A 57,671-nucleotide genomic window follows, 5' to 3' on the forward strand; every position below is an offset into this window, starting at 1 on the left:
TTCAATTCTATCATCGGGAGTTAATACGCAGCCGCAATGATGACTATATCTGCCACACTCAAGAAATCCGAAATAATGATGCCGAGAAGTATACCTTTCGATGTCATCCAGCGTTGCCTGTAGCCCAGATTGCTTCCAAAAACCACGATACCATCCAGCAGTAGTTGGATTCGGAACTCCGCGGAGAAAAGCAGAGGTAGAAAGGAAAGTGCTGTGGCAGCACTTAACGAAGTCATAAAGCACCTCCCTCGAAGGCTCAACAGCACCCCGCGGGATTGAATATTCCAGCGACGTGCCTGTGTCGGTTGTCCCATACACCGGCGTGCCGCCATCGAAAATCACGCCGGGTTCATGAGGGAAGAGCGTGTAACCCAATTTGGTCGGCGATTTCGCCACGGCTCGTTGAGCAAAAAACGAAAACGCTGGTGCGAGTGAAGCAAGGACATCCTCCGGAGGCATCGCCTGCGCAAGACATCCGTAAAAGTCATCCCGATAGAACGCCGGACTGTGTTCCCAAAACCACTGGTCGTTAAGCACGTCATGAAGCTGGGCAATGTCCCTCATCGTGGCGATGTGTTGCGGAAGGTTGCAGACTAGATACGGCGACATTGCGCGAGGAGTCTGATGCAGTTCCTTCAGACCCAGCTCTGCCAGACTGCGGTGGCCTTCTTTCGAGCTTACAAAGTAGCTGCCTGCCGGCTCGTCGTTGGTGAGCCAATCCGCGAGCGATTTGTGGTATGCATTGATGACCTTTGGGTCGGTCTCGGGAGTGGCGTAGTGGAGGGCGTAAAGATGTGGAAAAGCTGCGTCGTAGTGGGCCATCCGCGGATACGGGGGTGTCGCGACCGGGAACAGCGAGCCGAGGTTGCGAGTGAAGTCGCGGAGTTCTTCGTCCTGCCAGTGGAAGAGGCGTTGGAGGATTTCCACGGGCAGCGGTTCGCGGGCGGCGAGGATGGCGCGGAGTGCGGGACGGATTTCTTTGCGGAATTTCTCCAGGTCGGGGAACTGGCGTTGAAACCATTGGCAGAAGATGCCGCCGAGGCCTTGCGGGAATTGGTCCGGGCGGTCGAGCGCGAGGTGGCCGTGCTGGACGTCGTCGCAGAAGCGTTCGGCGTAGAGGAAGACGCCTTCGCTCTTGTCCAGGATTTGGCCGATCAGGCGGTCGGCGTCCGCCGCCGCGTCGCTTTGGCGCGACAAGTCCGGGCGGTGCTGGAGTTGCGGGGCGAGTTGGTGGCGGAGGAAGTCGCGGAGGTCGGCGCGGTTGGCCTCGGTGCGGGTGTCGAGGACGAACGGGTTCAGCCCTTGCAGCGGGGTTTGAACGGCACTTTCCGGTCGACTGGTGACGACGAGGCCGAGCCAGTCGGGCAGGCGCGTGGCGTGGCGGGCGAGCATTTCCACCAGCGGGTTGCGCCCGGCCTCGCCGGTGGCACTGGCCCCGTCGGCTTCGTCGAGTGCGTCAATGACGATGAGCAGCCGCTCGCGTCCGCCGCCGATGACGGTCTTGAGCGGGTTGGCAAGGAGGTAGTCGAAGAGTTCCGCCGGGTCCTTGCGGTCCAGTTCGGCGATTTCCGGCAGGGTGAGCAGGAGCTTGCGGTAGTCGGGCAGGCGGGTGGCGAGTTGGAAGGCGAGGCTGCGGACGACGCGCCGGGCGTCGCGGTGGTCGGGCTTGTCCCATTCGACGAACTGGGCGGCGATGACTTTGTCGCGCCCGAAGTGGGTGAGGTGCGCGGCAAAGGCGCTCTTGCCGACGCCGGGGTCGCCGGTGATCCAGAAGAGGCGGGAGGGGGTGGAAGAATGGAGATTGGGGATTGGAGATTGGAGATTGGGGATGGATTCAGAAGAGCCGGTCGGGAGACCGGCGGTCCCGGGGTTGCGCCAGTTTTCGATGGCATCGAAGAGCCATTGGCGGCCGATGAAGCCTTTGCGGAGCAGGGTGGAGATGCGGGAGTCCGAGGCGATGGGCTTGAGGTGGCCGCTGAGCGTTTCGATCTCGCCGGCAAAGCGACGGCTTTCGTCGCTCTCCACGACGCGGATGATTTCGGCGAGTTTGGCCTGATACCAGGTTTCCCAGGAATCGGAATGCCCTGATTCGGGATGCTCGGGCGGGACGCCCGAGCCACTTTCCTTCCGCGCCTTCCAGTCATGCATGTCGAGCCACTGGATGTGGCTGATGCTGGCGGGCGGTTTCACCTCGGTCTCGCTCTCGACGAGGATGGTTTGGATGTTCCCGCCCTTCACGCCGATGGCGATGGCAATCTCATCGAGGCAGACGCCGGGGTCGCGGGTGGAGTGTTTCGAGAGGAAGGACAGGACGCGGTGGCTGCCGGTGATGCCGTCGGTGATCTCGCGCCGCCAGTCGTCGCCGAACTTGATGTCGTTCTTGTCGAACCAGACATCGTGCCCGCGCTTTTCCAGGTCGGCCTTGATGCGGCGGACGAGTTCCTCGTTGGCGTCGTGGCCGTAGCTGAGGAAGATGCGGAGGGGCTCAATGACCTTCGCAGGGGTAAACTCGTGTTTGCAGGTATAGCAAAGGAAAGCCTGCGAGTCCGGCACGGCCATGGTTCTGGTTGAACCGCACTCGGGGCAGTGGATTTCAGCGGCCACAGGCGGCTCCTTTCTCCAAGCGGTGGTTAGATCCCCATACCCGCAAACGTCGAGGGTCGGACACGGGGACGCCATGCTGACGGGAGGGGAGATTCCGCTTCATTTCACCATGGGGTATGCCGGAAGCCGGAGTTGACGGCAAGGCAGGGCGATCAGCAGGCAAACATTGCCGAGCAATCGCCAAACGATGCGCAGCCCGAACTTTCAGCCCCACTGATCCATCGCCCCCGGCGAGGCATGGCCCATCTACCCGCGGCTTGTCGCGGAAATCCCTGAAGTTCAAACGTTCGAGCCCTTTGGGGAAATCCAGCCGCCGACGATGGTTTCAGCGGTTGGCAGGGTGTAGGCTACCCCTCGTCATGCCGCGCGCTTCTCTTCCTCCTGCCGTCGGGTTGGCCGACATCCCGTTCGCGGGGTCGGCCGGCAATGGCCCCTGCCCCAGCCACAACAACCCGAGTGGAGGTCGGTAAGATGGGGTTGTGGTTTGGTTCGGAATGGGAGATCGCGGTTTCGGCGATCACCCGCAACGGCAGGATCGCGAGCCTGCCGAGGCTTCTGGATCGCATCGATGCCGAAGTCGTCAGGCGCCTCCGGCATGTCGATGGCATTGGGAACGGGTGGTGGCTGGAGTCGGCCGGCCGGTTTTATCGAGACGCGTCCGAGGGCGGGCACGCCCACAACGAGTATGCCTCGCCGGAATGCGACCACCCGGACGAGTTGCTTCGCCAAGACCTCGCGGCAGACCGCATGATGGCGAAGCTGGCCGAACGGGTGGCCGTTGACCAGCGCTACAAGGAGGTCCGGGTTTCGAAGGCCAACGTCTCCCTGGCGTCGGGAGAGAGCTGGGGGTCGCACGAGAATTACGAGGCTAGGAAGCCCGTGCTCCCAAAGCCGATGATGGGGTGGCTGGCGAGCCGCATCCTGATGACCGGGTCGGGTGGGTTGGACGTCACGTACCCCGGGATCCGGTTCACCCTTTCGCCGCGCGCGCACTTCATCAAGGGGCAGGTGAACGCGCAAACCCAGAGTGGGCGGGGCCTGCACAACATCGGCAAGGCGGCTGCCCTTGGGAAGTGGCACCGGGTCCACGTCATCGCGGGCGATGGCAACCGGGCACCGCTCTCGACGTGGCTGCGGTTCGCCTCCACGGCGCTGGTGGTGCGGATGCTCGATTCGGGCCGCTATCCCTCGGTTGAGCTGGTGGACCCGGTGGGCGCGATGCATGACTTCGCCCTCGATCCGCAGTTGAAGGTCCCGGCGATGATCAAGAACGGTTCCTTCTCGGGAATTCTCGCCATCCAGCGGACGTTTCTGGAGCGGGCACGGAAGAAGACCCAGTTGTTTCCCGAGTGGGCTCCCCGCGTCCTGAGCGAGTGGCAGCGGGTTGTGGACGCATTCGAGTCCGCGGGTGGCTGGCGGAACTTGGTGGGGGAACTGGACTGGCCGACGAAGCTGGCGCTGTTTGAGAAGGTTCTGGCGCGCAACGGATGGACCTGGGAAAGGGTTGGCGAGATCAACCAGAAGATCGAGGAGGCCGTGGAGCCGGCGCAGGCAGGACTGCTGGAGCGATCGCGAAGGCGGCAATGGTTGTTCGATTCGGCGTACGATGAGGCCTTGCGGCTGGCGGTGCATGAGTATGGTCGGGAGGAGATTGGCAGATTCGTGCAGCTGAAGAAGCAGCTGGCTGCCCTGGATGCGCGCTACATGGAGCTGGGGAAGGATTCGCTCTTCGAGCATGTCGCCGCGCCGCTGGAGGAGCTTGACGCCATCGCCGCCGGCTTGCCCGACGACCCGCTGGAGTTGCCCCTGCCAAGAGCGGGGCGTGCGAAGGTTCGTGCGGAACTTGTCCGCGAGATGGGATGGGTCACCGAAGCGGAAAAGACCAGGGACCGGGGCATCCGTGCGCACTGGACGTCTTTCATCGCCAAGGGCAAGATCCTGGAGATGCCGGAGGTGGCGGGCGTCGAGGATCGGACGTGGCGGGATGTGCCGGAGTCCGGGCATGCCAGACCTCCCGGCAGGAGACCTCCCGGCAGGAGATCTTCAGGAACCATTCCGGAGTGCCTTGAGACCGTCCGCATCGCCTGCAATACCGCCCAATCGGGGATGGACTCCGGCGACTATGTCCGGGCTGCGAACGTGCTGGAACGGTCCATTAGTGCCGCCTCGTCGGTCACGGTCCTGTCGAACCAAAGGGTTTGGTTTTGGAAGAACGTGGCCAGGCTCTACTGTCGGCAGCAACGGGCGGACGATCTTCGCCCGGTGCTTGAATACCTCAAGGCGATCGAGTCGTATCGCCTTGAATGGTTGTGGGAGTCTTCAAATGCGGCGACCTGGCTGGGGTTGGCGGGGCAATCCAGCGTGTCCGACCTTGCCGACGAGGTCAGGCGGGAGATGGCGATTTTCGAGAATCCCCGGCCTTCGGGAATCGCCTGTTGGAAGGCACACCTTGCATTGTGGCTGAACCGGCAATGTCGGCCGAGCGAGGCCTTCCAACTGCTTGAGACCACCATCTCCGCAGGAGAATACGATCGAACCAGCGAGAGCGTGAAGGCCCGCATCGTGACGCAGTTCGGCGAGGCCGAGCGCATGATTGGCAGCCACGAGGAGGCGGGCCGTCGCTTCACCCTGGCGGACATGATCTGCCGTCATGCGGACCTGAAGGCCAGCATGCTCGACACCGTTCTGACGGGGCAGGCGCGGCTGCTTGCCGCGCAGGGCGACCGGCAGGCGGCATCGAGGATCCTTATCGAGTCGGTCCTGCCCGAACAAAGGAGGCGCAGGATGCCGAGCGAGGTGCGCACCATCGTGTTGCTGACGCGCTTGTCGTCGGCCGGCGACAGTCCGGCGAAACGCGCCAAGGCACGCAACGCGCTTGCCCGCAAGGCGCGGCGATACAGCGGCTTCGCTTCATGCCCCCGGTTGGCGAAGATTGTCGACCACTGGGATCTGTGGTGCGACGGCGAGGCGGATCCTGATCCGCCCGAGGGTGCCGAAATGAACGACCAGTTCTGGGGTGTCTGATTCCAATGACCGAGCGAGCCGATCATTCCTCGAAGACAGGCCCCGATGGCGCTGGCAGCGAGGGGCTGGCACTGGAGGGCGTGTTTGAAGTGGGGCTCGGCCTTTCCCACAAGATCACGATTCCGGCCGTCTGGCACCCGGCGATGGAGGAGAGGATGTTCTTGTTCCGGGTGGAGGTCCTCGGCACCCCGGCGTTGGAAGTGCTGACTGATAGGGAAGTGGGCTATCGGGCCGAAGAGATCAACGACTGGAACCTGCATGCCGAGGGCGAAAGGCAGTTGGCGAAGGAATGCCATCAGGCGAAGGGCCGGGTGATCGAGCCAAGCCCGGAGCACGAGATCGCGTTGCCGGCGGATTGGTGCGAAGAGCTGAGATTCAAACCCGTTGGCTCGGTCTGGCTGGTCGGGTGGTGGAGCTACTTCCAAATCGTGAGTCCCGAGAGTCAGCCCGCCGTGCTCAAGGAGTATCATGAGGAAATGGAGAGGATCGCGAAGGATCCCGCGTGTTTCTGAGGCGGCAGCCTTCCGGGCTGTGCATGCAAACACGGTGCTCGAGCCGGTGGCTCGGTTGGGTCTTGCCGGATTGGGGACGGTGGAACTCGTCTCGTCCTGACGTTTCGCCGCAACCGCAGCTCCGGTGAGACTCGATCTCTTTATGTCCGCGCTGATGACGGTAGGAGAAGACCAATCGCGGGAATATCCCTCGACCTTCCGTGATCCTCTGCGGCCCGGTTGTGCGTTTGCCGACGAGCAGTTACGTCCGGAGTGGGAATCCTTGGCACCTACTGGCAACGGTGGGAGTACCACGGTTACCGATGTGACGGTCGCCACCGGTAACGCCGGGACCAGATACTTCTGCTGCATGGAAGTGGGGGGAGCACGCTGCGTCTGTGGCTACCGAAGCCGGCAACTGTAGCCCGGCTACCTCCCGAAGACCTCTTCCCGGTGCCAGGCGAGCCGTTCCTGGGCCGGGCGGAGGTTGAGCGTGGCCTGTGCCGAGCCCGAACTGCTCAAAGGTGCCACCAAGCGCATCCTGCGCCGCATGCGTGAGGGCCTCGAGGGTCTGGGCCTCGAAGTCCGCGTCGAGATGCCCCCGCCGCCTCGGGCGTAGTCCGCCTAGAAGAAAATCCGGCGTCCGGGGCCTTGAGCCCCGGGCGTGCGGCCTTCTTTTTGCCAGGGGCTGCCTGGAATTGCCGGAGCCGTCCGAGTTGAGCGTATTCAGATGAAATGACCGTCGAAGACTTCGAGGGAATTGGCGGCATCGAGCAGCTGGTGATTCCGCAGAAGCTTGATGGCGGTCGGCAGGGCAATGTAGTCGCGCTCCAAGCGTTCGGGAGAGGAATCCCCGGAGTGCTGGATCGTGGCTTCGGTCGGCAATCGAAGACAGTCGGCAGGCCTGATGAACTCCATGGCATCCTGTTCGCCGCCAAGCAGGGCTTCAAGGTCGCGCGCCGAGATGAAGAGCTCCGAGTCTGTGCGGAGCACACGTCTTGGGGGAATCCCGTCCCGGTCGATCGTGTAGAGGGTGAGATCGGGGATGCCCACGGTCTTGCTGGCACCAAAGCATTTGCAGACAGCCTCCTCCGAACCCAGATTCTGCGGCTCAGCCTGGTGTTCGACAGCAGGTGGTTCTTTGTGCGGATTCGTGGAGTCCTCCCCAGAGGGATTCTCGCCCAGTGCCGCGAGGTGCGGGCGTAGTTGTCGGTAGAAGTCATCGAGTTCGCCTGCCGGCTCGGCCTCCGGACCCATCCCGAACCATCCGGTTTCCTTGGCATCGGCGACGGTCTCCTTGATCACCTCGTCCATCGGGATGGCCACGAAAACCATCCCGTGATCGCAGTCTTTGTGACGGGAAGGGAAGTAGATCGTGGCGCCATACTCGTTGAAGCGAAGCTGGATCCCGCCGCGCTGGCGCAGGGCTGCCGCGAACACCGCCGCGTTCGAAAGGAAGGAATCTAGAATGGTTTCGGGATTGTGGCCGCCTCCAATCTTCGATTCCACCGATTTCAGGTATTCCGGTGGCTCGATGAATCCCTCAGGGGATGACGTGAACGTCCAAAGGGCATCGTAGTCCTTTCGGTATTTGTTGACTTCTTTCTTTGGTCTCATTGATTTGGCTTGGTTGTTAGGCGATGTCGTCCTCCGCTGCATCGGTCGTAGGGGTGCCGACTTCTCGGAGCAGGTCAAACGGAAGCGGTTGGATCATGGATTGCAACTCTTTGAAATTGAGGGCGTTCCGTATGTCCTCAGTGTCCTGAGACGGGCGCTGTGTCGCGATTTTTTTTTCATTGCTGGCCTTGGCTTGCCTCCCGGGTCTCTGGCGAAAGAGGGTCGAACGACCCGAGTGCCGGCTGGTGACGGCGCCATCTCTGGGTGGGCACAGATCGATCACCGGAGCGCTCCAACACGGAATGAGAATGATACCGTCCCGAATGTTCTGCAAAAAGTAGCGGTCGGGTTACCGAGGACCTGAAGATCCGTGAATTTTTCCAGGCGTTTCACGACTACCGGAAAGATGAGATGAAGCCATCCAGCAAGCCCCGGTCGAGTCCGCCGAAAGGCGGGAAGAAGAAGCTGGACACGGGCTTGGGGCTGAGGCTTCGATCCTCTCTTCGGGCCGCAGGACGGGCCTGACGTGGAGCTGTGTCACTCGGGACGCCTTATCAACACGAACCGGGCATGAGGGCCCCGCCTCCGCTTACGTGTGAAGCGAACGACCCCCTGCTTCTCCAGTGCGGTGAGGCCCTTGCTCAGTTGATCAGATCTCAGATTCCAGCCCTCCCGAATCGAGTCAGCAACGTAGATATCATCCACGGAAATGTCCTTTCCGAGCCTCTCAGCCTGCCTTGCCGCATCCCTTACTGCAAGAATCACCCGTTCATGCCTCCGCGCCTTTTTGCGGAGGACATCGTCGGCCCAGATCATGGCCTCCCGGGGCGGTCCCTGGGAGACTATGGTCCTATTCACAGAATCAGAGATTCTAAAAGGGCTATTGCCCTCCGGGACAATTCTACGAGGCATGCCCGCGGCCCTGAAAGACTCATGCGTTCTGGCCGGCTTGCGCGCTGAAAGGATCTTGTTGCGGAGTTCACCCATGGTTCCCGTCTAAGGCGAGACCCAGCAGCGAAGCCATCTTGCGCCAGGTGATGATGCCCTTCTTGTCCTGAAAATGGTAGGGGTGGTCGACTTGGGTGACCTCCCCGCGATCAGGGTCAACTTTTGGCCTGTCCACCCGAACGGTGAGGCGGTCCCACAGCGTGATCCTCGAAGCTTCCTCCATGAGGCTCACCACGATCTCTTCGACCTCAGGCGACTCGCACGTCTGGCACTCCACGACTACCGCGTCATGGATCGTTGCGACCACGTTGATGCCTGCATCCTCCAGCAAGAGAACTGCCACCCGCAGCATGTCCGAACCGGTCGACTGCAGCAGGAAGTTCCTCGCCGTTCGGGGCCTGAACTGCGCCGGGTCCTCAGGATTGTAGATCAGCCCGAATGCCGTCTCGATGTCACGGGCCGCCGCTCCTGTGGAGGCAACGGCGTCGGACCAAGACCAGAAGACAGGGAATGTTTCCTTGTGCTTTCGCAGAAGCTCCCGGCCCCCGAAAAACCCCATGCCCGTTTGTCGCCCAATGCTGCCGACCCCCATGCCCATGAGGACGGCCAGCGAGACAACCTTGTAAGCAGCGCGCTCAGTTGGATGGGAGTCCTTGGTGGCCACCTCGGGAACCGCCCCAGCGACCTTCGCGAAGGCCAGATACGGGTCTCCCGCCGAGTAGGCCGCCATCATGGCTGGGTCTTGGGATAGGGCGGCAGCGATGGCGTACTCTTGATTCGACCAGTCGAATTGGAGCAGGGACTTGTTCTCGGGGGGCTGTAGAAGCGAGCGAAGCCACTTGGGTCCCAGAAACAGGAACTCGGACGTCGAGGGAGCGGAGCGGCCGGAGATCGTCATGAACGGCTTCGGGGCGGCGTAGAGCCGCCCATCACGCCCAAGCTTGAGCCCGTCCACTGCGCCCTCTGCAATCGAGCGGACCAGCTCATAGACGCTTGCCCATGGCTCTCCATGGGCCTTGGCCGCATCCTTGAGCGTGTCCTTGTCAGTTCGGAAGCGCCCCGTGTCCGTGCGCGGCCAAAGCATGCCGGAGTCGGAAACCAACTGAGCGAACCGTTCGTAGCAGAAGCTACCTTTGTCCATCAGCCTGTATGCGTCGAGATGCTCTTGCCACAGCTGCCGTAGCCCAATATTTCCCAGATGCCGGACTTGCTTGTAGCGCTCGACGTCAACCGGTAGTCCGCGATCTCCGATCGCCCCGAATGCCGCCATGCTGGCGCCCCGGAGAATGGCTTGCTGGAGGTTCATCCGCCGGATAAACGTTTAAAGAGGGCGATCGTCTCGCGCACGTCGGTCTCGCAATAGTCCAGAATCTTGGCCTTCTCCTTCTCGCTGTAGGGCGCGCCCTTCAAGACGAGGTCCCTCATGCTCTCCTTCTCGTCGGACGAGATGGCCTCGATGCCATGGCGTCGACAACAGGCAAGGAGGCCGAACCCCCCGTCGGGCCTCCCGCCGCAGGCGCGAATCCGGGCCTCGGCGTAGGTGTCGATCCAAGCCGCCGGCTGTTTCCACCCTAGGGCCCGCCAGCAGCGAGCTTCTGCGGGGGCTACGGCGTGGGCGACCAGGATCGTTTTTCGCAACCGAGGGAAGGGCGGGCGCGGGGGCTTCCTTCCCTCGAGCCACGTCCGGTAAACCCGGTCGGTCTCGAGATCGATCGCGACCATGCAGACAACCTCTACCTGCCCCGATTTGCTCTCGCGGAATTCGAAGTCGATGCCTACGAAATGGATCATCGCGCGTTCCTCCCTTGAAGTTCGCGAAGAACCGGGTGGTCTTCTGAGTCCAGGAGCTTGTCGCTGAAGCCCTTGACGAACCAATCCTCGTAGGAGCCTGGCGCCCAGACTGGCTTCCCAAGGTCGTCTTCGGGTCTCTCAAGGTTGTAGCCTTTCGCGGCGCTGTCGGCCTTGATCATACCCCACTCCCCGATGAGGCGGCGCATCGCGGTTCGCGCTGAGACGTGCCAATCATTTTCAGAGCGCGAGGGGACCGCCCACCAACCGACGCGCCCTCGGACGTCAGTCACGAAAGCCAAATAGTGATAGCGGACCAGATTTTTCAGCCGTGGGTCGCGATTAAACACCGGCTCGAGGTCGGGGAGGACCAACAAGAACTCCGGCCCTCCTCCGCCGTCCTTTCGGGGGAGAAGAAGTACCTCTGACGCTTGGGGCTCCCATTCGCCACCGGCCCGGACGCGCCAATAGGATGCGTCCGGTGGCCGCTTGTAGATGGGGACACTGAGCTGCTCACTTTGGCTCGCGATTAGCTGGGCGACCTGCTCGGGCGCCTTTCGTGCAGCTAGAATTCTGGCCCGGACGGAGCTGGGGCCTTCGGTCGCTGGAGTGTCTGGCGGGAGCTCGCGCTCGTCTGTTGCAGGCGGGTCCTCGTCCGGCGAGGGAGGGTTGCCTGCTCTAGGCTGCGGTGGTGGAGCACCCTCGCCGGCCTCGTGTTCACTGGTGGGTTCCGTAATGTTTTCGTCCCAATCGTCGGGCATTGCTGTGGTTGTTGTCATGTCATTTTGCCCCGGTGTTTTGTCGTCGGCGCCTTGGGGCAAGGACGGCCGACCCCTGGAAATTTGCGTCAGGAACTCTCGCCACGTGTGGTCGGCGCGAGCGCCCTAAGAACGTCTTCCAAACGAAAACGGAGCACCCGTTCGGTCCGCACTGCGGCGGGGATGCGGCCCTTGCTGGCCCATCTCGTGACAGATCGGGGGGAGACCTTGAGGACGCTTGCGACGTCGGCTGCGGTCAGAAGTTCGTTGTGTCCTTTTGGCGACATTCCGCCCCAAGCATGCAACGGAATGAAATCCTGGGCAGGGGCTTGCGCGACGAAAGCCCGGAAAGCTAAGTCCAGTTTTCGTCGGTGAAGTGGCTTGACTCGCCGGACTTGCCAAGCCGGTTGCCTACTGACGTTCGACCAGCAGCTTGAAGCCGTCCCTCAACTTTCGACGCAGATCAGCCCCGCACCATGCTTCAAACTCTGCGAGCACGATCTCGCTCTTTGGAAGCCGGTCAGGCGCGTGGTTCTCCATCCACCGCAAGGAAGCAGCGAACATCAGGTAAGCCCTGCCCGCGGCCAGCCAATCGTCCCGATGCTTCATCTCCAACGGCGGAAGAAGACGGGCACGGCGTTTCCAGATCGACTCGACAATTCGCAGCTTGAGCGTGTTGGCGTCCTGAGGGGTGCCAAGGGTCTCGGTCAAGACCCGGGCCTCTGACTCCACGAAACCGAAGTCTCGGGCCTCAAAGCTACAATTCCATCTTTCGAGCCGTTCGAGCGCCTCCAAGAGTTCTGCTGGGGTTCGCCAGTCTTTCCGTTCCCGCTCGGAGTTCAGGACTCGCGCGATCTCTGCAGCGACTCGCCGCGGAGAGCCCTCCTTTGCCCTCCACAGATCCTCGAATTGGTCCGGAAGTAGGCCTTCGCCAAGGTCTTCGAGGCACTCGTGAGGAGGCCAAAGCGAAGTTCCATCAATGCGATCGCGAACGAGGATCTGAGGCCATCTGTCACGCTGAAGCAAGACTTCGCGTGCGGCGTCGACGGCTTCCCCGAGGAACCGACGCTCAAGCATTCGTTCAAGCAAGGTCTCGCATTCGACGGGCAGCCCCTTAGCAATCGAAGCCTTTTCAGAAGGCCTCTGGTCGCGCCCCGAATCACCTCGATTCAATGAGCGGATCAAAGGGTCGAGCAGCGCCGCTGGAAGGCGGTCTGCAATCTTGCTCTTCAACAGGTCGAATTCCTCGACGGGCTCGGCACCATGCGTACCAGCCCCTCCCGCCTGAGAAAGGGCAGGTGCTTCATCGGGCCTCTCGGGAGAAGAGCCCGATGCGCCGGAGGCATTCTCCCCGGACAGAGAAGCATCATCTTGCTTGTGCGCAGGGGATGAAACTCCGGACCGCTTGCCCCGGATTGCCTCAACGAAACCGAAAGGAAGTGGAACGAACTGCCAGGAAGGGACCTCTCGGGCAAGCCCCTCGGCGGTCGCCCTCAGGACAGCTGGATCAGCTCGGCCGAGCGTAGCAAGCGCAGTTGAGACCGCTTCGGAGTCGATTGGTGCATCTCGCTCGCAATCGGTGCCCGTGACCGTTCCATCCGAGGCAAGGATTGCCGCCAGATGGTCACTGACTTCGCAGGCAAGGCGGTGAAGGTAGCCAACTGCTTTCGTTTCTCCAATCGAGGCCGCTCTTCTTAGATTCTGAATTCCCTCAATAGCCTGGTGATAGTCAAACGCCGGCATCGGCCTTTCCCAGCCGTGCTGCTCCATCCAGTCGAGAAGAGAATCCCGATCGGAATTTTGGATGGCACTTTCCAGGATTTGGGCCGCCTCCCTGATCTCTCGGGCGGGTTCCTGCGCCTCCAGGGCCAACGCCCTCCTTTGGCGTTCTTCCTCGCTCTGTTTGAGTCGCTCCTCCTCAGCCGCTTGAAACTCTTTTTCGCCTCGTCGCTTCTGGCTCATGGATTTCTAGGGCCAAGGCCTATGCCACCTCCACCAGGGGAAGCTTCTCGCCTTTAGGACCGATTTGGAGAATGGCCAGTGCCTCGTTCTTGGGCATGGCCCCAACGTAGTGGGAGCGGAGCATTTGTGGTCCACCGCTGTGGCCGAACTCGAAAGTCAGCAGCTCGATCGTGGCACCGGTGGCGATCGCGACGGTCGCGTGGGTGTGCCGCAGGGCATTGTCAGGCCACTTGGGCAGTTTCGTCGGCGGCTTGGCCTTCAGCTTGGGCTTGAGCTTCATGCTGGGCACCAGATCCGACCAGACCCGGAAACCGGCCAGCCGCCGCACGGCCATTTCCTTCCGTTTCCAGTTCGGCGGAAGAACGCTCTTACCGATGGGGTACGCCTCGAGCCATGCTGCCAGCGGGGAGGGCATGTTCACGAATCGGCGGCGCTTCGTTTTCGCGCTGGCGGCCGGCACCCGGATTCCTTCCTCGGTGATGTCTTCCGGGGTCAGGCGGGAAAGCTCGGCCTGGCGCATGCCCGTGAAGAGGGCGATCGCAAAGCCCGGCACGCAGTCGGGGAAATGAGCTTCAGCCGCAGCCATCAGCCTGGCTGCCTCCTTGGCGGTGAGGATCCCGATCTCTTGTGTCTGGGTTTTCTTGGTTTCGATGTTCTCGGCGACCTCTGCCTTGGCCCAATGCCGGGGCTGCTTCACCGCCCATCGCCAGAAGGTCACAAGCAGTCGGCGGCGTCCATTGAAGGCGCTTGCTCCATCGGTTCGTGAATCAATGTGCTCCGTAAGCTCCTGGGTCGTGATGCCTGAGAGCATCCGGCCACCAAAGTCCTCCTTGAGATGCTTGCTCATGTAGCGGACCGCCTGCTGTTGCTTGTTGCTCAGGTGCTCCTTCGTCTTGGCGAAGGCATCCACGGCCTCCGCCACCTTCGTCGAGCTTCGCATCTCCTGTTCGGCTGCCACGAAGCGTTGGACGACGTCGAGAAGGGAGACGTCATAGGGTGCCAGCAGCTTCGCCGCAGCATGTGCCTGGTCAGCGAGGGTGGGGGAGATGGCGCGTGCCTGCTCGCCAAAGGTCTCCTTCTCTTCGCGAAGTTTTGCGGCCGCCTCCTCGGCAGCCTTGCGGCTCTTGTAAAAGTGGCGTTCCCGCCGGCCCGAGTCGGAATACGCAGGCGGGATGTTCACCACCCATTTGCCCCGGGTGATCTTGTGTGGAGAGAATCTGGCGGGCTTGGCCATCGGACTGGAGCGATGGTGCCCTTATTGCCCTTAAAAGTCGAGACAGGCCCCGACATGGGGGACATGGGAGGACAAAGGGGTCATGAGGCTCAGGAAGTTACGAAAGATTGTTGGGTTCGGGAGCAGGATGTCGTCAGTTCGAATCTGGCCGCTCCGACCACTAAACCCCTGCTCCGGCTTGTCCGGGCCGGGGGTCAGTGCTTTCGGATGGTCGGTGAGGCGGGGCCAAAATATGGATTGGGGGGGAACCCGTTTTCATTTCTTGTGTCAGGGGTCATCCGCACTGGGCGATTAGTCTTGGAAGTTCGTGAAGTCGTAGGCTCTTCGTTGCATGAGCTTCATGTTGCGGTGGAATCCTTCAGTGATGCCGTTGATCTTGGTGAACCGCCACATGCAGGCGGATTTCCTGGCTACAGGAGCGCAGGGTGCGGGCGAGGGTGGCCAGGGAGCGAAGCCCTTCAGCTCAACGGCTGGCCATACAGAATCTGGGGATCCAAAAGGTCGCTGACTCCGTGCATATTGCCACCCGCCCCCGGAAACCCAATGAAGCCGGGGGCGGGTGGCGGTTTGCAACCACCTTTGGAAAACCCAATAACCAAAGGTGGTGAGCGAGTCCTGCCGAACGAAAGGTGGTCACGTCAGCGGGGAGAGCGGTTGATGAGGCAAAGGGAGCGAACTTCATCAAGATGAGCGACGACCCGGCCACGCTTCAATGGCGATCTCCCGAAGCGCTGAAACCTCGATTAGGATAGTCCGCAATCAAGGGGACGATGAAGCTCCCCGCTAGTATCCCGCGCGTCAAGTTCGTCACCTTTCGTATTTGTGGAGGATTTTTGAAGTTTGCTCGCTTTGCTCGACGGGGGGAAGGGGCGCGGATCTTTTTCCCAACTGCGGCGTTGCTCGTCGGTCACAAATCTCGATTTGCTTTCTCCTCACGCCTTGCATTTGGAAAAAATTTCTCGCGCGAAAGCCGACGCTCTTTCCGCGCGGGACACTAGGGGCCGGTGTCGCTGGAAATCCGAATCCTTCCGAAGAGAGCTGGCGGGCTGCCGGGAGCGGCGTATTGCAGCGACTGCGGGCCGTCGGCCCCTAGAGGGCCGATGCTGCTGCGTTCGGTCCAATCGCCCCCGTCGAGCGACTCGCTGGTTTCAATCACGTAGCTGCGGCCGGTGCGGCCGTCGAAGTCGATTCGCAAGGTCGAGGGAGCCGGCGCGGAAACGGTCGTGCGGAAGAACGAGCTTGGATCGTTGGCGGCGGTGCCGGTGATGAGCTCCATAAGGTCGCTGTCCGGATCGCCATCGAAGTTGTCATTCCCGCCCCGGCTGGCGGTGAGGTTGCCGAACTGGGAGATTTCCCAGTTGTCGTCCAGCAGGTCGCCGTCGGTGTCGGGGAAGGCACCGGTGGTGAGTTCGACGCTGGTCGCGGTGTAGACCAACTGCCAGTGTTCGCCGGACGGCGGGGCAGGCAGGCTGGTAGTGGTGAAACGCCCGCTGATCGAGGTAGCCTGGATCAGGGTGGGAGAGTTTGCGGTGCCGGGTAGCACTTTCAGATGTCCCTGGAGGGCGGCGGTCCCGTCCACGGTGATCGTGTTGTCGAGGTTCATCTCGAGAGTGGCTCCAGCCATCATCTCGAGCGAACGGGTCTGCATGCCGGAGGCGAGGGCCAGAGTGCCGCCCTGAATGCGGGTGGTGCCTCCCCAGGCGTTGGCACCGGCGAGTTTCACCCTGGCCGCACCACTCTTGGTCAGCGAACAGGGATTCGCGAAGACCGAGATGTCGCCGCTGACGAGGTAGTCCAGCGGGCTTTCGCCGGTGATCTCGAAGTCGTTGTAGAGAATCAGATCGTTGGCGATCTCGAAGCTGTAGCTGGAACTTGAGGTGCTGGTGGCGTCAAGCCGCAGGCCCGGCGGGGTGCCGGTCTGGTCGTTGACAAACATCATCGGGTTCCCGGTCACGGTGGCGGTGCGGTCGGCGGTGCCGCCGAAGCTGCCTGCAAAGACGATCTCGTTGAGCATGAAACCCAACGCGGTCAGTCGGTCGAGGTCGTTGTTGGCGGTGTAGTCGGCATCGTTGCGTGGACGGAATTCGAGGGAGAGGTTCGGGTAGACGTCGTTGGTCACCATGGTCTTGTTGGAGGAGCCATCGGTCCAGGCGTTGGCGGTCGAGAAGTTCTGGTTGGTGGCGACGCTCTCGCGGAAACGGAAGTCGTCGAAGCGGTTGGAACTCGCATCCGTCCACCGCTCCTTGTCGAACTGCACCTCGTAGGCGACGAACTTTTCGAGCAGGTCCTGGCGGATCTCGGGATAGGTGGCGGAAAGGTCGTCGGGCTCGCCGGAGCCATTGGCATTGATGCGGTTCAGCCGGTTGCCCGATGACGTGCCGCTGAGCTTCCATTCTCCTTCCAAAATGGCCCAGTCCGGTTTCCGGCGCCAGACGAGGCGTTCATGCGGTGGACTTGTGTTTTCACCGGTCAGGTAGGGCAGCAGGTTGACGCCGTCGGTCTGTTTCTCGACCGTGCCGCCGGCGGCCTCGACGAAGGTGGGATACATGTCGAGGGTGCTGATCGCATGAGCATAGGTGCCGACGTGGTATTGTCCTGGATTTGCGGGGTCGGGAATGCGGACGATGAAGGGAACCCGATGCCCGCCCTCGTAGGGTGAGCCCTTGTCTCCGTGGAGAGGGAAGTTGCGGTGAGCTTCGTCCTTGTTGGTGGGGCCGCCGTTGTCGTTGGTAAAGACAACGATCGTGTTTCCGGCGATGGAGTCGGCGGTGTCGCCGTCGTTGTTCGGATCTTCGAGACGGTCGAGGATGTAGCCGATCGCGCGGTCCATGGCATGAACCAGGGCGGCCGAGTTCCTGTGGTTCGCGGTCCAGTCGGTAAAGCCCGAGAACAGGGCGAGGTCTTCGGCCTTGGACAAGTCGTAGGGACCGTGCGGCGTGGTGAAGGGGAGGTAAAGGAAGAAGGGCTGGCCGGTGTTGGCGTTTGCGTGGATGAATTCGCAGGCGGCATCGCCAAAGGCATCCGTCAGGTGGCGGCCGTGGGTGGGGTCTGGCGCGATGCCGTTGAAAGACGGCTCGTTGACCCAGTTGCTGCGCCAGTTGCCATCGTTGTCACGCAATCTCTTGTCGTCGCTGGACTCCGTGCCGAAGTACTGACGGGAGCCGCCCCACATGCCGTAAAAGTAGTCCACGCCGCGCTGTTTCGGTTGTTTGGTGAGATGGCGGCCAATGTGCCACTTGCCCACGACGCCGATCTCGTAGCCCAGTTCTCCGAGCCGTTCGAAGATGAGCTTCTCGTCGAGCGGCATCCCGTCGTTGGGGTCGTTGGCATTCGCCACGTTGCCCTCGTAGCCGAAGCGGTTCTGCATGCGTCCACTGAGCAAGCCGGCGCGAGACGGGCTGCACACCGATGACGAAACGTAGGCCGCGCTACAGAGGATGCTCTGCTGGGCAAGCTGGTCGAGGTTCGGCGTGAGGAACTCGGTGGTCTGTCCGGTCAAGGGGTCCTGAAAGCCGAAGTCCTGGTAGCCGGCATCGTCCGCGAACAGAAAGATGATGTTCGGTTGGCTTGAGGAAGGCGGCGGGTCGGAGGCTGTGATCTGGACGTTGTCCAGGAAATAGACATCTTGTCCGTCGCCGCCCGCATTGCCCTCGATGGTGGCGAACAAGAGGATCACATCTCCCCCGGTGTAGTTGAAGTCGAAGGATTGAAGGGTAAAGTCCGTGTTGTCGGGAAGAGTCGTTTGTTTCGATCCGAGAAGGGCCGGAGTCGCTGTACCGGCGTCCACAGTGGGCAGGGCGCTCACACCCGGCATGACGTTGATGGTGTAGCTGCCGCTTCCCCCTGAGGAGTCGGCCTCCCAAACGCTGGCATGGACGTAGTCTTCCGGTTCGGCAGAAGCGTTGGTGCTCAGGTAGTAGCTCAAGGTGTAGCTGCCGGGGGTGAGGATGGTGGAGTCCAACAGAATGGAGAATCCGCGGGTTTCCCCGTCCGGGTTGTCGCTGGGTCGCAGCCGCATGACCCCGGCTGCGCCATCGCTTCCGGCGCTCGTTCGATGATCCACCCGGCCGCCGCCCCGGATGAACTTGGTGCCAGTGGCGGTTACATCCTCGGTGACCCCGGGGGAGATGCTGTCGGCGGCCCAGGTGGGCTCGCTGGCGAACTTTTCTTCCCAGACGACAGTGGCGGATGCCGAAGCGGCGCTGAAGACCAGCAAGAGTAGGGCCAGATGGGCGGTGTTTTGTGGATGCACGGTTGGTGGATCTTGATCTGTGAAGAGAAGTCCGCCCCTCGAGCGATTTCATCGAACGACGGCTGGATCGGTATCCATAACGGGCCGCCCTTCTGGGCGGCCCGGAAGTCATGTGATCCGACTCGTGAGAGCCGGATTGGAAGCAAGTTCGCTCAGCGGCGTCGGCGCAGAAGTGCCAACATGCACAGGCCTCCCAGTAGAGCAGCGGCGGAGGGCTCGGGAACCGCGGTGATCTCGATGGTGTAAGCGTTCAGGGCTGCGATTTCTCCAGCTCCGGATGTAATAGTGAAAAAGCTGGAAGTATCGAAAGTAGCATCGGTGGTGGTGGCAACAGTGCCAGCCTCGTGGGTAATATCTAATGTGCCAGTCACATTGCTGAGTTGGGCATATGTAAAACCAATGCTTAGATCCGACCCGTCGATGCCGTCATATCCGATGATGCTGATTCCAGCAATTGTCGCTGTCAAAGTCTCACCGTCATCTATTCGGTTGCTATTACCTCCAGTGACGGAAACTTTGCCACTGGTGGCTGATTCCTGAACAGCTGATCCTCCAGTCTGTGTGAATGCTACTTGGAATTGGATCACTCCAGTTCCCGCTCCTCCAAACTCCGTCGCACCGAGACTTGTCAAGTCCGCTCCGGTCAAAGTGTAGCCCAAGTTAGGAAGCTCGCCAGGAATCTCATTGGCGCTAGCGAATATCCCCGGAGTCGTTGTCCCGGTGAACGAATTTGGAGGTCCATTATTGGGATCGCCTGTCAATGGGGTGACATCGGTAACGGTTATCACCACGGCTGCCTGCAAACTGCCTGCGACCATGAGGGAGGATAGGATGATGGGTTGGATGAGTTTCATGATCATTTGCATTGGGGGTGTGGTAGCCTTCTCTGTTGGCGGTAAGATGGCGGCTGCGAAGCCGGCTGTTCAACCCGCAATTGAAAAGTCGCTGTTACCAAAATTTAGCCAGGATCTGAGTGGGAGTGGGCTTAGCTGTCCAGACGGCTCCTCAGGGCGCCGATTCCGGCAACGCTTGCCTGCCTTTCGCCGGTGAATCATCTCAGCCCGGCCACTACGCGCAGGAAATGCCGTGGTGCGGACGGAAGGGGCCATGTGAGGGTCACCCGATCAAACCCTTCGGAGAAGCCATCTGGGGTTACCTCGATGGTGCCATCGGTGATCTCGCTCCAGGAGTCCGGGCTGAGGTCCGGTGAGGACTGGACCTGATCTTCGAGACCGGCATCGGGATCGGAGCGCCGGGGGAAGGAAAAGCTGAGGGTGCCCCCTGCATGGGAGACCTGCAACGGGTGTCCGCGGTCCGCCGGGTCGGTCGGATGACCGCCCCACGCATATTCGCCCAGATTGGACAGCCGATCCCCATCCTCGTCGCCGTCGAGCCCCGTGCGCAGTTGGTGAAACTCCGCCCAGAGCGCATAGGGGGCACGGGAGGCGTCGGAGAGGAGGGTGAGCTGATCGAGTTGGGGCTGATTGTTGCCGTTGTCGCGGAAGCGCAGCGTGTTGACACCGGCGTTCAAAGCGACACCGGGTTGGGAGACCTCCTGCCATGCGTTGTTCCAGCTTCCGGTGTTCGGGCAGGGCAGTGCACTCCGAACCGCGACGCCGTTGACGGAAACTTCGGCCGCCATGGCATCGACCGCGCCGGCCACGCGGAATGCCAGCGAGTAGGTTCCCGCCTCCGCGAGATCGACGGAGAAGGTGACCGCCCCGCCCTCGTCGAGATCGACATAGCCGCTTCCGCTCCAGCCCCCGCCGAGGTTGTTGATGAATCCAGCGGTGATCGCGGCATCCTCGGCCTGAACAACCAGAGGCGAGCCGCCCGCGCGGGGAGACTCCGCCGACACGATGTTGCTGGGGATGGACTGCTCCGGACTCGCGTAGGACGTTCGGTAATAGTAGAAATAGGGGATGCCCTGGATCACGCTGGCATCGGTGTATCCGGCGGTGCTCAGATTGCTTGCCACCGGGGTGTAGGGACCGGCCGGACCGGTGGCCCGAAAGAGGGTGTAGCTGTCGGCGGCCGGGTCGGGGTCTTCCGGCCAGGACAGCTCGATCCCGCCTGCGGTGACCGTAGCGGAGAGTGACAGGGCGGTGCCGCTCATGGCCGTCAATTCGTTTCTTCGTGCGATCAGGTCGGCGAGCCGTTGCGGGTGGGTGGCGGCGAGGTTGGCGGACTCGGACGGATCGTTTTCGAGGTCGTAGAGTTCGCCGGTGCCCACGATTTTCCAGCGACCCTGGCGGAAGCCGAGCGAGGATCCGGTGTTGTTCGCCTGGATCAGGTGCTCGCGCCCCCGGGTGCCGGTCACGCCAAGGAGCGGCTCGAGGAGATTTTGGCTGTCCGGATAGGCGTTGGAGTCGGGGCGCACCTGCCCGGTCATGGCCGCGAAACTGGCGGCGAGGTCGAGCGAGCAGACGATTTCATCCGAGACCTGCCCGGCGGCGATCCGGCCGGGCCACCAGGTGATGAACGGGGTGCGTGTGCCTCCTTCGAAGACGCTGTATTTTCCGCCCCGGTGGATTCCTGCGGGTTGATGGCCGGTAGCCGTGTTCTTGGAAACGGAGTCGTCGTTGTATCCATCGTCGAGAACCGGGCCATTATCGCTGCAGAAAACGATGAGGGTATCGTCCTCGATGCCGAGCGCCTCGAGCTTGTCGAGGATCGCCCCGACGCTCCAATCGATCTGGGCAATGGCATCGCCCCGCCAGCCGAGTGCGGAAACACCCTGGAACCGCTCGTGGGGCAGCCGCGGCACATGGCAATCCTGGGAGGAGAAGAAGAGAAAGAATGGCCCGTTCCGGTTGGCCTCGATCCAGGCCAGCGCCTTGTTCATGAAGTCATCCGTCATGTCCTCGTCGCGCCAGCGTGCCGCCTGGCCTCCGCTGAAGTATCCGATGCGGCCGACGCCGTTGTGCACGGAGTTGTTGTGCCCGTGGCTGGAAGTGTAGGTCAGTGCACTGGCGGGAACGCCGCTGTATGGATTGCTGTCGGGAATCTGGCTGCTGCTGACCGTCAGTGGATCGGCCGGATCGAGGTTCGCGACGGCATGATTTTCGACATAGACGCTGGGCACGCGGTCATTGGTGTTCGGTAGCAGGAAGCAGTAGTCGAAGCCCAGTTCCAGGGGACCGGGACTGAGCACTCCGTTCCAGTCCGGGGCAGCCCCCGAACCGAGGCCGAGATGCCATTTTCCGACCACGGCCGTGGCGTATCCCGCCGACTTGAAGATGTCCGCGATGGTCCTGCGTTCGGGATCAATGACCAGGGTGGAGTTGATGCCTCCGATCCCCGTGCCGCTGCTCCGCCACGCATATCGCCCGGTCATGAAGGCGTAGCGGGTGGGGGTGCAGGTCGAGTTGGCGCTGTAGCCGCTGGTGAAGCGCAGCCCCTCAGAGGCAAGCCGGTCGATCTGAGGCGTCGCCAACACGGCCGGATCCGCTCCATAGGCACCGACATCGCCGTAGCCCAGGTCGTCGGCCATGATGACGATCACGTTGGGTCGCTCCTCTGCGGCGTTTCCGCCGTGGGCGCCGATGCCGACGAGAGCCGCCGTGGCGAGCATGCTCAGGGGGAGCGAACCTATCATCATTTTCGAGCGGGGCTTCATGAGGGCGGTTTGGCGGAAGGGAAATGGCTGTGAGGCCAAGTGCCGCTAGAGCTCCCTCACTCCAGTTCGACCTGAATCTGGAAGAACCGGTGGCTCGGCCCATCGGGAATGGGGAAGACGTTTTCCGGGGGAGTGGCTGAGAACGGGCCCGCAAAGGGGGCGAAGGGCGTCACGAGATCGCCGGACTCAAGGATGCGGTACACTCTCCCCGGAGCGCTGGGCCAACGAATCTCAAGACTGCCCGATGCCGTCGATATGGATGCCGCGAAGAACGAACGGGGACTGGTCGGATTGGTACCGGCCAGGTATTCCTCCCAGGCCAGCATCCCGTCGCCATCGTGGTCGATCAGGTCGGCGGCTTCATGGTCACCGCCGTCGATCTCGTAAAACTCGAGCCACGAATAAGGTGTGCCCTGGGCGGTGGTTGCGTCCGCAGTGAGGGTGACCGTGGTGCCGGTGTAAGTGATGTCAAAGAGAGTGCCGTCGGAGCCGGTGACGCGTTGTTCCGGATGGTTGTAGGTGCCTGTAAGGGATCCGGCGGTGAGGATGGTGAAGGAGTCACCGCGAGCCGGCGTGAAGCCGGGGTCGACGGTGACCGCCAGGCTACCGGCCAGGGTGGCGGAGCCAGCAATGAGAAGCTGGGAGTGATTCTCCGCCTCACTTCCGGCGAGGGTGAGTTCGAGGGTCGCCCCGGTTGACTCGCGGTAGTCGCCGGTGATTTGAAGGCTGCGGCTGCCGGAAACCGTGACCGGGTCGCCGTTGCGTAGCAGGGAGACATCGTCGATGGATGCGAACTCGCCACTGGACTCGGCGGTGGCTGATTCGATCCGCAGCCAAAGCGATTGTCCGACTGAACCGGCTGTGGCGGCGATTTCGGTGCTGGCCGAGTTGTAGCCGGTGGAGAAATCCTGCGTGGGTGTGACGGTGATGCTGCCGATGGTATGGTCGCCGCCGTCCTGATAGTAGAGCGTGGCGGTGATCGTGTCTGCGCCGAGATCCCAGTTCAAGGCACCCGCGTGTTGGAAGCTCAGCGTAAAGGCATCACCAGTCTGGATCGTGAGACCGGTATCGGTGGATGGAGAAACCGGCCCGTTGGATCCGTTGCCCACGATGCCACGGTAGCTGCCGGAGCTTGGATTGGTGGTGTTGCGGGCGTTGACCGACTGATCTCCGCCGAGGTTGGTCCAGCTGTCGGTGGCACTGAAGGCGGTGCCGCTGCCGCTTTCGAATCCGCCGTTGGTCAGCAGTTCGGTGCCGGAGCCGGGGATGGTGGTGCCGCTCGATTCGGTGACGGCCAGCGTGCCCGCACTGTGGAGCGAGGTGTCGAGCGTGCCCGCGCCTTCAAGCGTGCCGTCTTCCCGCAGGTCGATCCGCCGCTGAGATCGAACCATGCCGTTGTCGAGCGTGAGCTTCGAATGGGCGGAGAGGCGCAGTTCGTTGCGTGCGGTGAGCGTCCGGGAGCCGACTTCGAGAGTCTGGGTGGCGGTGGTCGATGCACCCCGGACCTCCAGGCCCAGCACCTCGAGATCGGCATCCGCAGTGGCGGTGGCCGGCGTGGTACCGCTGTTCTCCATCCGCGCAATCCATGAAGCGTTCGGTGCGCCGCTGTCGGTCTGATAGACGGTGTTGTTGAGGGCGTTCCGGTATTCGTAATCGGACCAGTGGGCAGCGTCGGAGGTGACGTCTCCGTCATTGCCCGTCCATTGGTGATAGGTGATGGCGGACCAGGCTGGCTCGGTGACGCGTTCGGCCAGGGCGATCGCGCTGAGTTCGGCGACGAGAGCCGTATTGCTGCCGGAGATATCGTCTGATTCGTCGGGATCGGTCGCGAGGTTATAGAGCGCGTTTCCGGGGCCAACCAGCTTCATGTCCCCGCGGATGATGGAGTAATTGGGCTGCGCCTCATGGATCAGATATTCCCGCGTCCGCTGGTGGCCGCTGCCGGTGAGGGTCGGGGCGATCGAGACGCCGTCGATGCCCAACGGCGTTTCGACACCCACCACATCGCAGAGTGTGGGGAGCAGGTCGGTGACATCGATGGGCTGATCGCTGTTCGTGCCAGGTTGAAGTGATGAAGTGGTGTTGATCATCGCGGGCCAGCGGATGACCATTGGCACGCGGATGCCGCCTTCGTAGATGCTGCCTTTGCTCCCGCGGAGACCGCCGTTGGCATTGATCTCCGAACGGGCGTTGTTGCTTGGCCCACCATTGTCCGACATAAAGATGACGATCGTGTTGTCAGCCACGGAGTCGCTGGTGTCTCCATCGTTGTTGGGGTCCTCCAGCGCGGCCAGGATGTTGCCCAGGTGGGCATCGATGCGCGTGACCATCGCCGCCCATTGCTTGGCCTCGCTGGACATGCCGGCAAAGGGTGCATTGCCCGAGTAGGCGGCGTCCCAATTCGGCAATTGGCTGATTTCGGCGTAGGGGGAATGGGGTACCTGAACGGCCAGCAGGCCGAAAAAGGGCTGGCCGGTGGAATGGTAGGTCTGCGCCTGCGCGCGGACGAAATCGAGGGCGGCAAAACAGTAGGCATCGTCGCAGTAGCTGGTAGCCGGGTAGCCGGGATCGCTTTGAAAGGCGGGTGTTTCGGGGTAGTTGGCGTTGTTGCCGTAGGCCGCGATCGAGTTGGGAACCAGTTCCAGTCCGCCGAGGGCCCCTGCGGTGGCGGGCGCTTTCCAAAGGGTCGGCTGGTAGAAGGTGTGGGCCCGGATGTGGTGGAGTTCGGCCAGAACGTCCTGGTAGCCGTGGGAGGTGGGTAGCGTCTGGAGGTTGAGGATCTGCGGATTGGATTGATCCTGCGAGGCGCCGTAGCCCCATTTGCCCCAGTAGCCGGTGGCGTATCCGGCCTCCGAGAGCACGTCGCCCATCAACCGGTCGTCGGCCCGCATCGCCTTGCGTGCGTTATCGGGGTCATTGCGGTCGGCGTAGGTGTGGCCCTGGTGAAAGCCGGACTGCTGCGAGGAGCGGGCCGGGGAGCAGACCGTGCAGCCGTAGGCCCGGGTGAAATTCACCCCCTGATCTGCCAGGCTATCTATGTTGGGGGTCAGGACATGAGGCAGGCCGTCAAGTTTACGCTGGGCCTGCCCGTTGGGCCCGATCGATCCCCAGCCCATGTCATCGACGTAGAGGTAGAGAATGTTGGGTTTGGGAGCGCCTTGAGCCGCTGCCAACAGCAAGTTGAGCAGGATAAGGAACAAGGGAGATGTTTTCATATGGCCGAAAAAACACCCGAGGGCAATTTGCCCCCGGGTGTCTTGGATATCCCGTAAGAATGGGATCATATTGAAAAACCTGCCATCTCAGCGACGGCGGCGCAGCAAGGACAAGCCGACGAAGCCGGAAACCAACGCAAGCGACGAAGGCTCGGGAACCGCAGCGTTGATTACCACGTCGAAGCCCTGCAAATTCATAGCATCATTACCGGTGTTGCTCTGTACGGGTTGAATGGTAACGAAGGAAGAAGAGGCGAAGCTTGTGAGTCTTTCAGCGATCCCTGTCCTTCCAATCGTGCCGCCATCATGGATGACATTCCATTCTTCAGAGGGACCTAAACCGCCGACATCGGCATTGACCAAGCCGAGGCCGATCACGCCGCCGAATGTCGTGAGGCCGGCGTTGAGAGAGACCGCTGCCGTCAACGTCTCACCAACATCGATCTGGTTGTCATCACCACTATCACCACGCACCGAGACATTACCAAATCCGTTGAACTGGACTCCGGTGCCGCCGGTTTGGGAGTAGGTGATATCAAAGGCGATTGTATCAGTGAGAGTGCCGCCAACGCTGGTTAAGTCGAGATTCGATATGGTGTAGGTGGTAGTCAAAAGATTCGCCGGTGCAGAGATGTCCCCGAGTGTGGTTGACAGGGCGCGAGTTCCTGAGCCGTTGGCCCCGTCGGGAACCGATTCGGTGACCGTGAAAGTCACGGCGGCATGCAAGCTGCCAGAGAAGAGGATGGCAGCAAGTGTAAGGAGTTCTGTGCTGGCGAGTTTCATGGCTGGGAGATCTGTGGAGTGATAAATTTGGTGGGAAGTGCTGTTGGGCTCGAGGTTTGGCTGCGGGGAAGCCTCCTTTGCAGGGCGCTTTTGGGGCGATAATCGTTCCGAAAGTTGCCGCGAGGTTTGCAGGTGGCCGGGCCGCTTTTCAAGTGGAATCCTGGAAGTATCTGGCATCAATTCTAGGACAGCGATCCATTCTCTGAATGCCAGGGATCACGCTGAGGAGACGAAGAGCGCTTGCCCATGATCTTTCAGCGGGCCGGTCTGCTCCGGTGGAAGGTCAGGTCCCAGAGCGTGCCGGGGTGAAGCTGCGCCGTAAGCCATGGTGGAACGGATCGGCGCGATGAGGCAGGCCGGGCGGGCAGGGGAAGAAGGCCCGTGATCGGGAAGATGCCCAGCATGCCGGGATCAGGGATCGAGCGCAGGGGCTGAAGATCGATTTCATCATGGGATCTCGGAGTTTCAGAGCGGCAGGCGGGAGGGTCTCGCCTAGGGGGCGGTTTCGGCCCGTAGGAAGGTCGCGTCCTTGGCGGTGCCGAGGTTGAACTGCACCGTGGCATGGCCGATGGCATCGGTCGTCACCTCGTTGCCGTCGAGGGTTCCGACGCTGGCTCCGGTCAGGGGGATCGGATTCTGATCGGGATTCGAGAAATCCAGGTCGTCAGCCTCGACCAAAATGTAGGCGGTGTTGGCGGCGCCTGCGATGCTCACCTCGGCGCTGCCGTCGGTCGGATCGTAGGTGAATCCGAGCAGGGCGGGGGAAGCCGGCCCCGGAATGGAGGCCAGCACGACGTTGTCGATTCGGCTAAACTCCCTCTCTCCTTCGACCGCGTTGTTCTGGTCAAATTCGATCCAGAGATCCCGGCCCACATTGGCGGCGACCACCGCGCCAATGCCGTTGAAGTCGTAGTTCTTGTAGCCCGCCCCGTTGGCGAACCCGGTGATGGTCCCGCTCGCGATCTCGGTGACGGTTCCACTGGTGGTGTCATCGCTGGTGGTGAACAGGCGCCAGATCACCTCGTCCGTGCTCTGCCACCTGAACAGCGGGATCCAGTCGAAGCTCAGGTCGTAGGTTTCTCCCGCTCCGACCTTGTGACCCGTGTTGAGCAGCAGGCCGGTGGCGAGATCCGTGTTGAGGTCGTCATCGTAACCAATCACGGCGGAGTAGGTCCCATCGCTGGCATTGTTGTCGATGCGCTGCTCCTGAACGTTTGCAGCGGGATTCAACGACGGCTGCCAGAGATCGATGGTGGAGCCGATTCCGGTGCCGGTGCCGTCCTCGAAACTGCCGTTGAGGGTGGTGCTGTCGATGATGGTTGTGGCAGCCGAGGGCGAGATCGGGAAGATGGCGAAGCATGCCGGGATCAGGCATCGGGCGAATGAGTTGAAGATCGTTTTCATCATCAGATCTTGGAAGTTCAGAGCGGCAGGAAGGAGAGTCTCGTCTACGGGGCCGTCTCGGCCCGGAGGAAGGTGGCGGCCTTGGCGGTGCCGAGGTTGAACTGCACCGTGGCGTTGCCGCTGGCATCGGTCGTCACCTCGTTGCCGTCGAGCGTTCCCACGCTGGCGGCGGTGAGTGGAATCGGGTTCTGATCCGGATTCGAGAAATCCAGGTCATCGGCCTCGACCAGCTTGTAGTTGGTGTTGGCGGCGCCGACAATGCTCACCTCGGCGCTGCCGTCGGCCGGATCGTAGGTGAAGTCGGCGAGGGCCAGTGTGGAAGGGTCGGAGGTCGTAATGGCTTCGATCCAAATCGCGGAATTCGATCCGCCCGACTCTCCGGTCCATCCGACGACTCCGCCTCCGGTTGTGTTACTAATCAACGAGGAACGCGAACTGGCACTGCTGAGTTGTTGTTGCGCCAGAAGCGTCGTGCGGGTTAGACCTGAAGGGAGCAGATTCCCAGCTGCCACGCTGTTGCTGCCAACGACATCCAGAATCAGCGAGCCCGCCGCCAAAGCAGGCACCGTGATGTCGCCGCCTCCACTCGAACCGCCAGCAAGGCTGGAGAAGTCGGCATTGGAGACCTGCAGCACCGAGACTCCAAATCCACTGGCTCCATTTAAAGTATCAGTGAATTCCATGTCGATGCTTAGACCGCTGGTGGCGACTTCATTGCCGAGGTCCAGCGCAAAAATGTAACTCTCTCGCAAACCAACGTCGTTGGATTCGAAAGCTGGTGTCAGCTCGTTCCCGTCGAAAGTAACACTTTCGAAGGTATGCACTTCGCTGCCAATGGCGATTAAAAGAACGCTGTTGTCTGCCGTAACCGTGTTGAAATTAAAGGAAGCCGAGCCTGTTCCAGCAGCTGTTCCCAGATTCAAGTATTGCTCCACGACAACTTGGCCGTTGGCTGACAAGATCGCCATCGCAGCAATGGCGACAGCTGTATGAAATGAGGGGATTGATTTCATGGTGATGATGGGTTGGATGCGTTGTTCTGTGTTCGAAGCCGGGAAGAACCGGGGAGCGACCGCTCTTGGTCGGAAATCATCCGGCTCCGCAAACGAGCAGTTGCATGGCATCTGGCATCGGTTTTGGGACAGCATGTGGTACCGGTGATCGGGGTTTCCTTTCTGGGATAGGTGCTGATTGGTAGCCGCTTCTGGAGAGGTCCCTCAAGGTGCCGTCTCGGCCCGGAGGAAGGTGGCGGCCTTGGCGGTGCCGAGGTTGAACTGCACGGTGGCGTTGCCGCTGCCATCGGTGGTCACCTCGTTGCCGTCGAGCGTTCCGACGCTGGCACCGGTGAGCGGAATCGGATCCTGATCCGGATTCGAGAAATCCAGGTCGTCGGCCTCGACCAGCTTGTAGTTGGTGTTGGCCGCGCCGACGATGCTCACCTCGGCGCTGCCGTCGGCCGGATCGTAGGTGAAGTCGGCGAGGGTGACCTGGCCTGGTGCCGCCGGGATCGTCACCTGGACATCCCAAGTGCCCGCATAATACCTCCCGGTGCCTCCCCATTCCATCAAGAGGCCGGAATCGAGCCCGCCGGGTGCGAGGTCCACATCGGCCACTCCGGCCGCGGTGTTGACGCCATTGATTTTTGGGACGCTTGTCCCGGTCAAGTTCAGCAAATGAACCCCGGAGAAGCCGTCGAATGTGCCGCTGCCGTTCCCGGTACCGCCGTTCAGATTCACCACCAGACTGCTGAACTGGATGTTGATGAATTCATCGCTGGCGTTGATGTTCCCGCCAGTGTCGAGATTGAGGTAACCTTGGTTGAGTGGTTCGTCGTTGGGCACGTCATCGACGGCGAACCCGGGCGTGCCGATGCCACCCGAACTCGCGGTGACGGTGAAGCTGAGCACGAACGAATCGTTGAATCCCCCGGTTCCGTCGAGGTCGAGTCCCCCGACGGTATAGGCGAGGGTGGCCGCTGAGGGTTCCCCCTCGCCGTCTTCGAGAAAGTCACTGACGTCGAGTGTCGCCGTGTTGCTGCCATCGCCCACCACCGGAGCGCCGGCCCGGTCGCCGACCACAACGCTGTCTTGAGTGATAACCGCGTTGTTGCGCCTTGTCGGGTCCGACGGGTTGTCGGATGGAGAGGCCCAGTCCGTGTTGGACAAGCCATTCAGGGTGATTTCGACAGCCCCTGCCGGAACGAGTCCAAGCGCGAGGACGAGGAGTGGGAGAATACTGCGTTTCATGGGATGGAGGGAGGAAGTTGAGTTCCAAGTGTGGCTGAGGGTTGGCGTGAATGCCTTGACCACCTATCAACTGACTGCAGCGCAGCCGGCAATTCAATGGAAAGTGTCGAAACGTCTGTTACCTTTGTTAATACAGTTTGCGACTTTCCGGACGGGACGCACTCAGCCGACGGGGCAGGGGTGCAGGTCGAATGGCATTTCCTCAAGCGCACCGCTTCGTGCCGATCCCGGAGGGACCACGCATTCCAGCCGGGCGCTTCAGCGCCCGGAATCCGCAGTCGGATTCTCCCGTCGGGCACCGACGAGACATCGGGAAACCGGCTCCTGGACCCTGCATCGTCGGTTCCCGACGAAGGAATCCGCCCCATCAACCCGGGGGCTGAAGCACCCCGGCTTGGATGTGCCGTCCCATCGGGACGCTCGATCACCGGGCTTGAGGCAGTGCGATTCGGCTTGGGTCCCTCATGCAGATCCGCGATCCCTCTCCACGAGGGTTGGCTTGGCCGGATGATTCCGTTGACCCAGAGCCCGCGGGTCCTTCGATCATTCCCAATACTTTCAAATGCTGTGGGGACTCCCCATGGATCGAACGGAACTTTGGCAGGGCTCCGGTTTCTGATGCAAATCCGGTATCAGTGGCCGCGAGGGTTGGACTTGCCCGGAGGATCCCCGAGGCCAACTTTTCGGAGGTGCAACGATCATTCCCTGTCTCATGCCAGATTCTCGCCCTGGCCGTTGGCGTCATTGTCTCGAACTCGCAGGCGTCGGCTGGGGATCGGCCGGAGTTTCTCACCGAGATTCCCGGCCTGACCGCGAAGGGCGAGCGTGCCTTCACCCCGGTCCCGGACCTGACCAAGGGAGGCAAGCCCGACGACAAGCATGACTGGACGCTGGGGCCGACCGGCCTGCGCGGATGGATGTGGGCGATGCGACTCCAGACCACCCTGGCCCGCCAGATCCTCGTCACGAAGGTCGACAAGGGTTCGCCGGCGGATGGCAAACTCGAGGTCGGCGATGTGATCCTCGGGGTCGGGGGCGATTATTTCCGGGACGATGCCCGCAAGGCTTTCGGGCGGGCCATCACCGAGGCGGAGAAGGAAGAGAACGGTGGCATCCTGAAGCTCAAGCGGTGGCGTGCGGGAAAGGTGGAGGATGTGGAACTGGAGATCGGCGTGATGGGCACCTACAGCGAGTTGTCGCCCTTCGACTGCCCCAAGTCGGCGCGAATCCTAGACGAGGCCTGCCAGGCCATCGCACGGCGCGGGCTGGAGAAGAACATCCCGGGCTACGTCAACGCGCTCGCCCTGCTCTCCACCGGCGACCCGCAATACCTTCCCATGGTGCGCGACTTCTGCCGCAGCCTCGAGCCCCTCGAGGACACCAAGATGTCCTCGTGGACCGTCGGTTACATGAACATCCTTCTCTCCGAGTATTACCTGCTCACCGGAGACGAGGAAGTTTTGCCCGAGATTCGTGAGATGGCGCTCTATTTCGCCAAGGGCCAGAGCTTCGCCGGCACCTGGGGCCACACCAACGCCGGCCCGAACGGGATCTGCATCGGCTACGGCGCGATGAGCCAACCCTCGCTTTCGGTCGGCGTTTCCCTGCTGCTCAACCAGAAGTGCGGCATCGATGATCCGGTGCTTGCCGAGGCGATCGGCAAGACCGACATTTTCTTCTCCACCCACGTCGACAAGGGCAGCATCCCCTACGGCGACGGGATTCCCGACAAGGTGCACGACAGCAACGGCCGCTCGTCGCTGGCGGTCATCTTCTTCGACCTGCTGGATCGTCCGAAGTCCTACGACTACTGGGCGCGGATGACCGTCGCCTCCTACCTCCAGCGTGAGGAGGGCCATACCGGCAACTACTGGGGCATGCTGTGGGGTCCGCTCGGAGCCATGCGTGCCGGACCCGAGGCCACCGCCGCCTTCCTGCGCGAGATGCACTGGTTCTACGATCTTGAGAGGCGCTGGGACGGCAGTTTCATGTATCAGGGAGGCGCGGGCATGTCGGGTGCCGAGCACACCACGCCCGGCTGGGACACCACCGGGGCACGCGTGCTGATGTATGCGATGAACCTGCGCAAGCTTCACGTCACCGGCAAGGGACAGAAGGAAATGAACGCGCTCACCGGCGAGCGACTCGCCAAGACGCTCGAGGCGGGAGCGGACTACAGCATCTGGCTGCGCGAGGGGAAGGTGGACATCGATCCGTGGGACGAACTCAGCGTCGAGCAACTTTTCCGCAAGCTGGGGACCTGGTCGACGCCGCAACGCATCCGCGCCGCCGATGCGCTGGCGCGCAAGGAGCAGGACGTCATCCCGCAGCTCATGGAGCTTCTCCACAGCAAGGATCGCGAAACGCTATTGGGAGCCATCTACGGGCTCGAATCGCAGGGGGCCAAGGCCGAGCCGGCGATCGACATGCTGGTTGCGCTCCTGCGACACGATGATTTGTGGATCCGCTTCCGGGCCGGCTGCGCGCTGTGCGCGATCGGCCAGCCCGCGCGCGAGAAGGCCGTGCCGGTCATCCTCGACCTGGCGGTGCGCGACGAACCGGACGATCCGCGCGACATGAACCAGCGCTACATGAGCTTCCTTCTCTGGGGAGGCGGCGTGAACGGCGAACCCATCGGGCTGATCCGAAGCGATCTCGAAGGGGTCGACGAAGCGAAGCTGGCCGCGGCCATCAAGCGCATCCTGCGCTGCCCGCACGGCCAGGTCCGCATGCTGGTCTCAAAGTGCCTGAAGCTGATGGACGAGGAGCAGCTCAATGACCTTTGGCCGGACATCGTCTGGGCTGTCAGGAATCCCGCCCCCAGCGGCGTCATGTTCAACGCCGACATCCGCGAAACCGGGGTCGAACTGCTGGCCAAGCACCGTTACCGCGAGGGCGTCGAGGTGCTGGCCGATTACATCAAGACGATGAAGGAGCACGGCTCCGGGAAGCGCATCGTCCTGCTCATGGACCTGCTCGCCGGCTACGGCGAGGAGGCGAAGGCGGTGCTGCCGGAACTCCGCGAAGCCCGCGAGTACTACGCCGAGAATTTCGGCCCCGGCAAAACGATCGAGTTTCCCCAGTTTGCCGCCGAAAGGTTCCTCAAGGGATTCGACGAGGGTCTCAAGGCGATTGAGGAAAGCGAGGGGTCTCCGCAGGATCTGCGTGACCTGCCGAAGTGATTTCGGCTCCTCCAGGGTGCCCGTCGAAATTGGATTCACCGCCAAGACGCCAAGGGCGCAAAGCTCCGACCCAAGAACCTTGGATTCCGTCTTCTTTGCGATCTTGGATGGTCCGAGCAACCAGGCCTGCCATCGTCCGGTGCCGGGCATCCAGCGGTCTTGGAAATGGCCCGCAGGGTCATGAGAACAAAGCCCGGGGCAGCGCCGGGGATTTCGTGGCGGAAACACAGGCGGCCTGAAAGGTCGCGAGAACCGACATGGACTCGCAGAGTCTCTCGCGACCTTTCAGGCCGCGGGAGCAGGGAGGGGCCGTTGGCCCGGGGCTGCGTTCTACCGACCCTTCGGGCCGGAGGCAGTGGGCACTCAGGCCGGGTTCAGGCCGGGCTCAGGTTTCGCGGGTCGGCCCTCCGGCTGGCTATGGGTCTCCCGTGCCGCTGGTATTGCAGGGTTTCAGAGCTTGCCCACCACTTTCAGCCACAGCCTGACAAAGTCCGCGCCGCCACGATTCATCGATCGGCCCGCCGGACGAAAGATCGGTTCAACTCCTGGAACTCGTATGAAGCATCAGTCGCTTCGCGATGGGGAAGCGGCACGGTCGCCTTTCCGGCATCAAGGCGTGTCCGTCGGAGGCCGTTCGCTCAGCGCAATCAGCGAGCGCAGCGTCACCGTGCCATTGGCAGGGCCGATGAAGCATAGTTCGCGGCGCTCCTCGGTCACGCGCCAGGTCGACGAGAAGACCGTCTTCAGCTCGGGCTGCAGGCGGAAGATCTTCACGGGAAAGGGCTCGTCCCAATCGCGGGCGTGGAAGTCCACCGACTTGCCCGTCGAGAGCTGGATCCGCTTCCTGCCGGCCGCGATGCCAAGCGGTTCGGAGCAGGCGTTGAACACCTTCATGCTGCCCGCCTTCCAGTCCTTGGCGTTCAACAGCCTCCCTTGCCAGCGGGCCGGGTTGTCAGCCTCCGTCTCGGACCAGAGGACGATGTAGGCCAGCTTCGCGCCGGGTGGGATGCTCATCGAGACGAGAGGCTCGGGCGCGGAAGCCGGGTCCTCATCCTTCATGATGGGCTCGTCGAAGAACTGAATCATGCCTCCCCGCAACTTCACCCGGCCCGAGAAGTAGCGGGCACTGAGCTGCAGCGGCATGGTTGCGCCGTCGTCATCCCGCCAGTGCACCAGCCCCGAGGAATCGGCGGGCAGGCTGAGGGCGGCGACCGCCACCTCGCAGCTCCGCTCCTCGGCCCCCAGGCACGGCGAAAGGAACAGGAGAAGGGCGTGAAGCAAGGCCGCGCAGGGAAGGGGGATCTCAGATCTCATCATGGTTGAGCCAGCGGAACGAGGTGATTTCGAATTGCCTGCCGTAGGCCAGGTTGGCCGGTTGCAGGGAGGCGGTTTCCCCGGGCAGCTTGCCGGCGATCCGCATCTTCTTGTCCGCCGCATCGGACGGGTCCACGTACTCGGGCATCCGCTGCACCACGGCCTCGCACCAGGCCTGGGCGGCGATCCGGCCATCGGCGAGGCTTTCCCCGTAGGCGCGGATCACGAAGGTGTCGCCCCGAACGCTGAGCGAGGTGGAGAGGCCCTGCAGGATGTCGGACTGCATCACGTAGCCCGGGATCCCCGCATAGCGGGATCCCCTGGCGGCTTTCGGGTTCGGATAGGATGCCGACAGGGAGGAGATCATGTCGTCACCGCCCTTGTAGGCCTTGTTGATGCTTTCGCCGGTGCCGCTGGTCGTGCCGCTGTAGCCGGCGTTGAACTCGTCCCAGTCGATCGCGGCCTGCAGCGCGCCGGTGACGCCGGTATCGTCCGTGGTCAGCCTGCGGTTGATGAATTCCGCCATGTTGAGGAAGGGTCCGCGCAGCTTGACCTGGCGGACGATCTCCTCGGCCAGCTTGTCGATCTGGGGCTCGGTGAGCTTGCGGATGCCGCGCCACGCGTGGTCGTCGTCCGGGCCGTCCGCCGCGGACTCGCTGTTGGCCAGCGGATGGCGCGAAAGGGTCACTTCGTCCTCATCCGGCGGAATCACCGAGGTGCCGGAGTTGGGATCGAAGCAGGCGATGGGGCGGTCCGCCAGGCTCATGAGCAGCGCCTTCCAGGCCTGCTGCGAGGTGCTGTTCACGTTGAACTGGCCCTTGTTGAGGATGTGGGAGGCGATCCGGTCCCAGCCATTCTCGCCGGTCGCGGCAGTCGTGGTTTCAACCAGATCGACAAGATCCTCGACGGTCTTGTCCCGCCGATACGGCAGAAAGTGCGGGGACATCGGCGTGGGTTCGTTGGAGAAGAAGTCCCTGGCGACTTCCTCCTTCGAAGCGATCACGCTGCCATTGCTGGTGACCGGCGCGATTCCCGAGCAGAACCAGGAATCCCAAAGCTCCTCGTTGGAGAGGAACAGGTGGTCCCAGTAATCGTCGATCACCGGCAGGTAGGTGCCTCGGTCATTGTCCCAGCCCGTGTCCTCGCCGAAGTCGACGCGGGTGTAAACCTCGTCGGCCTCGACCATCGGGTGGGCGTAGGCATTGCCGATGCCCAGACCGAACGCCCCGCCGGCATGCGCCTTGTGCTTCAGGTTGAAGAACCCGCGGTTGACGTAGGCACCGGGCGCCAACGAACTCCTGACCGATGGGTTGGAGAAATTGTCCTCGGTCTGCGCCAGACGGGCGCTCGCGTGATCGACCCGGATCCCGGCAAACGAGGCCAGGCTGGTGGTCGGCCCGATCGGCAGGCTGTGGGCGGAGATATGCGTCTGTCCGCTGGCCGGGGTGAAGCCGCCGCCGAAGAAGCCGCTCGGCCCATCCGCCTGCAGCAGGGAGGAAAGCTCCTGGTCGCCGTTCACGGGCCGGTAATGAATCTGGTAGGGGAAATCCGCCCGGTTCAGGTCGTTGGGGTGCATCAGGAAGTGCGCCAGCCGCGAGTGCGGCGCATGCAGCCAGGTGCGGTTGCGGTAATCCTTGGCCAAGCCCAGGCTGGAATCGTAAACAAGCTGCTCGGCGCATTTCGCGGTGATGCTGTAGATCCCGATCGGAACCGGCGGCGACCCGGGCCTGCCGTCCCACTTGGCGCGGTAGGCCGGATGATCGCGGACGATCCATGCCTGATCCATCTCCGTCGGGCCCATCCAGTCGATCAGGGTGAAGCCCAGGTTGGCCACCGGGTGCCAGCCGATCGTGTAGTCGACCAGGCGGCCGTTCTCCTCATAAACCCCCTGGGTCGCCGTGCTGACTTCCTGAAAGTGGTGGACAATGGCGGATTTCCTCGATCCCCCGAAATGATAGGGGTCGATCCGGCCATTGACGGGCCGTGTGGCGAAGCGCAGCGCAAACGACAACTCGCCGTTGCCGACCTGGCCGGCCGAGCCCGGATTGACGATGTATCGCAAGCCGCGGATTCCCGGCAAGTTCTCGACCGGGGTGTAGCCCGGAGTGGCGATGAAGTTGCGCTGGTCGTGCGCCCCGCCGCCCTGGCGCGTGGCCTCCGAGTCCGTGCTGAAGACCCGCACCTGACCCGGCTCGAACACGATGTCCGATCCGTTGCCCTCGGTCAGCACCATCCGGTAGCCGGACTGGTTGGCCGTCACGGTGTTGTTGACCTTCCCCTGACCGAAGGCGAGCACCTCGGGAAACTGGTCGTCGCTGATCAGGGTGTTGCCCCGGTAAACCCGGTGCCACATGCCGACCGAGTAGAACATGGCCGCAAGGTAGGAAACCTCCTTGGAGGAAACCCGCATCGTCACGTTGTACGGGTTCCACACGTAGATCACCGGGATCGCGAGGATCTGGTATTCGATACCGCCCGGCATGGACGAATTCGCCACCGAAGCGGTGGCCAGCACCCAGTTCTGGCGCAACATCACCAACTGTCGCATGTAGCCGGCGGTATCCCACCGCTGCGGCTGGACCCCCATGACGAATCGACGAGTCTCCGGAGTGCCGCCGCTCCACTCGATCGGCTGCTTGTCGCCGTCACCCGGAAATTCCCGATAGACCCGGTAATACTCGCGCATCTGACGCCACGACATCGGCGCCACGTAGGGGTTCTGGGGAGTGATGTCCGCCAACTCGCCGGTCATCGGGCGGATCGGCGCGTCGAACGGACGCCCGCCGAACACCGGCGCCTCGTCCATTCCCTCCGGGATCACATCGGATTCGAAGGCCAGGTTGATGTCGCTCTTGAAGCCGCCCGAGCGCACGTCGGTAAGAAGACCCACACTGTAGGCCGTCAGGTCGTGGAAGTGCTCGGCGGCCCCTCCGGTTCCGATCCCGGCCTGCCCGGTGGTGACCATTTTCGCAAGCGACTCCGGGCGGGTGTCGAAGCCGGACATGGCCGTCATCGTCTCGATGCCCGTGCGGCCGGTGTGGGAGGCCACGATCTGCGCGGATGCGAGGGTGGTGGCCTCGTCGCGCGCCTCCAGGTCGATGCGGGCCTTCAGCGACTCGTCGGACACCCACCACGCGTAGTTTCCGCCGACCCGGTCGCCGTTTTTCAGCGCAATCCTGCGGGCCCTGACGTGCTTGGCCGCGTCCGGACCCGCGCTACTGCCGCCGCACAGCTCGACCCAGTCCGCGGCCGGTTGCGAGTCGATGGCGGTGGCGTATTCGTCGGCATCCGGATGGCTCACCAGCCATCCGCGGAACAAGGAGGGATCGCGGCCGGGCTTGTAGGTGTCCTGGATGGAGAGGCTGTCCTTGTTGTCCGTCAGCCATGAATCCCAGGAATCCCACACTCCCAGGTAATGCGGATTCGAAACCCCGTCGACCTCCTCGGTGCCGGGATTCGCATCCAGGATCTCCGCGCGTGCCGAGATCCGCTGGTCGGGCCCCATCTGCTTCTGGAGCTGGCCGATGGCGACCACCAGGCCGAGGCGGGCGTTGGCCCGCGCCTCGGCCAGCGCGAGTTCATGCGAACTGCCGCGCAGCGAAACCGCCGAGAGGCTGAGCAGGCCGACCGCGAGCAGCGCCAGCAGGACCATGAGGGAGACGGTGACGACCAAGGCGAAGCCGCTGCGTCCCGGGTTGGTGAATGCCGATGATTTCATGCTGGAATCGGGTCAATATGCCGGAATGAAACGTGCCTTGGTCAAGCGGTGTGGAAGGGGTGACAAGCCACGGCGCCTGACGTTCGGCACGTATTTACTTTTGCAGGCGGTTTTGCGGCTTTTCAACTGAAGAACCGCGGGGGTGCTGATATCATTCCTAGTATAGTTGGTTGGTTCGTTGGAGATCTGCCGTTCATGGGGGTCTCCGGGATTCCAAGGCTCGACCAATCCCCTTGGTGCCCAGCTCCTTGTTCGGAGCACCGGGCGACGTTCCGATCGTCCTTCCGGTAACGGAAACCGCCTTGATGGGGGGCTGGGGCGAATGGCGCTTCCTTAAGAGACTGTTGAAAAACCCCGAACCGCCCCGCCGCCAGGAATGGGGAATTGGAAATCGTGCGCTTCGCGAAGGCAACGGATGGCGGCCCTGACGGGCGGAACTCCTTGAAAACGCTGGCTGCGTTGCTTGTCGGTCGAGGATCTCGATCCACTTCCTCCACGCGCCTTGCCAGCCTTTCCAAGGAGTTCCGCGGGACCATCCGGAGTTTTGCAACAGTCTCTTAAGCCCCGCAGACCGACGTCCCGAAGGGACGGGACATCCATAGCCGGGGACTTCGAGTCCCCGGTGGTCGCCGGGCGGTCTCCCTCGTCGGAAACCGACGAGACAGGTTGTGCGGGGCGTGTTTCGATGTTCCGTCGGTTTCCGACGGGGGAACTTCTCTTCCTGATTCCGGGCGCTGAAGCGCCCGGCTGATCATGCATGGTCCCTTCGGGGCCATCGAAAGGATCGCCAAAGGACAGTGGCCATTCGGTCCGGGGCCGCTGGCTTCTGGACATGGATTCTTGAGCGCCACACCTGACGATGGGCCACTCTCGCGGGCGGGGATTCCGGCGGTGTCCGATTGACTATTCAAAAAGTGGTATCAGGCGCTTTTTCGGTCGCTCATTGATTCGAGGTCTCGTTTCGTTCATTCCGTCGGTAGAAAGTCAAGATTCGCACCGATGAAGCTCGCCCCCATCCCCTCACTGATCCCCGTATTTCTCGCTGCTGGAGGCCTCCTGCATGCGGCTCCGCTCGTTTACGAAGGCTTCGACTACGAGACCGGGGGAGTGGGCGGGAACAATGGCGGAACGGGTTTCACCGGGGCTTGGAGCACGGTGAAAGCCGCCCCTCAGGTCACTAGCCCCGGCCTGAGCTGGGGAAGCCTTGAAGTGGCCGGCAACTCCGTGATCGGCTCATCTGGCACCGGGGGAGCGGCACGCGACATCGGGGCGACCTCCGTGCTGGATAGTGGCGGCTTGATGGGCAACGGCGAGACCCTCTGGTTCAGTGTTCTTCTGGAGCTCGGGACCGAGACCGTTGTCAATGTCGACTGCAACTTCTCATTGGGCACGGACGGTTTCGCCAATTACATTCAAGGTACGGATCCTTTCGCCCGGAGGCTCGATCTGCAAAGTGGCGAGGGGATTGGATTCGCCTTGAGCAACGTGAACTCGAACACAGGCAGGATCGATGGCGCTTATTGGCAGGATGATGGTGATGCTGACAGCTACGCCAACCGCGTGAAGTCAACCGGCACGGCAACCTTCGATAGGGAAACCAGTCTGCTGATTGTCGGCAAGATTGATTGGGGAGCCGATGATCTGGCGGCTGAGACGCTCACTCTCTATGCTCCCGATGCCAGCCTGAATCTCGGAACACCCGTTTTGGCGGCGACGAGTCTTGTCGCGCTCGACCAGTCCGCCTTCGATACGGTGGCATTCCAATTGAAAGCCGACGTGAAGATCGACGAGATCCGTTTCGGTGCGACCTCTGACGACGTGCTTCCGGTCGCGGTCAGCGCCGTCGAGCCGAGAATCACCTCGATCACCTCGGTCGGGCAGGACCTTTGGGAGCTGACGCTCGTCGGCGATCCATCAACGGACTACGAATTCTACTCCTCCACCACGCTCGATTTCACCGCGGGCGCGCTGATCGAGAATCTGGTACAGGGCGACCCAGTCGGCGATGCGGGCACCGTCGGCGGCACCAGCAACAGCGTGCTGACGACCGACGCCAACGGCGACGGCAAGGTCCGCGTGACCCTGACCGGAGACCCGCGCGACTTCGTCCGGGCGCAATCCGCGCCATAAATCCGACTCAGCAGAAGACTTCGAATGCTCCAAAAGCCAACTCCAACTCCTTGAATCCAACCTCATGATTATGAAAGCAAGCGACACAAAACGAATCACCCGACCTCTCGCCGGCCTTCTTGTTGTGATGGTCACTGCCATCAGCCCGGCCGGTGCAGCCATTACATTCGACTTTACCTCCGGTAGTAACACCTCTTCTCCGGACTCGCTCACTGTGTCCTCTCTTGTCGATGGGACACCCACAGATTCGTCGGGCGGAAGCGGACTGGAAGATAATGTTTCGGTCACGGGATCTTTGACCGGATTGACCGATAACACGGATGGTTTCGACATGGATCTGCAAGTGTGGACCACCGCCAGCGTAAGCGGAAATGATGTGACGCTAACGACTGTAAACAGCGAGTTCGCGGTAAATTCCGATGGTTTTGCACCCAGCAACGGCCTCTTCAAGGGGGACACCAGTCAAGGTATGAGCATCGTATTCGATCTCACGAATTTCGCTACGAACACCATCCTTCGCCTCACCGATTTCAACGCCACCCAAGTGACGGGAACATCAGCGGCTAATGCACTGCTCGTCATCGACGGTGTATCGTCAACTGACTTGGGAGGCGTGGACGGAAGTGGCCTGTCGATCGACATCAGCGATGGGAGTATGCTGTTCATCAAGAACAATTCAGGTGAACTGGCTGGTAATGATGGTAACAATCGATTTCGCATCACCACGATGACTTTTGAGGCGGTTGCTATTCCAGAGCCCAGTTCTTTCGCGCTGCTGAGTCTGTCCGGCCTGGCTCTGTTCCGCCGCCGCCGTTGAACCTTTGAAACGTAACTTCCGATACGACCGGGGCGGCCTCATTTGGGCCGCCCCGACTCTTGGACACTCTTGTGACCGCTGCCGCGTGGTCATCCGAATGGCATCAACAAAACCCGACCAACCATGAACTCCCTCTTCCGTTTCTCCAACATCCTTGCCGCCGCTCTTCTCGCGCTTGGCCTGGCAGTACCCGCCCTGCAGGCGGCCCCCGCGAAGATCTTCATCCTCGCCGGGCAGTCCAACATGGTCGGACAGGGTGTGGTGGCTGGAGAGACCACGCCTGGCACCCTTGCCTACACGGTGGCGAATGACCTCAACGGTGACTACCAGTTCCTGGTGGATGGAGCCGGTGCCTGGGTACAACGCTCCGATGTCTGGTATCACAGTGTGTCGCAGGCGGATGGAAACGCCGGGTTGACGGCTGGCTTTGGAATCGACGGTGGGTCGATCGGCCCGGAACTCGGATTCGGACACGCCATGGGTGATCTCTACGAGGAACCGGTGATCCTGATCAAGGTAGCCCAGGGAGGCAGGAGCCTCGGCGTCGATTTCCTCCCGCCCAGTTCGGGTCCCTACGCCACTCCCGTCGCCGATGGCGACATCGGGTATTGGTACGAGCGGATCATCGCCGATGTGAACGGATTCATCGCCAATGACCTGGCCAGTGTGCCCGGCTACGACGCGGTGGAAGGCTACGAGATTGCCGGCCTCTGCTGGCACCAGGGCTACAACGATCTCATCAATGTCGACCGTAGCGCGGCCTACGAGGCGAATCTCGTGAATTTCATCAATGACATCCGCAGTGACCTGTCGGTGCCGAACCTGCCGTTCGTGATTGCCACCACGGGCACGACCGCCTGGTTCACCTATCGCGAGGTCGAGCTCGCCCAGCTCGCGGTGGCCGATGCCGCAGCCTATCCGGCCTTTGCCGGAAACGTGGCCACCATCGACACGCGTCAGCCCTACGAGGATCTCACGTTCTGGCAGTTGGTCGAGGAGTCGCCGAATAATGAGGACTACCACTGGAACCGGAATGCCAAGAGCTACGTCAACCTCGGCTTGGCGATGGCGGATGTCATGTCGCAGATGGTTCCGGCCCGCTGCCCCTACCGCCTCCGGGCGACTGGCGATGCTACCGGCGTGACGCTGAGCTGGGAGGACGGCACGGATGCCGCCACCAGCGTGCGCGTGCTGCGCGACAGCTCGGAAATCGCGGCAGCGGCGCCGATAAGCCCGGCGAGCTATCTCGATACGACCGCCGAGCCGGGCCTGATCGAGTATCAGCTCGAGTTCGCCAAATCCGGCGATCCCTGCCCGCCGCTAACGCTCACTTTCGACGCCGGGATCACCGATCTCGATGTCTATCGTTTTCAGAACAAGGTCCGCCTCAAGTGGACCAACAATCTCGGCTACGCCAACATTGAAGTGCGCCGCAACGGCAGTCTGATCGATACCATCGCGGGGACTGCTACCAGCTACGACGACACCAGTCCGCCCGCCTCGGGCGACGTTACCTACAGCGTGGTGCCCACCAATGGCTCCGCGGCGCCGACCGAGGAGACTATCAATCTTGATGGCTTGTCTCCGGGCAACGCCTACATCTACGAGCCCTTTGCCGATGCGGACTCGACTCTTCGGGAGAATCGTGTGGGAGCCGGGCTCTCAGGTCGCTGGATCGGCAACAGCAGTGTCGTTGCGGACAGCCTGTCTTTCGGCACGCTGCCCACTTCCGGTAACCATGTGTCCAATCCCGGCGGTAGTGATGCCGTGGTGAATACCCGGATCCGGTCCGAGTTGGCCGAGGCCGGCCTGCTCGATCACGGCGGGGAGCTTTGGTTCAGCTTCCTCACCAACAATACCGAAGATGTGAATACCACGGTCATGTTCTGTTTGGGCACCGACCGGAGCACCATCAACAAGAGTCCCGCCAGTGAAGGAAGTGTGCGAGGCGTGCAGGACGGCGGTCAGGCCATCGGGGTGTTTCTCGACAGGGGGACGCGACCCCAAGCGGCCACTTGGCAGGCCGAGGCCCGCTCGACCGGCACCACGACCGGCACGATCCCCTCGGAAACCACAGGTCTCGTGGTCGGGCGCATCACCTGGGGCGCGGATGGCGCCTCGGCAGACACCGTCGAGATTTTCCTCCCCGGCACGGATCTTGTTTTGCCCGGCTCACCGGTTTCCACCACCAGCGCGGTAATGGATCAAGCGCAGTTCGACGTCCTTTCCTTTTCCGGCAAAAATGTAGACTCGCCGCAAATCGACGAGATTCGCTTTGCTGCCAGCTATGACGATGTGATTGCCACGGACCAGATGGTCCCGGATACGACACCGCCCAGCCCCGACCCAATGATCTGGGCGACGCCACCTGCGGCACTGGGTGACAGCAGCATCACCATGACCGCCACCACGGCCACCGATCTAAACGGCGTGGAGTATTACTTTGAAAGCGTCTCGGGCGGCGGCAACGACAGTGGCTGGCAGGACAGTTCGATCTACGTCGATACCGGGCTGAATTCTGAAACGGAATACACCTACCGCGTGCGGGCTCGCGACAAGTCGCCGAATCAGAACGCCACCGATTGGTCGCCGAATGCCGCCGCCACCACCGAGGCCACGGACAACGGTTCTCCGCCCATCCCCGGTTTCGATGTGGCCCCATTTGCGACATCATCGACTGAGATCAGCATGACTGCGGAAACCGTCGTCGATCCGGAAGGCAGCGGGGTGGAGTATTATTTCACCGAAACCAGCGGCAACGCGGGCGGTGACGACAGCGGCTGGCAGGACTCGACGACTTACACCGACAGTGGCCTCAGCCCCTCGACGACCTACAGCTACACCGTCAAGGCCCGTGACAAATCGGCCCAGCAGAACTCGAGCCTGGAGTCCGCCGCCTTCGATGCGACAACCCAGGCCCCGCCGTCCGGCCCCGGAGGCGCCCTCATCTATGAAGGATTCGACTACGATGCCGGAGGTTTGGGCACCAACAATGGCGGGACAGGTTTCACTGCTGCCTGGAGCACGATAGACAGTTCCCCGAGCGTGGTTGCCCCCGGTTTGAGCTATGGCAGCCTTGCCGTGGCAGGCAACGGCGCGGGTAAGGCAGTGAATTCCGGCTCAGGGGCAGGGGCTCGCCTCATCGGTGACACCTCCGCCCTGGACAGTGCCGGCTTGATGGCAAACGGACAGTCGCTTTGGTTCAGCTTCCTGCTTTCCATCCCGTCCGGCCATACGAATGTGGACTTCAATTTTTCACTGGGCAGTGACGGCTTCGCCGATTACGGATCAGGTGAGTTTGGAGATCGAACAAGCCTGCAAAGTGGCGAGGGAATCGGAGTGGCCAAGATCAACCGCAGTTCGAGTGTGAGCGATATCGTGGGTGCCTATTATCAGGATAATGATGCGGACTCCTATGCCGAGCGCGTGACTCAACTCGCCTTTGACCGTTGGAATGGGGCCACACTTCTGATCGTCGGCAGGATTGATTGGGGCGCCGATGATCTGGCGGGAGAAACGCTCACCCTCTACACTCCGGATACCGACCTCAACCTTGGCACCGCAGTTTTGGATGGCATGGTCATTCCCGCACTCGACCAGTCCGCCTTCGATACGGTGGCTTTCCAGATGAAGGATGCGGTAACCATCGACGAAATCCGCTTCGGGGCGACCTATGAGGATGTGATCGGCTTGGGAGGCAGCGCCAGCGATTACGACACGTGGTCGGGAGGTCCCTTCCTGGGAACGTTGGGCGACAGCAATCCGGAGTTGGACTTCGATGGCGGTGGCCTCGATACCGGAATCGAATACGTGGTCGGAGGCGATCCGACGGACGGGTCGGACGATATGGGCAAGGCCCCGGGCTTCGACAACACCACTGATCCGGACAAGTTCCTGTTCGTCTTTCGCCGGAGTGATCTGGCGAACGCCGACCCGAACACCACCATCGCCGTGGAATACGGGAGCAACCTCTCGGGTTGGACGACCGCCGCGCACGAGGGAACGGACCCCACGCAGATCAGCATCAGCGAAGTCGATGATTTCTATGAGGCCGGAATCGACCAGGTGACCGTGGCGATCCCGCGCAGTCTCGCCGTCGGTGAAAAGCTCTTCGCAAGACTCAAGGTTGCCGTGTCCATCCCATGATCCGCCACCTGATAGCGTGCCTTGGACGATCCGCCGTCGCTCTGCTCGCTCTTGCCTTTCCGATGCAGGTCGTGCAGGCGGACTCCGGAGGTGCTCTGATCTACGAGGATTTCGACTACGGCAGCGGATCCGTGGGCGGGGCCAATGGCGGGCTTGGTTTCTCGGGTCCCTGGAGCACCTACAACGCGGCTCCTGCGGTGGTCTCTCCCGGATTGAGCTGGGGTAGCCTCGCGGTGGCAGGAAACTCCGTGATCGGCAGCGCCACCGGCGGCAGCGCGGCACGCGACATCGGCGCCCCCTCCGTGCTCGATGAGGGCAACCTGATGGCCAATGGGGACACCCTCTGGTTCAGCGTTGTCATGCGGAACGCGCCCAGTTCCATCGTGAATGTGGACTTCAGCTTCTGTCTGGGCACGGACGCCTTCGTGAATTTCGTCACGGGCGCGGGGGGGACATTCGGACAACGGAGGAATCTCGCAGGCGGCGAGGGAATCGGAGTGTCCTTTCTCAACGCCAATTCGACCTCAGGCAGAATCCAGGGTGCCTATTGGCAGGATGACGCCGATGCCGACACCTACGCCAACCGCGTCCTGTTGGACACTCCGGCCTACATCAACGAGGATGCCAGGATCCTGATCGTCGGCCGAATCGATTGGGGCGCGGATGATCTGACGGATGAGACACTCACCCTCTACGCGCCGGACACCGACCTGAACCCCGGTAGCCCCATTTTGGCGGCAGCGACCATTCCCGCGCTCGACCAGTCGGCCTTCGATACGGTGGCTTTCCAGTTGAAGGGAGGGGCGTTTGTCGACGAGTTCCGCTTCGGTGCGACGTACGAGGACGCCGTCGGCCTGCAGACGTCGTCGCAGCCAAAAACCGCCCTGATCGACTTCGGCAGCGCCTCCGGCTTGCTCACCTCCTCGGGAGGATTGACCTACAATGCGCCTGCTTTCAACGACACGACCGATACCACAGGCTCCGTCGGGCTGAACAACGACATCACCGGGTCGGCGACCGGCTGGACCATTGATGTCACCCGGACCAGCGGTGGCACTTCCGACGCGGGCAATGCCGTCTCGGGTGCCAATCCTGTGAACGTGTTTCCCGGCGAACTCGCGGACTTCGCAATCGCCGCATTGCAGGACAGCTTGTTCTTCAATGCGGGAGATCAGGCTGCCGGCGAACTCACCGTGACCATCGGCGGGCTGGACAACTCCATGCTCTACGACCTGCTCTTTTATGGATCGCGTGCGAACCCAGGTGGAACCCAGACCTGGCATCTGACCACCGGCAGCGGCACGGCTGCCGACGTGATGCACGGTTCCGCCAACAACATGACCACCGTGGTCGACTGGAATGGCATCGCCCCGGATGCCGGCACCATCGCATTTACGGCAAGTGTGACCGGTGGTGTGGGTGCGCTCAACTTCGGTCAGGTGGTCGAACGGGTCCCCGAGCCGGATCCTTTGCCCGTGATCGACACGTTCATCGTGGACGACCGCTACGTCGCGCCAGGATCCACCGTGACCCTCGACTGGGCCGTCAGCGGTGCCGACAGCGTCATCCTCAGTTCGGAGGCCGGTCCCGTGGCCGCCTCGGGCACGCTCGCGAAGACGATCGCCGCGACCACCACCTTCACCCTCAGCGCCACCAATGAAGTTGGAACGGTCGAGGAAAGCCTGACGGTGCATGCGGGCCCCCCTCGTCCGAACATCGTCCTCTTTCTGGTCGATGACATGGGGCCGATGGACACTTCGGTGCCGTTCAGTTGCGACTCGAACGGGACTCCGGTCCACCGCAACTTCAACCACCTCTACGTTACTCCGGCCATGGAGGCGCTCGCCGGCAACGGCATGCGCTTCACCCATGCCTACGCCCAGCCGACATGTAGTCCGACCCGGGTCAGCCTCATGACGGGCCTCAATACCACGGGCCACGCGGTGACTTCGTGGGTCTCCACCAACGGCGAGAGACTGGGACAGTATGCCCCCTCGAACTATCGCAACCGGGGGATCGAGAACCCGGATGAGGAGACCCTGCCGAAATGGCTGTCAGCCGCGGGATACCGCACCATCCACACCGGCAAGGGACACTTCACCGACCAACACGATCCCAATGTCTATGATGAGGTCGAGGACCCGCGTTTCATCGGCTTCGATGTCAATATCGGCGGCAGTTGGCAGGGGCAGCCCGGCAGCTATCTCGGCACCGACAATTACGCCGGCCCCTCGCGCCCGTCGTGGCTCATCCCGGGGGTGGAGGAATTCCACGGGACCAACACCTTCTTGACCGAGGCGCTCACGATCAAGGCCAACGAGGCGATCACGGAAACCGTGGGCCGCGGCCAGCCCTTCTTCCTCTACATGTCCCACTACGCGGTGCACGCGCCATTTCAAACCGATCCGCGGGCCACCGGCGACTATTCCGCCATCACCAGCACCAGCCGTTCCTTCGCCACCATGATCGAGGGCATGGATCTTTCTCTCGGTGAGATCGTCGCCCATCTTGATGCCGAGGGAGTGGCCGAAGAAACCCTGATCATCTTCCTCGGCGACAACGGCTCCGACAACCCCCTCCTCAACGACAACGCCCTGCCGGATGCCCCCTACAACGACTATCCGCTCCTCGGAATGAAGGGGAACCGTGCCGAGGGGGGCAGCCGCATCCCACTGATCGTGGCCTGGGCCAAGCCCGATCCCACCAACCCCTTCCAGCAGGCCCTCCCGATCCCGGGCAACTCGGTCGAGCACGACATCGTCGCCTGCTGGGACCTGCCGGTCACGATCATGAATGTCGCCGGGGTCGAAATTCCCTCGACCGCCGATATCCATGGTCAGGACCTGAGCCCCTACCTCAGCGGTACACCGGGATCCCACCGCGAGCAGGAAATACTCATCTACTATCCGCACGGACGGGATGACAACGACCACTTCGCCAACTACCGGAAGGGCGACTGGAAGCTGACCTATCTCTGGGAAGAAGAGCGCTTCGCCCTTTTCGACCTTGCCGCCGATCCCACCGAAAGCAGCGACCTTGCGGCGACCCATCCGGAAAAGGTCCTCGAAATGGCCCGGGGCATGGCGCGCCGGTTCGAGGAGGAATGGACCACCACCTTCGGCACGATCTGGCCCACCTATCCGTCTGCCGGCCAGGGAGCCCTCTCGACCGCCGCCATCATGGGCAATCTCGATCTCGATGGTGACGGCCGCAACGATGCCGACGAGGACGCCAACGCCAACGGCCTGCTCGACCCGGGCGAGACCGACCCCGACGACCGGGACACGGATGGTGACGGATCCGACGACCACACCGAGCTGCGCCTGGGTCTCGATCCCCTCAATCCGACCAAGTTCTTCCGGGCCATGATCGGACCGGCGCCATCGAACGGCTTCGAGCTGCGCTGGCCGTCCCAGCCCGGGCTCACCTTCACCATCCGCCACAGCGCGGACCTCGCCACCCCGCCATTGGGTTGGACCACAGTGACCGGTGTGCCCGCCGCCGCTTCCGGCGACGAAAGCACCTGGACTTACGCCGGCCCCGACACTCGCCGGTTTTTCGTCATTGAACTTGAGTGAGCGGGTTGACTGGATTGTGCAGTCATGGAACCGTTCAGCCGCCTCTCCACCAGTGAACAGCTTGCCGCGTATCTGCGACGACAGATTGAGAAGGGCACGCTCAGTGGAGAAATGCCCGGTGTGCAGCAGTTGGCCAAGACCCTGGGGGTCAACTCCGTGGCGGTCGGCAAGGCGGTGCGGCAGTTGGAGCACGAAGGGCTGGTCCTGTTTCAGGGGGCACGCAAAAGTCGGAGAGTCGCCCGTTTACAACTGCCGGACAAGCCTGCGGCACCCCGATTGCGGGTTCAAATCCTGCTCTACGCGCCGGACGATTCGAAGAGCTATTACAACGTGGACGTGCAGCACCGCTTGATGGAGGCGGGGCATTCGGCGCGCTTCGCATCAAAGAGCTTGGTGGAGTTGGGCATGAACACCGAGAGAATCGCCCGCTTTGTGGTCAGGTCTCCGGCTGATGCCTGGCTGGTCTTTTCCGGCTCGCGCGAGGTGCTGCTTTGGTTCTCGCAACAGAACATACCGACGTTCGCCCTGGCGGGGCGCCGCCGTGGGATCGAGATCGCGAGCACCGGTCCCGACAAGGTGCCCGCGTTGCGGACAGCGGTTCGACGCCTCGTCGAACTTGGTCACAAACGCATCGTGATGTTGGCGCGCGAAGTGCGCCGCAAGCCCGATCCGGGAGAGTTCGAGCAGGTCTTTCTGGACGAACTGGCTGCCGGTGGAATTCAACACGGCCCCTACAATCTGCCGGACTGGAGGGAAAGCGCGGAGGGGCTGCAAGGGCTGTTGGCCAGTCTTTTCCGGCACACTCCTCCCACCGCGCTGATCATCGAGGAGGCTCACACTTTCCTTGCCGCCCAGCAATATCTGACACACCACGGAATCCTCGCGCCGCGGGACGTGTCGTTGATTTGTGACGATCCTGACCCGGCCTTTGCGTGGTTTCGCCCCATGGTGACGCATATCGGCTGGGATGGCAGCCAATGGGCTCGGCGTATCGTGCGCTGGGCCGACAATATCGCCAGTGGCAAGGACGACAGGAGTCGGAGCTTCACCAAGGCTGCGTTTGTCGAGGGAGGCACCATCGGCCCCGTTGCCGGCCATGTTAGACGAATCGTTTGAGGGCCCGCGGGGCAAGAAGCCCTCGACTATCGTGTGCCTTGCAGACGCGACATGATCCTGAAGGGCCGTGCTGCGCTGTCTGCCACGGATTACGGGGATTCCTTATCCTGAAAGGATAACAGGCGATAGCCCGGGGTCGAGGATCCCGCGAATGCGGGAGACGACCACCTCGGGTTGGATGGTGGGTTGAATCCGCACCCTGAAAGGCGTGCAAGAAATGCCGTTTCACCGATCCATCGGAACCCGATGTCAGCGGCGTCGGCGAAGAATCCCCAGAAACGCGAACCCCAGCAAAAATGCCGATGACGGCTCGGGGATGGCGCCCACATTCCCTTCCAGGCTGACATTGTCCAGGAGGTGGATACGCGTATTGCTTCCGCTACGGTCCGTGAGATAAAACCGGAATTCCACCGTCGTGTCCGTCAGGTTTTGCAGGCTGGTGATGCCGGTAAGGTCAATCGGACCACTCAATGAGGGGTCGCTACCTTCATTTCCAAAGACACCCGCAAGCTCATTGCCAACCGTGAATCCGGTTTTGTCACTGAAGAGGCCAAAGCCGAAGTCAAAACCGCTTGTGGAAGTGTAATCAAAATCAATGCTGGTCAAGTCCACCTCGGTGGCGCTGTCGATGGTCACGGTGAAACTGAGGTAATGACCATTAGTAATCGCCGCATCCATAACGGTATCCAAGTCCGACGGATTGGAAGGGTCAAAGGCAACAGTCGGGGTATCATCACCACCGATTTCAACACGATTACTCGTGTATGACGGAGTGATACCACTGGCTGCGAAGCTGCTGGCGGTAGTGGAGAGTTCCGTATCCGAGGATGCCGTCGATCCGCCGGTGAAATCATATTGGGCGATGACCGTGGCCTGTGCTGAGGCGGATGCGATCAAAGCGGCACAGAGGAAGATAAATGGTCGCTTCATGGGGGTATCGTTTAAGCTTTCTTGAAAATATTGCTGATTGCCAAGCTGTCAGGGTCTCGTGAGTTGCTCTGCGCGGCAGCAGCAGTTCCGGGTTGTGTCGCCCGGCCTGAAAAGGCGCGCAAACGAGTGATGCTGCTCATGCCCTGCTTTTCAAGTTCTAATTTTCGGACCAACTGGCACCTCGTTTAGTTCAGATCGGGGAATTGCCCCAGGCGACTGCGGTTGGCCGCCGCGATGGTGATGGAATTCCACCCGCGGGCGGCCCCAACGATGGCGGGCTTGACGGGGCATCGGGGCCGGGGTGTCCTCAAGGTGCCGTTTCGGCCCGGAGGAAGGTGGCGTCCTTGGCGGTGCCGAGGGTGAACTGCACCGTGGCATGGCCGCTGCCATCGGTGGTCACCTCGTTGCCGACGAGCGTGCCCACGGTCACGGTGGCCCCGGTTAAATCGATGGGATTCTGATCGGGATTCGAAAAGTCCAGGTCGTCGGCCTCGACCAGCTTGTAGTTGGTGTTGGCGGCGCCCTCGATGCTCACCTCGGCGCTGCCGTCGGTCGGATCGTAGCTGAAATCGGTGATCGTCGGCGAGGCCGACAGCGTCGCCACCGCTGCCTCCAGACTGACGCTGTCGAAGACGTGGATCCGTGTGCCCACTCCGCTTCGGTCCATGAAATAGAATCGGAATTCGACGGATGTATCCGTCAGGTTCTGCAGGCTGGGAATGCCGGAAAGGTCAATCGGACCGCTCAGCGAGGGGTTGCTCGCCTCATTGCCAAAGACACCGGCAAGCTCGCCGCCCACCGTGAATCCGGTGATATCCGTGAAGACTCCAAAGCCGAAATCGAAGCCACTGATGGAGCTGTAATCGAAGTCGATACTCGTCAAGTCCACCTCGACATCGTTGCCGATGGTGACGGTGAAGCTGAGGTAGCTACCCGTGCTGATCGCGGGAGCCATTGCATCGTCCAGACTGCTAGGATTGGGCGTAGGAGGATAGTTGTAGGGAGTGTCATTTCCTCCAATCTCGACCCGATCCGAGGTGAACGCAGGCGTCACCCCGGATCCGGAGACCATGGCTCCTGCGACCGTCAGCGTTTCCGTATCGGAGGATGTGGTCGCGCCAGCGGTGAAATCATAGACGGCAATCGGGGTGGCTGGTGATGACGCGGCTGCGATGAGGGAGGCGCTTAGGCAAGCCAGTCGATTTTTCATGGGATGGTTGATTAAGTTCGATTGACAATCTTGGTGGACTTCGAGCTCCCAGAGTCTTGTCAAGAGCAAGAGGGGGATGCGGCGGGAACCATGTCCACTATCCAATCAGCGGCGACGCTCCAACCCCAAATGGCCGAAGTGACTGTAACCATTTCCAGATCAGATGCTCCAGATCCGCGGGGTCTGTGCGAGAAGGTGCGGGGAAGATGGATGCCGGATCATGCGTATTTCTGATCGTCAACCCAGATCCAGCCATGCCCCATCCCGGCCCATCCACCTCGCGCCGTCAGTTCCCCAAGCAATCAAAGGTCACCATCAGCGCCAAGGGCCAGGAACTGCGGTTCAAGGCCTGCCGCGAGGGCTGGCCGCTGGTGGGGTGATCCCATTTCCATCGATGCATCGACGATCCCATTTCATCGGCCTTGCCTGCGTTCTCAGCCTGCGTTCGTTGCTGGCGGGGGAGGGGGTCGCCGAATGGCGGCAGCAGGTGCCGCAGGATTGCCCCTTCGAAATGTCGGAGGACTTCGCGGGGGTGCGCTTCACCGGCAGGCACAGTGATTATCACGTCGGCGACACCTTCTACCCGTCATGGGCCGCCGATGGGAATCTGTATTCCCCGTGGACCGACGGGGTGACCGACGGGGTCAAATGCAGTTCCGGGGGAGGGGTGAAGTCGGGTTTCAAGACCGGCCATGCCGTGATGATCGGCGACGATCCGCTCAAACTGGAGATCCGCAACACCTCGCCGCCCAAGCAGGCCCTGGCCACGCCCTATCGGGGCCGCTACCCCTGTGGATCGCTGGTCCACGACGGCATCTGGTACTACGGCACCTACTGCCTGGGGCCGAGCGCGAGTTATCGGCATCAGGGTCTGAGCTGGAACTGGCCGGTGCTGGGTCCGATGCCGGGATTCCAGATTTCGCGCGACCTCGGGAAAACCTGGGAGCCGTCGCCCCATTCGGCCACCGAGCCCCTGTTTCCCGAGCCGGGCCAATTCCTCGGTCCGGTGAGAATGGGGGCGCCCAAGTTCGTGGACTTCGGCCGCAACATGGAGCACTCGCCCGACGGCAAGGCCTACCTCATCGGCATGGGCGCGGAGGAGAACGATCCGAAACCCCGCCCCTGCATCCGCCCGGCGGAGGATGGCAGCGGGCTGGTGATCCACGATGGGGTCTGCGAGGAACCGATCCGCATGGAAGTCCGGCGGGGTGAGGAGGCCGACCCTCAACTCAAGGCCCCGGCGGCCGCGGCTCGCAAGCAACTCAAGGGCAGGACCTTCAATCACGGCAACCTCAGTTGGATCAGCGCCGACCAGGTCTATCTGGCGCGCGTCACGCCCTCGCCGCAAACCATCAACGACCTCAGTGCCTACGAGTTCTTCGCCGGGCATGATACGGGAGGGGATCCAGTCTGGACGGGCGATTTTTCGAAGATCCGGCCCTTGCTCGAATGGAACAACCACATGGGCTGCGTGACGGCCACCTGGGTGCCCGGGCTCAAGAAGTATCTGATGTGCGTGACCGATGGTTGGCCGACGGTGACCAGGATGACTTCCTACATCCTGGAGGCCGATGAATTGACGGGACCGTGGAAGATGGTCGCCTACATGAAGGACTTCGGGGAGCAGGCCTACTTCCTCAATGTGCCCAGCAAGTTCATCGGCGGGGACGGTCGCAAGATGTGGCTCTGCTACTCGGCGAACTTCGCCAACGAGGGCAACGGCCTGCTGGTCGAGCCGCTCAAGATCCATCCGCCCGGTGGTCGATACGGGCTGAGCCTGCACGAGATGGAGCTGATCCCGCGCGGCGAATAGCCAGCGGGTGATCTGCCGGCCTTGCCCGGCATGCGGCCACTGCATCATCAGGACGGGCTGGGCGGTTCCCCGGCCTTGAGATCGTCCGCATCAACCATGGATGCAGTGATGACGTGCAAGACACAGGACATGGCGATTCAGCAACTCCGATCGCCGTACGTAGCTGTATTCGGAACTAAGTCAGATTCGGGCTGAATCGCCTGAGAAGCCATCACGTCGGGAGACGATTCTCTTGAGCTGAATGACCGCGTTTAGAGCCCGTAAATCCCTGAAATTCAGTCATGAAGGCAGTGTCAATTGTGCGGTTGGATTGATCGGAACCCCGCGTTCTCGATGACGGATCAAGCAGCTTCAACACCCTGATTGCACAGATGGAAAAACCTTGCGCCGCATGGGACCGATTTGATCCATGCAACTCATCTGACCACACGGTCGCATCCAAATCGCCACTCTGGGGAAACCACCGAAGAGTCGCCCGGCAGGGCTGAGAAAACCGAAGTCGACAGCAATCCATGAACGCGAGCATCAAGACCTGTTTCCGAATCCTGGCCCTCTCAACCGTATCGCTCTGCTTGTCGATGACCATGGCGAAGGGCGATTATTACGAGGAGGAGCCCTTCTTTCAGCCCTATCCCCGGGCGAACTGGCAGATCAAAAGTTTCGGACCCGTCGGGATCGGCATCTCGATCCACAACCATCAAGGCGAGATGTCGATGAAGATCCTCAATGTCGAGGAGGGCTCGCCCGCGGCCGGAACGGGTCAACTGGAGAGCGGGCAGATGATCGAGAGCATCAATGGCGTCAAACTCGAAAAGCGCGACCCGCGCCTGATCCTGGCAGAGCTGATCACCGATGCGGAGGCGAGTGACGGGGTCCTCAGGTTCGCCATTCGGGACAAAGGCCTCGTCAGGGTCACGATCCCGGTGATGGAAAGTTACAGTCCGACCTGGCCGCTTAACTGCAAAAAATCCGACAAGATTGTTCGGAACCTGGCCGACCGGATCGCCGAGGTCGGCGAGAAGGAGTGGGGCTCGGTGCTGTTCCTGCTCTCCACGGGCGAGGAGAAGGATCTCGAGGTCGTTCGTGGATGGATGAAGAAGCGCGAGACAGTCGGCAGCATCAACTGGGAAATCGGTTACCGCGGGATCGGGGTGTGTGAATACTATCTGCGAACGGGGGATTCGTCGGTCCTGCCCATGATCCAGAAGGCCGCCGATGATCTCCGGGACCGCATCTACAATGGGGGGTGGGCCGGAAGGGGCGGCTCCTACACCTACCAGGCGGGAGGACACCTGAATGCCGCAGGGGTGCATTGCCTCACCTTCCTGTTGCTGGCAAAGACCTGCGGGGTGGACGTGGACGAGGCCACCCTGCAGGGCTCGCTGCGCCATTTTTACCGCTTTGCAGGACGCGGGAGCGTGCCCTACGGCGACTACACCCCGAAGGTCGGCTACGGCGACTGCAATGGCAAGACCAGCGGTCTCGCCTTGGCGATGGCGGCGGCCAGTCGATTGACGCCCGATGGACACCGATCCATCTATCACAAAGCCGCCCAGATCAGCGCCATGAAAAGCTTTTATGGCATCAACACCTACAGTGTGGGTCACACGGGAGGAGGCATCGGCGAGATTTGGAAGTCGAGCGCAATGGCTCTGATGAAGGATTTGCGTCCAGAACAATACCGCGCCTATCTGGATGAGAGGAAGTGGGTGATGGAACTCTCCCGCCGGCACACCGGCAGCATCGGTGTCGGCGGGGCATCCGGAGACCGCTACAACGAGGGCGCGGGTGAGAATGAACTCGCCTGGGGCAACTACTTTGCCCTGACCTACACCCTGCCGCGAAGGAAGCTCTTCTTGTTCGGCGCACCCAGCAAGTACGCCAAAACCCATGAGCTGCCGGCTCGTCCCTGGGGGACTGCGGCCGATGACGACTTCGCCTCGGCCAAGCCGGTGCGCGGGGAGAACAGCGCGCTGGTGAACAGTCCGGGTCCCGTTCATGCGGTCGGGGACATCGCGAAGGAAGACCCCCGCCAACATGCCGGCAAGGCCGTCGAAGAGCTGATGAAGAGCGATGAGGTTTCCGATCAGGACATCGTGACCTACCTCCACCACCCGGAAATCGGCCACCGCAACGCCGCCATGTACGCGGCGCTGCGGCTGAGAAAGGATCACACCATCATGGGTCTCCTGGAGTCGGAGGATGCGAGACTGCAGCACATGGGAATCATGGCCCTCCACGAGTATCTCGGCACCTGGCGCAAAAACAACATGGACCCCGACCGGGTCACGCCCGCCATGTGGAGCCGGGTCGAGGAGTTGATCCGGGATCGCGAAACTTCCTGGTTCGTCAAGCAGTGGGCCCTGGGCGTGCTGGCCCATGCCGATCTGGATAAGTTGCGCGAATTCAGGGACCTGCTCGCTTCCCTGATCGTTCACGAGGAGCACTGGATCCAGGGATCGGCGATCTCGACGAGCAAGCAGCTCTTCGCCGACCCGCAAAGTTACAGGACGGTGTTTCCTCCCGTGGCTCAAGCTCTCTCGAAGGCCACCGCCTACCCGATTGTCACACGGACCGGCATGATCACCAGTCAACTCAAGACGGAGGGAACTCCCGAAATGCGCGAGTATGCCGTGGAGGTGCTGAAGCCGCTTTACCGTGACCTGCCCAATGAGATGGTCAGCGAGCGGGGGATTTTCGTGGTTCCCGGTGGAGGAGGAATCAAGCGGGCAAACATCGCCAGTCTCATCGGATTCTCCGAGGAGGGGCAACACTTTCTGGATGCCATGCCGAAAATCACCACGAAATGGGTCATCAGCGGCCGGGAAGAGGACAAATACGTGTTCGGGGGTGAATTCCAACTCAACGAAGAACTGGTTGGCGGCTGGCTCCCACTGAGAATTCGCAAAGAGAAAATCAAGAGCGAGGAGGAGGCCATCAAGTTCATCGAGCGCTACATAAAGTTGAGAGGGCTGCCGTCTCCGGAGTCCAAGGACATTGGCGCGGGCTTCCGGGTCAAGGAGGGATCAGAAATCATCAATGTCTACGGCGGCGTTTCCTGGAGGTATGGAAAGACCATGAAGCATTCCGGAAACATGGCCTTCAAGCCCTTCATTGATCAGGCCTATCACTTCAAGGTCCTCACCGTTGGTGGCAGGAGGTTTCTCATGATCGAGGAGAATTTTGAGCTGGAAAGAAACAAGGACTACGTGCCTGTCTACGAGCTCTACGTGCATGTGAAAGGATGATGGCGAAATTTCCGTTCACGATCCGCCTCAGTAATAACAAACCGAACTCCGCTACCCCATGAAATGGTTCACGTCTTCATTCAAATTGATGTTCGCGTCGATGATGGCCTTGTGCCTGTCATTGCAGGCCTTTGGCGAGGATGCCACAGGCCGTTCCGGCCCCGACGAGGCCGAGGTCGTCAAGCACCTTCGTGTGATTTGGACGAACGACCCGCAAACTCGCGCCATGGTCTGCTGGGACACTGAAGAAGAGGGTACGGATCACCGTGTCTACTACGATACCGAAAGCCACGGGGGCGTTCTTGAAAACTACAGGCACAGTCAAGTGAGCACGGAGACCGGACCTTACCACGTCCATGAGAAATCCAAATCGAAGGAGCCGAGCCTGTATTATCACCACACCCAGCTGAAGGACCTCAAGCCCGACACGATCTACTATTTCGTGTTCTCCAGTGATGGCGCCATTTCGAAAGAATACCACTTCAAGACCGCCCCGGCGGAAGACAAACCATTCAAAATGTTTT

At 61.8% G+C, this 57,671-nt stretch carries 34 protein-coding genes and 1 pseudogene (1 of these 35 running past the window's edge); 13 read left to right on the plus strand and 22 right to left on the minus strand.

Annotated elements, in window-relative coordinates:
* On the minus strand, positions 1-2,559 hold a 2,559-nt coding region (locus ACG2LG_RS12085), incomplete at its 3' end, for a TIR domain-containing protein (protein WP_396259313.1).
* A gap of 516 nt (positions 2,560-3,075) precedes the next feature.
* Between ACG2LG_RS12085 and ACG2LG_RS12090 the strand changes: the two genes are divergently transcribed.
* The 3 genes from ACG2LG_RS12090 (at position 3,076) to ACG2LG_RS12100 (ending at position 6,738) form a co-directional block, all read left to right on the plus strand.
* Entirely contained in the window at positions 3,076-5,628 is a 2,553-nt protein-coding gene (locus tag ACG2LG_RS12090; protein ID WP_396259315.1) for a proteasome accessory factor PafA2 family protein, read from the plus strand.
* 5 nt (positions 5,629-5,633) lie between these two features.
* Positions 5,634-6,140: a hypothetical protein gene (locus ACG2LG_RS12095; protein ID WP_396259317.1), complete on the plus strand. Its 507-nt coding sequence runs from the start codon at positions 5,634-5,636 to the stop codon at positions 6,138-6,140.
* A gap of 472 nt (positions 6,141-6,612) precedes the next feature.
* Positions 6,613-6,738, plus strand: coding sequence for a hypothetical protein (locus ACG2LG_RS12100; RefSeq protein WP_396259319.1), 126 nt, complete (start codon positions 6,613-6,615; stop codon positions 6,736-6,738).
* Between the two features lie 107 nt (positions 6,739-6,845).
* On the opposite strand, the gene ACG2LG_RS12105 is transcribed toward ACG2LG_RS12100, so the two are convergent.
* The 17 genes and pseudogenes from ACG2LG_RS12105 to ACG2LG_RS12185 all read right to left on the minus strand — a co-directional run bounded on the left by ACG2LG_RS12105 (position 6,846) and on the right by ACG2LG_RS12185 (position 29,945).
* Positions 6,846-7,736: a hypothetical protein gene (locus ACG2LG_RS12105; protein ID WP_396259321.1), complete on the minus strand. Its 891-nt coding sequence runs from the start codon at positions 7,734-7,736 to the stop codon at positions 6,846-6,848.
* Between the two features lie 537 nt (positions 7,737-8,273).
* Positions 8,274-8,594, minus strand: a complete 321-nt coding sequence (locus ACG2LG_RS12110) for a hypothetical protein (RefSeq protein ID WP_396259322.1) — start codon at positions 8,592-8,594, stop codon at positions 8,274-8,276.
* 121 nt (positions 8,595-8,715) lie between these two features.
* Entirely contained in the window at positions 8,716-9,990 is a 1,275-nt protein-coding gene (locus ACG2LG_RS12115) for a DNA polymerase (RefSeq protein ID WP_396259323.1), read from the minus strand.
* Positions 9,987-10,475, minus strand: a complete 489-nt coding sequence (locus tag ACG2LG_RS12120; protein WP_396259324.1) for a hypothetical protein — start codon at positions 10,473-10,475, stop codon at positions 9,987-9,989. The genes ACG2LG_RS12115 and ACG2LG_RS12120 overlap by 4 nt, the downstream gene beginning before the upstream one ends.
* On the minus strand, positions 10,472-10,681 hold the full coding sequence (locus ACG2LG_RS12125; RefSeq protein ID WP_396259326.1) for a hypothetical protein: 210 nt from the start codon (positions 10,679-10,681) through the stop codon (positions 10,472-10,474). The genes ACG2LG_RS12120 and ACG2LG_RS12125 overlap by 4 nt, the downstream gene beginning before the upstream one ends.
* Before the next feature lie 638 nt (positions 10,682-11,319).
* Positions 11,320-11,517, minus strand: coding sequence for a helix-turn-helix domain-containing protein (locus tag ACG2LG_RS12130; RefSeq protein WP_396259328.1), 198 nt, complete (start codon positions 11,515-11,517; stop codon positions 11,320-11,322).
* A 124-nt stretch (positions 11,518-11,641) separates the two neighbouring features.
* Entirely contained in the window at positions 11,642-13,192 is a 1,551-nt protein-coding gene (locus tag ACG2LG_RS12135) for a hypothetical protein (RefSeq protein WP_396259330.1), read from the minus strand.
* 19 nt (positions 13,193-13,211) lie between these two features.
* Positions 13,212-14,426, minus strand: coding sequence for a hypothetical protein (locus tag ACG2LG_RS12140; protein ID WP_396259332.1), 1,215 nt, complete (start codon positions 14,424-14,426; stop codon positions 13,212-13,214).
* Between the two features lie 291 nt (positions 14,427-14,717).
* A pseudogene (locus tag ACG2LG_RS12145) lies at positions 14,718-14,874 on the minus strand (transposase); the annotation flags it as partial.
* Between the two features lie 546 nt (positions 14,875-15,420).
* Entirely contained in the window at positions 15,421-18,678 is a 3,258-nt protein-coding gene (locus ACG2LG_RS12150) for a sulfatase-like hydrolase/transferase (RefSeq protein ID WP_396259334.1), read from the minus strand.
* A 152-nt stretch (positions 18,679-18,830) separates the two neighbouring features.
* Complete coding sequence (locus tag ACG2LG_RS12155) at positions 18,831-19,532, minus strand: PEP-CTERM sorting domain-containing protein (RefSeq protein ID WP_396259336.1); 702 nt, start codon at positions 19,530-19,532, stop codon at positions 18,831-18,833.
* A 197-nt stretch (positions 19,533-19,729) separates the two neighbouring features.
* Positions 19,730-22,276: a sulfatase-like hydrolase/transferase gene (locus tag ACG2LG_RS12160; RefSeq protein ID WP_396259337.1), complete on the minus strand. Its 2,547-nt coding sequence runs from the start codon at positions 22,274-22,276 to the stop codon at positions 19,730-19,732.
* Positions 22,277-22,353: 77 nt separating this feature from the next.
* On the minus strand, positions 22,354-25,512 hold the full coding sequence (locus ACG2LG_RS12165) for a sulfatase-like hydrolase/transferase (protein ID WP_396259339.1): 3,159 nt from the start codon (positions 25,510-25,512) through the stop codon (positions 22,354-22,356).
* Positions 25,513-25,599: 87 nt separating this feature from the next.
* The gene (locus tag ACG2LG_RS12170) at positions 25,600-26,295 is read right to left on the minus strand and encodes a PEP-CTERM sorting domain-containing protein (protein WP_396259341.1); all 696 of its coding nucleotides are present in this window, start codon (positions 26,293-26,295) and stop codon (positions 25,600-25,602) included.
* 492 nt (positions 26,296-26,787) lie between these two features.
* On the minus strand, positions 26,788-27,699 hold the full coding sequence (locus ACG2LG_RS12175; RefSeq protein WP_396259343.1) for a hypothetical protein: 912 nt from the start codon (positions 27,697-27,699) through the stop codon (positions 26,788-26,790).
* A 44-nt stretch (positions 27,700-27,743) separates the two neighbouring features.
* Positions 27,744-28,712: a hypothetical protein gene (locus ACG2LG_RS12180; RefSeq protein ID WP_396259345.1), complete on the minus strand. Its 969-nt coding sequence runs from the start codon at positions 28,710-28,712 to the stop codon at positions 27,744-27,746.
* Between the two features lie 204 nt (positions 28,713-28,916).
* Positions 28,917-29,945, minus strand: a complete 1,029-nt coding sequence (locus tag ACG2LG_RS12185; protein ID WP_396259346.1) for a hypothetical protein — start codon at positions 29,943-29,945, stop codon at positions 28,917-28,919.
* Positions 29,946-30,634: 689 nt separating this feature from the next.
* Here ACG2LG_RS12185 and ACG2LG_RS12190 point away from each other — a divergent pair.
* A complete protein-coding gene (locus ACG2LG_RS12190) occupies positions 30,635-33,127 on the plus strand; it encodes a DUF6288 domain-containing protein (protein ID WP_396259348.1) in 2,493 nt (830 codons plus the stop codon).
* Between the two features lie 609 nt (positions 33,128-33,736).
* Here ACG2LG_RS12190 and ACG2LG_RS12195 read toward each other — a convergent pair.
* Together ACG2LG_RS12195 and ACG2LG_RS12200 are read right to left on the minus strand one after the other, a co-directional pair.
* A complete protein-coding gene (locus ACG2LG_RS12195; protein WP_396259350.1) occupies positions 33,737-34,441 on the minus strand; it encodes a hypothetical protein in 705 nt (234 codons plus the stop codon).
* Positions 34,431-38,159, minus strand: a complete 3,729-nt coding sequence (locus ACG2LG_RS12200; RefSeq protein ID WP_396259352.1) for a hypothetical protein — start codon at positions 38,157-38,159, stop codon at positions 34,431-34,433. The genes ACG2LG_RS12195 and ACG2LG_RS12200 overlap by 11 nt, the downstream gene beginning before the upstream one ends.
* A gap of 999 nt (positions 38,160-39,158) precedes the next feature.
* Between ACG2LG_RS12200 and ACG2LG_RS12205 the strand changes: the two genes are divergently transcribed.
* From ACG2LG_RS12205 to ACG2LG_RS12225, 5 genes are all read left to right on the plus strand, one after another.
* Positions 39,159-40,289, plus strand: a complete 1,131-nt coding sequence (locus ACG2LG_RS12205; RefSeq protein ID WP_396259354.1) for a hypothetical protein — start codon at positions 39,159-39,161, stop codon at positions 40,287-40,289.
* Between the two features lie 70 nt (positions 40,290-40,359).
* Positions 40,360-41,106, plus strand: a complete 747-nt coding sequence (locus tag ACG2LG_RS12210) for a PEP-CTERM sorting domain-containing protein (protein WP_396259356.1) — start codon at positions 40,360-40,362, stop codon at positions 41,104-41,106.
* Positions 41,107-41,229: 123 nt separating this feature from the next.
* A complete protein-coding gene (locus tag ACG2LG_RS12215) occupies positions 41,230-45,252 on the plus strand; it encodes a sialate O-acetylesterase (protein WP_396259357.1) in 4,023 nt (1,340 codons plus the stop codon).
* Positions 45,249-48,830 carry a sulfatase-like hydrolase/transferase gene (locus ACG2LG_RS12220; protein WP_396259359.1) on the plus strand — a complete coding sequence of 1,194 codons (3,582 nt, stop codon included), beginning with the start codon at positions 45,249-45,251 and terminating at the stop codon, positions 48,828-48,830. Before ACG2LG_RS12215 ends, ACG2LG_RS12220 begins: the two co-directional genes overlap by 4 nt.
* Before the next feature lie 24 nt (positions 48,831-48,854).
* Positions 48,855-49,946, plus strand: coding sequence for a substrate-binding domain-containing protein (locus tag ACG2LG_RS12225; RefSeq protein WP_396259361.1), 1,092 nt, complete (start codon positions 48,855-48,857; stop codon positions 49,944-49,946).
* Between the two features lie 249 nt (positions 49,947-50,195).
* Here the strand turns inward: ACG2LG_RS12225 and ACG2LG_RS12230 are convergent, their stop codons facing one another.
* The gene (locus ACG2LG_RS12230; protein WP_396259363.1) at positions 50,196-50,876 is read right to left on the minus strand and encodes a PEP-CTERM sorting domain-containing protein; all 681 of its coding nucleotides are present in this window, start codon (positions 50,874-50,876) and stop codon (positions 50,196-50,198) included.
* Between the two features lie 307 nt (positions 50,877-51,183).
* A complete protein-coding gene (locus tag ACG2LG_RS12235) occupies positions 51,184-52,086 on the minus strand; it encodes a hypothetical protein (RefSeq protein ID WP_396259364.1) in 903 nt (300 codons plus the stop codon).
* A gap of 254 nt (positions 52,087-52,340) precedes the next feature.
* On the opposite strand from ACG2LG_RS12235, the gene ACG2LG_RS12240 reads away from it, so the two are divergent.
* From ACG2LG_RS12240 to ACG2LG_RS12255, 4 genes are all read left to right on the plus strand, one after another.
* Positions 52,341-52,466 (plus strand): hypothetical protein, encoded by a 126-nt coding sequence (locus tag ACG2LG_RS12240; protein ID WP_396259366.1) that lies wholly within the window; start codon positions 52,341-52,343, stop codon positions 52,464-52,466.
* A gap of 14 nt (positions 52,467-52,480) precedes the next feature.
* Complete coding sequence (locus tag ACG2LG_RS12245; RefSeq protein WP_396259368.1) at positions 52,481-53,899, plus strand: hypothetical protein; 1,419 nt, start codon at positions 52,481-52,483, stop codon at positions 53,897-53,899.
* Between the two features lie 512 nt (positions 53,900-54,411).
* Positions 54,412-57,147 carry a DUF6288 domain-containing protein gene (locus tag ACG2LG_RS12250; RefSeq protein ID WP_396259370.1) on the plus strand — a complete coding sequence of 912 codons (2,736 nt, stop codon included), beginning with the start codon at positions 54,412-54,414 and terminating at the stop codon, positions 57,145-57,147.
* A gap of 58 nt (positions 57,148-57,205) precedes the next feature.
* Positions 57,206-57,671, plus strand: the 5' end (the start) of a protein-coding gene (locus tag ACG2LG_RS12255; RefSeq protein WP_396259372.1) for a fibronectin type III domain-containing protein. The gene runs 812 nt beyond the window's last position; 466 of the gene's 1,278 nt are visible here — the first part of the coding sequence; it begins with the start codon at positions 57,206-57,208; its stop codon lies off the right edge, out of view.

Source organism: Haloferula sp. A504 (genome assembly GCF_044385805.1).
Taxonomy (GTDB): Bacteria; Verrucomicrobiota; Verrucomicrobiia; order Verrucomicrobiales; family Akkermansiaceae; genus Haloferula.

Excerpts from the sequence above, each read along its gene's own strand:
- ACG2LG_RS12090 (WP_396259315.1), top strand. The coding sequence starts at position 3,076 with ATGGGGTTGTGGTTTGGTTCGGAATGGGAGATCGCGGTTTCGGCGATC.
- ACG2LG_RS12095 (WP_396259317.1), top strand. The coding sequence starts at position 5,634 with ATGACCGAGCGAGCCGATCATTCCTCGAAGACAGGCCCCGATGGCGCT.
- ACG2LG_RS12105 (WP_396259321.1), bottom strand. The coding sequence starts at position 7,736 with ATGAGACCAAAGAAAGAAGTCAACAAATACCGAAAGGACTACGATGCC.
- ACG2LG_RS12115 (WP_396259323.1), bottom strand. The coding sequence starts at position 9,990 with ATGAACCTCCAGCAAGCCATTCTCCGGGGCGCCAGCATGGCGGCATTC.
- ACG2LG_RS12120 (WP_396259324.1), bottom strand. The coding sequence starts at position 10,475 with ATGATCCATTTCGTAGGCATCGACTTCGAATTCCGCGAGAGCAAATCG.
- ACG2LG_RS12125 (WP_396259326.1), bottom strand. The coding sequence starts at position 10,681 with ATGCGCCGCCTCATCGGGGAGTGGGGTATGATCAAGGCCGACAGCGCC.
- ACG2LG_RS12130 (WP_396259328.1), bottom strand. The coding sequence starts at position 11,517 with ATGTCGCCAAAAGGACACAACGAACTTCTGACCGCAGCCGACGTCGCA.
- ACG2LG_RS12135 (WP_396259330.1), bottom strand. The coding sequence starts at position 13,192 with ATGAGCCAGAAGCGACGAGGCGAAAAAGAGTTTCAAGCGGCTGAGGAG.
- ACG2LG_RS12140 (WP_396259332.1), bottom strand. The coding sequence starts at position 14,426 with ATGGCCAAGCCCGCCAGATTCTCTCCACACAAGATCACCCGGGGCAAA.
- ACG2LG_RS12155 (WP_396259336.1), bottom strand. The coding sequence starts at position 19,532 with ATGAAACTCATCCAACCCATCATCCTATCCTCCCTCATGGTCGCAGGC.
- ACG2LG_RS12160 (WP_396259337.1), bottom strand. The coding sequence starts at position 22,276 with ATGATAGGTTCGCTCCCCCTGAGCATGCTCGCCACGGCGGCTCTCGTC.
- ACG2LG_RS12165 (WP_396259339.1), bottom strand. The coding sequence starts at position 25,512 with ATGAAAACATCTCCCTTGTTCCTTATCCTGCTCAACTTGCTGTTGGCA.
- ACG2LG_RS12170 (WP_396259341.1), bottom strand. The coding sequence starts at position 26,295 with ATGAAACTCGCCAGCACAGAACTCCTTACACTTGCTGCCATCCTCTTC.
- ACG2LG_RS12175 (WP_396259343.1), bottom strand. The coding sequence starts at position 27,699 with ATGAAAACGATCTTCAACTCATTCGCCCGATGCCTGATCCCGGCATGC.
- ACG2LG_RS12180 (WP_396259345.1), bottom strand. The coding sequence starts at position 28,712 with ATGAAATCAATCCCCTCATTTCATACAGCTGTCGCCATTGCTGCGATG.
- ACG2LG_RS12185 (WP_396259346.1), bottom strand. The coding sequence starts at position 29,945 with ATGAAACGCAGTATTCTCCCACTCCTCGTCCTCGCGCTTGGACTCGTT.
- ACG2LG_RS12195 (WP_396259350.1), bottom strand. The coding sequence starts at position 34,441 with ATGAGATCTGAGATCCCCCTTCCCTGCGCGGCCTTGCTTCACGCCCTT.
- ACG2LG_RS12200 (WP_396259352.1), bottom strand. The coding sequence starts at position 38,159 with ATGAAATCATCGGCATTCACCAACCCGGGACGCAGCGGCTTCGCCTTG.
- ACG2LG_RS12205 (WP_396259354.1), top strand. The coding sequence starts at position 39,159 with ATGAAGCTCGCCCCCATCCCCTCACTGATCCCCGTATTTCTCGCTGCT.
- ACG2LG_RS12210 (WP_396259356.1), top strand. The coding sequence starts at position 40,360 with ATGAAAGCAAGCGACACAAAACGAATCACCCGACCTCTCGCCGGCCTT.
- ACG2LG_RS12215 (WP_396259357.1), top strand. The coding sequence starts at position 41,230 with ATGAACTCCCTCTTCCGTTTCTCCAACATCCTTGCCGCCGCTCTTCTC.
- ACG2LG_RS12220 (WP_396259359.1), top strand. The coding sequence starts at position 45,249 with ATGATCCGCCACCTGATAGCGTGCCTTGGACGATCCGCCGTCGCTCTG.
- ACG2LG_RS12225 (WP_396259361.1), top strand. The coding sequence starts at position 48,855 with ATGGAACCGTTCAGCCGCCTCTCCACCAGTGAACAGCTTGCCGCGTAT.
- ACG2LG_RS12230 (WP_396259363.1), bottom strand. The coding sequence starts at position 50,876 with ATGAAGCGACCATTTATCTTCCTCTGTGCCGCTTTGATCGCATCCGCC.
- ACG2LG_RS12235 (WP_396259364.1), bottom strand. The coding sequence starts at position 52,086 with ATGAAAAATCGACTGGCTTGCCTAAGCGCCTCCCTCATCGCAGCCGCG.
- ACG2LG_RS12240 (WP_396259366.1), top strand. The coding sequence starts at position 52,341 with ATGCCCCATCCCGGCCCATCCACCTCGCGCCGTCAGTTCCCCAAGCAA.
- ACG2LG_RS12245 (WP_396259368.1), top strand. The coding sequence starts at position 52,481 with ATGCATCGACGATCCCATTTCATCGGCCTTGCCTGCGTTCTCAGCCTG.
- ACG2LG_RS12250 (WP_396259370.1), top strand. The coding sequence starts at position 54,412 with ATGAACGCGAGCATCAAGACCTGTTTCCGAATCCTGGCCCTCTCAACC.